The organism is Streptomyces millisiae, from assembly GCF_031845425.1.
Classification (GTDB): domain Bacteria; phylum Actinomycetota; class Actinomycetes; order Streptomycetales; family Streptomycetaceae; genus Streptomyces; species Streptomyces millisiae.
Map to the genome: position 1 here is coordinate 280551 of NZ_JAVREM010000004.1, position 57037 is coordinate 337587.

The following is a 57037-nucleotide window of genomic DNA, read 5'->3' on the forward strand; positions in this document are numbered from 1 at the left end:
CGAGGACGGCATCGCGCTGGTCCTCGAACCGCTGCTCGACCAGGGGGCCGAGGCCTGACTCCCCAACGGGCCTCGCGGATTCAGCCGGGGAAGCGGAGGAACGCGGCCGGCACGGCCTCCGTGAGCCACACCCCGTTGTCGCTGCGCCAGAACACGTGGCCGGCGGCGTGCATCGCGCCCGCCTCGACCGGCAGCACCACGGGCCGGCCGCGCCTGGCCCCGACCCGGGTGGCGGTCTCCCGGTCCGGCGACAGGTGCACGTGCTGCCTGCGCATGGGGCGCAGGCCCTCCGCCCTGATGCCCGGCAGGCTGGCGGCCACCGTGCCGTGGTAGAGCCGGGCGGGCGGCGCCAGCGGGGCGAGGCCCAGGTCCACCTCGATGGTGTGGCCCTGGCTGGCCCTGATGCGCCGGCCGGTGGGGTCGACCGCGAAGCGCCGCTTGTCGTTCCTGGCGACCACCTCGTCGAGCTGGGCCCGGCTGACCCGCATCCCGCGCCGCCCGCAGGCGGCGAGCAGCTCGTCGATGTCGGCCCAGCCGCCCTCGTCGAGGACCAGGCCGATCCGGCCGGGATCGTGCCGCAGGTGGCGGGCGAGGTACTTCGAGATCTTCTTGATGGTTCGTTCGTCCATTACGGCCAGGATGGCGCGTGGGGCGGCGGCCGGTCTCCCGGTTTTCCGTGGGCGGCCGCCGCCCGGTGGGCTCAGCGCTCGCCGGCGATGGTGAGCACGGCCAGCCGCCGGGCCGAGTACCAGGTGCCGAGCGCGGTGGCCACGGTCAGCAGCACCAGCGCGGTGCCCAGCGAGACGTCCGAGGTGATGTCGGCGCCGGGCCCGGCTATCCGCTCGGCGATGGCCGTGGCCCACTGCTGGATGCTCAGCGTCCGCGCGCCGGGCACCACGTTGCCGAACAGCGTCTCCCAGACCAGGGCGTAGACCAGGCCGAAGACCACCGCGTTCCTCGAGACGGTGCCGAGCAGCAGGAACACGGCGCTGTACGCGACGGAGGCGACGGCCGCCGCCACCGCGTAGGCGCCGGCGATGGTCTGGCTGTTGCCGTTGAGGATGAAGCCGGCGAGCAGGATCGGCACCGTGGTGAAGGCCAGGGTGACGCCGATGGCGACCAGCAGCTTGGTGGTGATGATGGTGCGCCGGTCCAGCGGTTTGGAGAGCAGGTAGACGATCGAGCCGTCGTCGATCTCCGGGGCGATCGCCCCGGTGCCGGCGATCACGCCGATCAGCGGCACCATCGAGGCGAGCGCGAAGCCGCCGAGGATCTCGGTGGCCGCGCGGTCGTCCGCGCCGTTGAGCAGGCGCACCGCGACGGCGATGACCAGCAGCAGCGCCGGCAGGGCGCTCAGGATCAGCGCGCGGCGGCGGCCGAGCAGGGCCCGGTAGGTGAGCCGGGCGACGGTCGGGTTGTACATCGCGATCGGGCTCCTTACGCGCTGACCAGGTAGGAGAAGACGCTCTCCAGCGACTCGTCCGAGGGCGAGACGGTGAGCAGCCGGACGCCGTGCTCGCGGGCGAGCAGCGGGAGCCGGGTGGTGAAGCGGAGGAAGTCGACCGCCTGCACCCGCAGCGCGTTCTCCGCGGGGTCGAACTCGATGCCGCTGGTGGACGGGTCCGCTATGAGCGCCGCCGCCAGCGCCCGGTCGTCGCTCGACCGGACGAGGTAGCGGTGCGGGCGGTCCGTCATCAGCCGGCGGATCCGCCGGTAGTCGCCCGAGGCCGCGTGCCGGCCGGCCACGACGACCTCGATGTGGGTGGCGAGCTGCTCGACCTCCTCCAGGATGTGCGAGGAGAACAGCACGGTGCGCCCCTCCTCGCCCATCCGCCGGAGCAGCTCCATCAGGTGCATGCGCTGCCGCGGGTCCATGCCGTTGAACGGCTCGTCGAGCAGCAGCACCGACGGCTGGTGCACCAGCGCCGAGGCCATCTTGACGCGCTGCCGCATGCCCTTGCTGTAGGTGGAGACGCGACGGTCGGCGGCGGCGGTCATCTCGACCGTCTCCAGGGCGGCGCGGGCCGCCGCGCCCGGGTCGGGCAGGCCGTGCAGCTCGGCGTTGGCCAGCACGAACTCGCCGCCGGTGAGGTAGTCGTACATGCCCTCGCGCTCGGGGACCAGGCCGATCTGCCGGTACGCCTCGGGGTTGCGCCAGATGGGCCGGTCGTCGAGCGTGACGGCGCCGGCCGAGGGCGCGAGGAAGCCGCTCATCATGTGGATCAGCGTCGACTTGCCGGCGCCGTTGGGCCCGAGCAGGCCGGTGACGCCGGGGGAGATGTCCATGGTGATGTCGTTGACCGCGACCACGTTGCCGAACCAGCGGGAGGTCTTGGAGATGTGAATGGTGGTCATGGCCTACAGACCGGCCTTCCGGTAGCGGCGGACCAGCAGCACGTAGCTCAGGGCCGCGAGACCGACGGTGACGAGGAGGTACGCGACGCCGGCCGCGGTGGACGGGTCCTGCTCGCCGGGGAAGCCGCTGCTGCCGCCGAGGAACGTGGACTGCAGCCCGTCGATCAGGGTGCCGGGCGAGAAGAGGCCGAGCCAGCCGACGGCCTCGGACTCGCCCTGCTCGCTCGCGATCGCCTGGACCGCCGTGACGGCGACGAAGGGGATGGTCAGCACCGCGATGATGGCCGCCACGCCGAAGCCGCGCCGCGGGGTGCGGGCGGCCACCACGAGGGCGAGGCCGGCGTGTGTGACGGCCAGCACGGCGGTGGTCACCAGGCCGAGCAGGTAGCCCTCGGTCTGGTCGGCGAAGCCGAGCTCGGCGAGCAGGCCGCCGGCGTAGGCGATGGTGAGCGGGACCGCGACGAAGAGGAAGAGGGCCGCGGAGAGCGCCGCGAACTTGGCCCGCACGTAGTCGGTGGGGGTCATGGGGCGCGAGAAGTAGAGCGGGATGGTGCGGAACCGCAGGTCGAGGGAGACCATCTGGGGCGCGGCGAGCGCGATGTAGAGGCCGAGGATCGGCTGCAGCGAGAGGCCGTACCCCTGGTACTCGATGGGCATCTCGTCGAGCCCGGAGAGCGTCGCGACGGCCACCATCACCACGGCGGGCATGCACATCACGGCGAACAGGCTGAACGGCAGCACCTTGGAGCGGGCCGAGCGGCCGAGGCCGAAGGCTCCGCGCAGCGAGTGCGAGAAGAGCGCGAGCCGCGCGTGGCCCGGGCCGAGCCGCTCGCCCTCGTACCGGCGGTAGCCGATGTTGTGGATCCGCGCGTCCTGCGCGGCGGACGGGGTCACGGCTGTGCCTCCTGGAAGAGCTCGGCGATGCGGTGGCGGCGCTGCTCCATGCGCACCAGGCCGAGGCCGAGCTCGGCCACGGCGTCCCGCACGGTGTCGTAGACGTCCTCGTCGGCGGCCTCCACCAGCAGCAGGTGGCCGGGGGCCGGGGCGGCGTCGAGGCCGCGGGCGGTCAGCGCGGCGCGCAGCGCGGCCGCGCCGTCCGGGTGGGTGTCGGAGTCGGTGACCTCGACGGCCAGCGAGGCGGTGGCCTCGGTGAAGCTGGCCGTGGTCTGGGAGCGCAGCAGCCGGCCACCGTCGATGACGACGATGTGGTCGCTGGTGCGCTCGAGCTCGCCGAGCAGGTGGGAGGTGACGAGGACCGAGATGCCGAAGTCGCTGTGGATGCGGCGGATCAGGCCCAGCATCTCGTCCCGGCCGGCGGGGTCGAGCCCGTTGGTCGGCTCGTCGAGCAGGACGAGCCGGGGGTCGTGCACCAGCGCCTGGGCGAGCTTGACGCGCTGCTTCATGCCCGTCGAGTAGCCGCCCATGGGCCGGTACCGCTCCTCGTAGAGCCCGACGTGGCGGAGCGTGTCCGCGGTGCGCTCGCGGGCCGCCGTGCGCGGCAGCCCGGACATCCGGCCCATGTGCACCACGAACTCGGTGGCCGACACGTCGGGCGGGAGGCAGTCGTGCTCCGGCATGTAGCCGACCTGCTCGCGGATGGCCCCGCCCTCCGACTCGGCGTCGTGGCCCAGCACCCGGGCGGAGCCCTCGGTGGCCGGGGCGAGCCCGAGCAGGATCTTGATCAGGGTCGACTTGCCCGCGCCGTTGGCCCCGACGAGGCCCGTGACGCCCGGGCCGATGTCCACCGAGAGGCCGTCGAGGGCGGTGACCTTGGGGTACCGCTTGGTCAGGCCCCTGGTGCTGATGACGCTCGCCCCGGCCCCGCTCGCCGGGCCGGCGGTCCCCATACTCGTAGTCACGCTCACGGGTAAGAAACTAGTGGGCGTCGCCGGGTGCGCGCGTCACCCTTTGGTAGCTCTTTCCCCCTACCTTGTGCATAGGCCGACCGGGTGAGCCCCTAGGGGACGGTGACCTGGGTGACGATCCGCTCGAAGACAGCCTGGTCGGTGGCGAAGACCGAGTCCGGCACGGGCCAGTGCAGCACGACCTCGGTGAAGCCGAGCCGGGCGCAGGTGCCCGCGTACTCCGCGAACGCGTCGACCGAGGCGAGCGGCGAGACGCCGTGCGGCGCGAAGGCGCTGGTGTCGAGCAGCACCCGGCCGAGCGTCGACGGCTCGCGCCCGATCTCCTCGCAGACGCTCTCCAGGCGCTCGACCTGGCGCGCCAGCGACCGGTAGAAGCCGGCCGCCGTGGAGCCGGCCGAGGCCGGGTCGCCGGTGGTCACCCACGCCTGGCCGTGCCGGGCGGCGAGCCGCATGCCGCGGGGCCCGGTGGCGGCCACCGCGAAGGGCAGCCGGGGACGCTGGACGCAGCCCGGCACGTTGCGGACCTCGTGGGCGGCGTAGAAGTCGCCCTGGTACGAGACGCCGCCGCTGCCGCCCTCGCTGAGCAGCAGGTCGAGCAGGCCGACGAACTCGCCGAACCGGTCGGCGCGCTCCCGGGGCGGCCACGCCTCGTTGCCGAGGGCGGTGGCGTCGAAGCCGGTGCCGCCCGCGCCGATGCCCAGCGTCACCCGGCCGTCCGAGACGTCGTCCAGCGTGATCAGCTCCTTGGCCAGGGTGACCGGGTGCCGGAAGTTGGGCGAGGTGACCAGGGTGCCGAGGCGGAGCCGCTCGGTGACGGCCGCGGCGGCGGTCAGCGTGGGTATGGCGCCGAACCAGGCGCGGTCGCGGAAGCTGCGCCAGGAGAGGTGATCATAGGTGTACGCGGTGTGGAACCCGAGTTCCTCGGCGCGCTGCCAGGTTCGCCGGCCCTCGGTCGACCAGCGGTACACGGGCAGGATCACGGTGGACAGTCGCAGGGGAAGCGCCGACGAGACAGCCATGAGCAGCAAGCGTAGGCCCTTTCACGCCAGCCTTGCGCCGCTTCCCGACAGGTTCCGGGCGCAGTCGGAGCGTCTCACATCCGAGTGAGCTGTCGCACGAATGTGCCTGCATATGCTGATGGACTGTGCCCACACCCTCCCCCGCACCCTCGCCCGCCCTCCTCCACGCCCGGGGCCCCGCACCCACGGTCCCCCCGATACCGGCAGGGCTCCGCCCCCGGCTGATCGCCACCGACCTCGACGGCACGCTGCTGCGCGAGGACAAGACCGTCTCGCCCCGCACCGTCGCCGCGCTGGCCGCCGCCGAGGCCGCCGGCATCCACGTCATCTTCGTCACCGGCCGGCCCGCCCGCTGGATGGGCCCGGTCCGCGACCACGTGCCGGCGCACGGCCTGGCCATCTGCGGCAACGGCGCGGCCGTCGTCGACCTGCGCCGCGGCGGCGAACTCGTCGCCACGCGCCCGCTGCCGCTCGACAACGCCCTCGCCATCGTGCGCGCCCTGCGCGCCACCGCGCCCGGGGTGGCGTTCGCCGTCGAGCGCGCCGGCGGCTTCCACCACGAGCCCGGCTACGCGCCGATGGTCGCCGACCCCGCGTCCCGGGTGGCGCCCGCCGAGGCACTGCTCTCCGCCGACCCGGCGTTCGGCGGCCAACCGGTGCTGAAGCTGCTCGCCCACCACGGCGACCTCGACCCGGACGAGTTCCTGGCGCTCGGCCGCGCGGTGGCCGGCGAGCACGGCGAGTTCACCCGCTCCAACCCGAACGCGCTGCTGGAGATCAGCGGCCCGGGCGTCAGCAAGGCCAGCACGCTCGCGGGCCGCTGCCGCGAGCTGGGTGTCGACCAGACCGAGGTGGTGGCGTTCGGCGACATGCCCAACGACCTGGCCATGCTCGGCTGGGCGGGCACCGCCTACGCCATGGCCAACGCCCACCCGGCGGTGCTGGCCGCGACGCCGCACCACACGCTCTCCAACGACCAGGACGGCGTGGCCCGGGTGATCGAGGGCCTCCTGTCCTGAACCCGCCGCCTGGCTGCTAGTCGGAGTCCCTGGGGCCGCCGAAGTCCGGGCTCGCGTAACCGGGGCGGGCGGGGGGCTCGTCCTCGCCCGCGGCCGGGCTCGTGAAGTCGGGGCTGCCGAAGTCAGGACCCGAGAACTCCGGGCTCGCGAACCGCGGATCGGTGAGCTCGTCCTCGCTCTCCGCCGGGCTGGTGAACGCCGGGCTGCCGAACTCGGGCCCGGAGAACCGCGGGTGGCCGTAGCGCGGCCGCGTCCGCGGCGCGGCGCCGGTCGAGCTGGAGAAGTCGGGGCTCGAGAAGCGCGGGCTGGAGAACCGTAGGCGCGGCGTGCGCCCCTGCGGGTGGTGCTGACCGGCGGCAGCGCGCACGAACGGCACCACGCCTTCGTCGTGCAACGCGCGCCGCCACTCCTCGCGCGCCCGCGCCAGCTCCTCGGCCGGCGCCGAGGCCCGGATCGCGGTGGACGCGCCGTTCCGCGCCGCGGCGACCACCAGGCCGCCGAGCGCCACCAGCAGCCCGAACCCCGCCACCGCCGCGAACACCCAGCCCACCGCGCGCATCCGCTCGGCGATGCCCGGCTCGGGCTCCGCCAGCCGCAGCGCGTAGCCGAGCAGCAGGAAGACCACGGCGGCGATCGCGGACAGCACCGGCACCAGCGTGGTGACGACGGCCACAAGACCGACCCCGGCGGAACGTTCCTCCCCGCCGGGGGACGACGGTCTCGGACCCGGGCCGCCCCCGCCCGGCACCCCCGACGCCCGGCGGAGCGCGACCAGTCGGCGGTGCTCGTCCTCGGCGGCCGAGGCGATCTCCGGCAGCGCGTCCATCGCGAGCGACCGCACCCGGTCGACCTCGAAACGGTCGCCGCCGGCCGCCAGCCGGGCAGTCCGCAGCGCCTCGTCGAGGATCCGCTCGAAATCGGCCTGATCCTCCGGTGACAATCCGTCAGCGCTGTTCATATGCGTCCCCAGGGCCTCATGGGCAGCAAGCTGGTGAGCGGACCCCGATGGTAGAGCGCATCCGGCCCTTGTGACAGGGAATTCCGGAATTCGCCAAGACAATCGCGCCGCCCACCCCGACAGCTCTCCTCTGCCCGGCCACGCGGCCGAACACGCGGGACAACGCTCGGTGACGCCGGGGGAAACGGTCCCCGCCGGTTACTCGGGCAACGGCAGCCTTGCGACCAGCAGCTTTCCGGCCATGGTCACTCCGCCGTCCATGGCGATGGCGAGCGAATCGGCGTACACGTGCGGACCGCGCACGCCCGGCGCGCTTTCCTCACCCTCCGCGCCCTCCGACTCGGCGTCCGCGCCCCCGAGTCCCTCGCCCGTCAGGTACGGGATGGGGCTGTGGCCGTGCACCACCCGCTTGCCGCCATAGGTGTCGAGCAACTCCCGCACCGCCTGCGGCCCGTCCTCGTCGCGGAAGGCGAACCGCTTGGTGAACTTGCGGAACAGCTCCCAGGTCTCCTCCACGCTGTTGCGCTGGAGCGCCTGCCAGATCGCGTCGTTGACGTCGTCGACGGTGCCGCCGTAGTCGAGGTAGGCCGTGGTGTCCGAGTGGAGCAGCAGGTGGCCGTCGGCCAGGGCCATCGAGTCGAGCCTGGACATCCACTGGACGTGGTGGTCCTGCAGCCGCTCCATGTCGGTGCGCTGACCGCCGTTCAGCAGCCAGGCGGCCTGGAACGAGGCGGTGCCGGCGGCCGACTCGACGGGGGTGTCGCCGAACCGGCTGGCGCCGATCAGCAGCAGCTCGTGGTTGCCGAGCAGGGCCTTGCAGTAGCCGCCGGCCGCCGCGGCCTCGGCGGAGAGTCGCATCACCAGGTCGAGCACGCCCACGCCGTCGGGGCCGCGGTCGGTGAAGTCGCCGAGGAACCACAGCCGGGCGTTGCCCGCGGCCCAGTTGTCCGAGGCGTCCGTCAGGCCGGCCTCGCGCAACGCGGCGCGCAACTCGTCGAGGTAGCCGTGGACGTCACCGACCACGTAGAGCGGACCCGCCCCCTCGATCACGGGGAGATCCGGCTCCGTGGGCGTGTAGAGATCATCCTCCGGACCACCCACGCGACCCGGGTCCGCGGGCTGGTCCACGCCGTGCCACTCCTCCGGTGCCTGGCCGGCCCCCTGAGTCATCGACCCCTCCACCACTACGCGCCGTCTTCACCGCCTGCAGGGCCTGCCTGGCGGGCCAGGTCCCGGTGCCGTTCGCCCATCATAGGAATCCGGGCCCCCAGTTGTGACACACCTGTCTATCGGAATCTACTGGTCAGCGGCAGGGGGTGTGCGAGGGGCCGTCACCCTGACGGCGCCCACGCGGTCGCCGGGGACCTGGAGCTGACGCCGGGGCGGGCGCGCGGGCGAGGGGGACGCGGTGGCGGACGGCGCCGGCGAGGGCACCCGCCGGGCGGCCGGGCGTTGGGAGGAGGTGCGCACGATCAGCTCGGTCGGCATCACACGGTGGACCGCCTCGGGCGCGGGCGCGGCGGCGGGGGCGCGCCCGGCGGCGCTCTCGATGGCGTCGATGAGCAGTTGGATCACGGTGGTGCCGATGCGGCCCGGCTTGAGCGAGAGGGTGGTGACGGGCGGCTCGGTGCTGGCGTAGACGCTCGACTCGCTGCAGCAGACGATCAACAGGTCGTCGGGGACCCCCAGGCCGTAGCGGCGGGCGGCGGCCAGCAGGTCGGTGCCGTTGGGGTCGAAGAGGCCGTAGACCGCGTCCGGCCGGTCGGCGCGGGCCAGCAGCCGGTCGGCGGCGACGGCGCCCGCGCAGGGGTCGTGCGCGGGGTACGCCTCGTAGACCGGGTCCTGGCCGTTGCGCTCGCACCAGTTGAGGTAGGCGGTGGTGGAGAGCCGCGTGTAGGTGTCGGTGCTGGTGCCGGTGAGCAGGCCGATCCGGCGGGCGCCGGCGGCGGCGAGGTGGTCGAGCAGGTCGGTGACGGCGGCCTCGTGGTCGTTGTCCACCCAGGCGGTGACGGGCAGGCTGCCGCCGGGCCGGCCGTCGGAGACCACCGGGATGCCCTGCCTGACCAGCTCGCTGACCACCGGGTCGTGGTCGGAGGGGTCGATGACCACGGTGCCGTCGAGCGCGACGTTGGACCAGACGTCGAAGTCGCGGTGCTGGGAGGCGGCGGGCAGGATGACCAGCGCGTAGCCCCGGGCGAGCGCGGCCGAGGTGGCGGCCCTGACCATCTCGGCGAAGTAGGCGAACTCGGTGAAGGTGAACGGTTCTTCGCCGTAGGTGGTGACCGTGAGCCCGATCAGCCCCGACTTCCCGGTGCGCAGGGTGCGGGCGGCGGCGGACGGCCGGTAGCCGAGGCGGTCGGCCACGGTGCGCACGTGGCGGCGGGTGACCTCGGGGAGCCGGCCCTTCCCGTTGAGCGCGTCGGAGACAGTCGTGATCGAGACACCGGCGGCCGCGGCGACCTCTCGGATGCCGGCCCGCCTGCTTGTCCGGCGACCGGATGACCGGCTCACCTGATGCTTCGCTGCTGTCATGGCGACCTGATGTTAGGCCCGGGCCGGGGTGGGTGCCGCTGGTCGCGGCGAGCTGCACGACGGCACGATTCAGCAAGGACGAAAGGGATATGAGCCTTCGTTAGCCAGGCCATCGGGCCGCCCGAGGACGCCTTTACCGGGTGCGAGGGGGCGCGTTCACCGGCGCGAGCACGGAATTCAACAGGCCCCGCATCACCCTCACGGGGAAGGCGCGCCAGGGCGCTCGCCATGGGCGCGAATCCGCCGCCGAGCGCGCCCGGGCCGGCGGGATCCCCCTTTCGAGGGGTCTCCTCAAAAGATCGAGGGGCCTCATAGGGTGGGAAGCGTGACGACCGCATCTTCTCAGGACCCCGCCGCCTCCCGGCCCGCAGGACCGCGGCTGCGCCCGGCGCTGGACGGCATCCCGGCCTATGTGCCGGGCCGCGCGGCCGGGCAGGGCTCGGTCTCGTTCAAGCTGTCCTCGAACGAGAACCCGTACCCGCCGCTGCCCGGGGTGCTCGAGACCGCCGTGGCCGCGGCCGGCTCGCTCAACCGCTACCCGGACATGACGTGCTCGGCGCTGCTGGCCGAGCTGGCCGAGCGGTTCGACGTGCCGGTGTCGCACCTGGCCACCGGCACCGGCTCGGTGGGGGTGGCCCAGCAGCTGCTGCAGGCGACGGCGGGCCCGGGCGACGAGGTCGTCTACGCGTGGCGGTCGTTCGAGGCGTACCCGATCATCACCCAGATCGCGGGGGCGACGTCGGTCCGGGTACCGCTGACGGCGGGCGAGGAGCACGACCTGGACGCGATGGCCGACGCGATCACCGAGCGGACCCGTCTGGTCTTCGTCTGCACGCCCAACAACCCCACGGGCACGGCGCTCTCCCGGGCGGCGCTGACCCGCTTCCTCGACCGGGTGCCGAGCGACGTGCTGGTGGTGCTCGACGAGGCGTACCGGGAGTTCGTGCGGGACCCGGCCGTGCCGGACGGCATCGAGCTGTACCGGGACCGGCCGAACGTCTGCGTGCTGCGGACCTTCTCCAAGGCGTACGGCCTGGCCGGGCTGCGGGTGGGCTTCGCCGTGGCGCACGAGCCGGTGGCGGCGGCGCTGCGGAAGACGGCCGTGCCGTTCGGGGTGAGCCAGATCGCGCAGGACGCGGCGATCGCCTCGCTGCGGAGCGAGGCGGCGCTGCTGGAGCGGGTGGACGCGCTGGTCGGCGAGCGGGAGCGGGTGACGGCCGAGCTGGCGGCGCAGGGGTGGACGGTGCCGCCCTCGCAGGCGAACTTCGTGTGGCTGCGCCTCGGCGAGGCGACGGCGGAGTTCGCGGCGGCCTGCGAGGGGGTGGGCATCACGGTGCGCCCGTTCGCCGGCGAGGGCGCCCGCGTGACGATCGGGGAGCGGGCGGCGAACGACCTGCTGCTGCGCACGACGGCGGCCTTCCGCCGGGAGCGCGTGCCGGACTGATTCCGGTTTGGGGACCCCGGCCGCAGGGCGGTCGGGCGCGTGTTCCATAATGGCTTGTGAATGTGAATACGTTCACAAGGTCGGGAGCACTGGTCGCCCGGCCCTGGAGCTCGGCCCGCGCGCGGCAGGCGCCACGCGCATCGCGGAGGAGAAAGAACCGTGGATCTCGCTCTCGCACCGGAGACGCTGGCGCGGTGGCAGTTCGGCATCACCACCGTCTACCACTTCCTCTTCGTCCCCCTCACCATCTCCCTGGCCTCCCTCACCGCCGGGCTGCAGACCGCCTGGGTGCGCACCAGGAACGAGAAGTACCTCAGGGCCACCAAGTTCTGGGGCAAGCTCTTCCTGATCAACATCGCGATGGGCGTGGTCACCGGCATCGTGCAGGAGTTCCAGTTCGGCATGAACTGGTCGGACTACTCCCGCTTCGTCGGAGACGTCTTCGGCGCGCCGCTCGCCTTCGAGGCGCTGATCGCCTTCTTCTTCGAGTCCACCTTCATCGGCCTGTGGATCTTCGGCTGGGACAAGCTGCCGCCCAAGCTGCACCTGGCCACCATATGGACCGTGGCGGTGGGCACCGTGATCTCCGCCTACTTCATCCTGGCCGCCAACTCCTGGATGCAGCACCCCGTCGGCTACCGCATCAACGAGGAGTCGGGCCGGGCCGAGCTCACCGACTTCTGGCACGTGCTGACCCAGAACACCGCCGTGGCCCAGTTCGCGCACACCATCACGGCCGCCTTCCTCACCGGCGGCGCGTTCATGGTCGGCATAGCCGCCTACCACCTGATGCGCCGCCGGCACACCGCCGTGATGCGCACCTCGCTGCGGGTGGGGCTGATCACCATGGTGGTCGCCGGTCTGCTGACCGCCGTCTCGGGCGACCGGCTCGGCAAGATCATGTACGAGCAGCAGCCGATGAAGATGGCCTCGGCCGAGGCCCTGTGGGACACCGAGGCGCCCGCGCCGTTCTCGATCTTCGCCATCGGCGACGTGGACAAGGGCCACAACGTGGTGGCGTTCGAGGTGCCGGGGCTGCTCTCCTTCCTCGCCCACGACAACTTCTCCGACCCGGTGCCCGGCATCAACGACACCAACGAGGCGCTCCAGGAGCAGTACGGGCCCGGCGACTACCGGCCCAACATCCCGCTGGCCTACTGGAGCTTCCGCTGGATGATCGGCTTCGGCATGGCCTCCGCCACGCTCGGCGCGGCCGGCCTCTGGCTCACCCGCCGGCGCCTGTGGCTCGACGAGAGCCTCCGCACCGGCGAGGACGAACGGCCGCGGCTCGCGCTCACCAGGAAGCGGGAGCTCCCCCACCTGCTGACCCGCTGGTACTGGCGGCTCGCCGTGCTCACCATGCTCTTCCCGCTGATAGCCAACGCCTGGGGCTGGATCTTCACCGAGACGGGCCGACAACCGTGGGTGGTCTACGGACTGCTGAAGACGGAGGCGGCCGTCTCGCCCGGGGTCTCCCAGGTCGAGGTGCTCATCTCGCTGCTGGTCTTCACCACCCTCTACGCGGTGCTCGCGGTGATCGAGGTGCGGCTGATGGTCAAGTACGCCAAGGCGGGGCCGCCCGAGCTCACCGAGTCCGACCTCAATCCCCCCAGCAGGATCGGCGGGGACGACCCCGCCGCCGACCGCCCCATGGCGTTCTCGTACTGAGGAGTTGGCCCGATGAGTCTTCCCGAACTCTGGTTCGTCATCATCGCCGTGCTGTGGGTCGGCTACTTCTTCCTCGAAGGCTTCGACTTCGGCGTCGGCATCCTCACCGGCACCCTGGCCCGGAACCGCGCCGAGCGCCGGGTGCTGATCAACACCATAGGCCCGGTCTGGGACGGCAACGAGGTCTGGCTGATCTCCGCCGGCGGCGCCACCTTCGCGGCCTTCCCCGAGTGGTACGCCACCCTCTTCTCCGGCTTCTACCTGCCGCTGCTGGCCATCCTCGTCTGCCTGATCGTGCGCGGCGTGGCCTTCGAGTACCGGCACAAGCGGACCGAGGAGACCTGGCAGCGCAACTGGGAGCGGGCGATCTTCGTGACCTCCCTGACGGTCGCCTTCCTCTGGGGCGTGGCCTTCGCCAACATCGTGCGCGGGGTGCCGATCGACGCCGACTTCGAGTACGTCGGCGGCCTCCTGGACCTGTTCAACCCCTACGCGCTGCTGGGCGGCGTGCTGACCGTGGTGCTCTTCACCTTCCACGGGGCCGTGTTCACGGCGCTCAAGACGGTGGGGGACATCAGGACCAGGGCCCGCCGCGCCGCCGGCCTCCTCGGCCTGGCCACCGGCGCGCTGGCCGCCGTCTTCCTGCTGTGGACCCAGGCCGACAGCGGCAACGGCCGCAGCCTGGCGGCGCTGGTGGTCGTGGCCGCGGCGCTGGTCGCCGCGCTGCTGACCAACGCGGCGGGCCGGGAGGGATGGGCGTTCGTCTGCTCGGGGCTGCTCGTCGTGGCGGCGTTCACCGCGCTCTTCCTCGCGCTCTTCCCGAACGTGATGCCCTCCTCGCTCGACGCCGGCTGGAGCCTCACGGTCGAGAACGCCTCGTCGGCCCCCTATACCCTGCGCATCATGACCTGGTGCGCGGTCCTGGCCACCCCGGTGGTGCTGGTCTACCAGGGCTGGACCTACTGGGTGTTCCGCAAGCGCATAGGCACCCAGCACCTCGCCTCCTGAGAGTCACACGACCATGAGACCGATCGATCCCCGCCTGCTGCGCCACGCCCGGGCCACCAGGAGCTTCCTGGTCGCCTCGGTGGCGCTCGGCCTGGCGGGAGCGCTCCTGGTGATCGGGCAGGCGGTGCTGATCGCCGGCATCGTCACCGACGCCTTCGTGGCCGGGCTCGACGTCGCCGAGCTGCGCACCCCTCTGCTGCTGCTCGCGGCCACGGCGCTCGGGCGCGCGCTGGTGAGTTACCTCACCGAGCTCGCCGCGCACCGGGCCAGCGCGGCGGTGAAGTCGGAGCTGCGGACCCGCCTGCTCCAGCACGCGGCGGCGCTCGGCCCCGGCTGGCTCGCGGGCCGCACCACGGGCGAGCTGACGACGCTCGCCACCCGCGGGATCGACGCGCTGGACGGCTACTTCGCCCGCTATCTGCCGCAGCTGGGACTCGCGGTGGTGGTGCCGGTCGCGGTGCTGGCCAGGATCGTGACCGACGACTGGATCTCGGCCGCCACCATCGCCGGCACGCTGCCGCTGATCCCGCTCTTCATGGTGTTGATCGGCTGGGCGACGCAGGCCCACATGGACCGGCAGTGGCGGCAGCTGACCCGGCTCTCGGGCCACTTCCTCGACGTGGTGGCGGGCCTCGGCACGCTCAAGGTCTTCGGGCGGGCCAAGGCCCAGGCCGAGAACATCCGCGCCATCACCGCCGACTACCGGCGCGGCACGCTGCGCTCGCTGCGGATCGCGTTCCTGTCCTCGTTCGCGCTGGAGCTGCTGGCCACCATCTCGGTGGCGCTGGTCGCGGTGAGCATCGGCATGCGGCTGGTGCACGGCGAACTCGACCTCTACACCGGCCTGGTGGTGCTGATCCTGGCGCCGGAGGCGTATCTGCCGCTGCGCCAGGTGGGCACCCAGTTCCACGCGGCGCAGGAGGGCCTGTCGGCGGCCGAGGAGGTCTTCGCGGTGCTGGAGACCGAGCCGCCGGCGCGTGGCCGCGAGCCGGTGCCGGGGGAGGCGGCGGTCGAGATCGCCGTGGACGGCCTGGCGGTGCGCTACCCGGGTCGGACGGTGGACGCGCTCGCCCCCACCAGCCTGGTGGTCTCCCCCGGCGAGACGGTGGCCCTGACCGGCCCCTCGGGCGGCGGCAAGTCCTCGCTGCTGGCGGCCGTGCTCGGGTTCGTGACGCCGGCGGAGGGGCGGGTCCTGGTCGGCGGCCTGGACCTGACCACGCTCGACCTGGCCGAGTGGCACCGGCGGATCGCGTGGGTGCCGCAGCAGCCGCGGCTGTTCGCCGGCACGATCGCGGAGAACGTGCGGCTGGCCCGGCCGGAGGCGGACGACGCGGCGGTGGCGGCGGCGCTGCGGGACGCGGCGGCCGGCGACCTCGACCCGGGCCGGCGGCTCGGCGAGGGCGGCGCCGGCCTCTCGGCCGGCCAGCGGCAGCGGGTCGCGTTGGCCAGGGCCTTCCTCGCCGACCGGCCGATCCTGCTGCTCGACGAGCCGACGGCGGCGCTGGACGGCGAGACGGAGGCGGCGGTCGTCGCCGCGGTGCGGCGGCTGACGGAGGGCCGCACGGTCCTCCTGGTCACCCACCGCGAGGCGCTGCTGACCGCGGCCGATCGAGTGTTTCACGTGGAACCAGTTGCCTGGACGGCACCTTCGCCGACCACACCGGCCGGTCGCCTACCGGAGGGCGCCGCAGGCGCCCTGGCGGCGGCCGACGCCGACGACCGGCCTGCGGCCGGCCGCGCGGCGGGCGGGACCAGCGGATCGGCCGAACCGCCGCTGGGCGCGGCGGGCCGGCCTGCGGCCGGCGGCGCGGTGCCGGCGCTCCCCGCCGGCGGGACGCCGCGTGTGACGAGTGACGTCGGTCCGCTCAGCCCCACGCCCCGTGACCTCCCGGCCGGCCAGGCCGGCACGCTGCCCGCGCAGCGGGCGAACGCGCCGTCAGGCGAGGGCGCTGACGCGGCGCCCCAGGCGCCGGCGTTGGCCTGGGTGCGGGCCACCGCGAAACCGCAGGGGGGTCGGCTCGCGCTGGCCACGCTGCTCGGGGCGCTCGCGTTGGGGAGCGCCGTCGGGTTGATGGCCACGTCCGGCTGGCTGATCTCGCGGGCCTGGGAGCAGCCGCCGGTGCTCTATCTGATGGTCGCCGTCACCGCCACCCGCGCCTTCGGCATCGGGCGGGCGGTCTTCCGGTACGCCGAGCGGCTGCTCAGCCACGACGCGGTGCTGCGGATCCTCGCCGAGCTGCGGGTGACCGTCTACCGGCGTCTCGAACGGCTCGCACCCGCCGGGCTCGGTCGGGCCAGGCGCGGCGACCTGCTCTCCCGGCTGGTCGCCGACGTCGACGCGCTCCAGGACTACTTCCTGCGCTGGCTGCTGCCGGTCGCCGCCGCCGTCACCGTCGGCCTCGGCGCCGTCGGGTTCACCGCCTGGCTGTCGCCCGCGGCCGGCGCCGCCCTGGCCGTCGGGCTGCTGGCCGCCGGGCTCGGCGTCACCGCCCTGGCCGCCGCCCTCGCGCGCCGCACCGAGCGGCGGCTGGCGCCGGCCAGGGGCGAGCTCGCCACCGGAACCGTCGACCTGCTCACCGGCGTCGCCGAGCTGACCGTGGCCGGCGCGCTGCCCGCCCGCCAGGCGGCGCTGCGCGCGGCCGACCGTGAGCTCACCGGGCTCGCCGCCCGTTCCGCCGCCGTCACCGCGCTGGGCGCCGGCCTCACCACCCTGTTCACCGGCCTGACTGTCACCGCGGCCGCCGCGCTGGCCGTGCCCACCGTGGCGGACGGCGTCTGGCTGGCCTCCGCCGTCCTGGTTCCGCTGGCCGCCTTCGAGGCCGTCGCCGGCCTGCCGGGCGCCGCCCAACAGCGGCAGCGAGCGCGGCGGGCCGCCGAGCGGATCCGTGAGATCACCGAGGCGCAGGACCCGGTGCGGGAGCCGGCCGAGCCCGCGCCCGCGCCGCAGGACCCCTTCCCGCTGCGGCTGTGCGGGCTGACCGCCCGCCACCCGGGCGCGGCCGAGCCCGCGCTGCGCGACGTCGACCTGGAGCTGACCCCCGGGCGCCGGGTCGCCGTCGTCGGCCCCTCGGGCGCCGGCAAGACGACCCTCGCCCACTGCCTGCTGCGCCTCCTCGACCCGACCGCCGGCGCCTACACCCTGGGCCGGGACGACGCCACGACGCTGGCCGGCGACGACGTCCGCCGCCTGGTCGGCCTGTGCGCCCAGGACGCGCACATCTTCGACAGCACCCTGCGGGAGAACCTGCGTCTCGCCCGCCCCGACGCGGACGACCGCGCGCTGCGCGACGCGCTCGCCGCCGCCCGGCTGCTCGACTGGGTCGACGCCGAGCTGCCGGACGGCCTCGACACCCTGGTGGGGGAGTTCGGCGCCCGGCTCTCCGGCGGCCAGCGGCAGCGCCTCGCGCTGGCCAGGGCGCTGCTCGCCGACTTCCCGGTGCTGGTGCTCGACGAGCCGGCCGAGCACCTGGACCTGCCCACCGCCGACGCGCTCACCGCCGACCTGCTCGCCGCCACCGAGGGCCGCACCACCGTCCTCATCACGCACCGGCTCGCCGGCCTCGGCGGCGTGGACGAGGTGCTGGTGCTGGACGGCGGCCGGGTGGTGCAGCGCGGTCCGCACGCCGAGCTGGCGTCGGTCGACGGCCCGTTCCGGCGGATGCTGGAGCGGGAGGCCGCCACCCGGCCGGGCCCGGCGGGCACCCGGGACACGAGTTTCGCCCTGGTTCGGGAGTAACTATCCTCGGCTCATGCGGGAGCTGCCCCGCCTGCTGCGGGCCGTGGAGGCCATCGGCGGCGACATCGCGCCCCAGGCCGTGCCGGACCGGATCGTGCGGGCCGCGGCCGAGCTGGCGGACGCCCGCTACGCCGCCCTGGCCGTCCTCGACGAGGTGGGCGGCGCCGTCGGCCGCCTCGTCACGCACGGCGCGACCGCGCCGGACGATCCGGCCGGCCGCACCGAACCCCTGGTCGACGCCCTGCTGAACGGCGGCCCGCCGCCGCCGCTCTCCGTCCCGGTGCCGGTCCATGGCGCCACCTACGGCCTGCTCCAGGTGGCCGGCAAGCGCGGCGCCACGGCCGACGGCTTCACCGCCGAGGACCGGCAGCTGCTGCGGGTGCTGGCCACCGAGGCGGGCGCGGCCATCGGCAACGCCCGCCTCCACGAGGCCGTCCGGCAGCAGGCCCGCTGGATGGACGGCAGCCTGGAACTCACCGCCTCGCTGCTCTCCGCCGACGAGGACAACGCGCTGGCCGTCGTCGCCGAGCAGGCCCTGCGGCTGGCCGGCGCCGCCACCGGCGTCGTCCTCGTGCCGGCGGCCGACGGCTCAGGCGACATCGAGGCGGTGGCCGCGAGCGGCGAGGCCGCCGGCGGCGTGATCGGCACCACCGTCCCCGCCGACGCGCCGGCGCTGCGGCGGGCGCTGGGCGGCGAGCCCGTCGTCCTGGAGGAGCCGGCACCCGCGGAGCTCCCGCTGATCGCCGCCCCCACCGACCGGCAGGGCCCCACCATGCTCCTGCCGCTGGCCAGCGACGGCACCACGCTGGGCGCGCTGGTCATCTCCCGCACCCCGGGGTCCCCCGCCTACTCGGTGCCGGAACGCGCCCTGGCCACCCAGTTCGCCCAGCAGGCCGCGCTCGCCCTGCTGCTGGCGCGGGCGCGCCGGGACCGCGAGCAACTGGCCGTTCTGGAGGACCGCGACCGGATCGCGCGCGACCTGCACGACCTCGTCATCCAGCGGCTGTTCGCGGTCGGCATGGGGCTGGAGCGCGCCCGGCGGGCCGGTGACCGCGAGGAGGTCGCCCGGCGCATCGACCGCGCCACCGACGAACTCGACGCCACCGTCCAGGAGATCCGCACCACGATCTTCGCCCTCCAGCAGCCGCCAGAGGAGGCGCCGGCGGCCCTGCGCACCCGCGTGCTGCGCGAGACCGGCGCGGCCGCCGCCACCCTCGGCTTCCCGCCGTCCGTGACGTTCACCGGGCCCGTCGACGCGCTCGTCGGCGAGGAGACGGCGCGCCACCTGGTCGCGGCGCTGCGCGAGGCCCTGTCCAACGCCGCCAGGCACGCGGACGCCGGCCGCGTCGACGTGGTGGTCGACGCCACGGCCCGGCTCCCTGACGGGCGGGACGCGGTGCGGCTGACCGTCGCCGACGACGGCCGGGGGTTGCCGGCCGGGCGGCGGCGCAGCAGCGGGCTGCGCAACCTCACGCGGCGCGCCGAGTCACTCGGCGGTTCGGTCACCCTCGGCCCGGGCCCTGACGGTGCGGGCACCGCGGTGACGTGGCAGGCCCCACGCTGAGGCGCGAGGCGATACGGTCAGCGCCATGGCAGGACGCACAGTGGTGATCAGCGGGGGCGGCACGGGAATCGGCCTCGCGACGGCGCGCGCCTTCGCGCGGGACGGTGACACGACGGTACTGATCGGCCGGCGCCGGGAGGTCCTGGACCGGGCGGCGGCCGAACTGCCGGACGCGGTGCCGCTCGCCGCCGACCTGACCGAGCCGGCCCAGGTCGCGCGGGTCGCCGCCGAGATCGGTGACCGCTTCGGCACGGTGGACGTGCTGGTGCACAACGCCGGCGGCAACGGCAACCTCGAACCCGGGCCGCCGGACGACACGGAGCCGCTCGCCGCGACGGCGCACCAGTGGGCCGTGAACTTCCGCACCAACACGCTGACGGCGGTGCTGCTCACCGAGGCGCTCAAGGACCGGCTCGCCTCGCCCGGCGGCCGGCTGCTCTTCCTCAGCTCCATCGCCGCCCACCGGGGCTCGGGCTCCAGCGGCTACGGCGCGAGCAAGGCGGCGCTCCACCCGTACGCGTTCGCGCTGGCCCGCGAGCTCGGCCCGCGGGGCGTGACGGTGAACGTGGTGGCGCCGGGCTTCATCGACGACACCGAGTTCTTCGGCCCGAGCATCCCCGAGGAGCGGCGCCGGGCACTGATCGCCGAGACGGCCAACGGCCGGGCCGGCGAGCCGGGCGACGTGGCGGAGACGCTGCACTGGCTCGCCTCGCACGCGGCCGGCCATGTGACGGCCCAGGTCATCGCCGTCAACGGCGGCGCGGAGCGGGGTCGCTAGCCGCTGGGCACGGCCGGTGCGGGGTCGTTCTTCACCGGCAGTGGGGCGTCGCCACCCACGGGTGTGCCGGCCTCGCCCGGGCAGCGGGCGGCCGGCACGGGCTCCGCCGCCGAGGGGCACGCGCCGACCGGCTTGAACACGCAGACCGGTAGGAACACCTGCGCCTGCGGCACCTCGGCCAGGGCCGGTTCACCGGCCGCCACCGCCCGCTCGGCCGGCACGGACTCGTCGCGCTGACCCGGCTCCTCCGTCGGGGCCGGTTCGCCCGCCGGGGCAGGACGGCCGGCGGCCGGGGCCCGGGCGAGGTGGATGACGGTGCCGAGGAGGGCACCGGCGCACGTGCCCACGGCCAGGGAGAGCAGCGGCGCGGGGGAGACCGGCGTGGCCGGCGCCCGGGCCGGCATCAGCTCGACCAGTTCGGCGGCCGTCTCGGGCTCCGCCTCCGCCGCGTAGCCGATCAGGGCGCGCGCCACCGCGTTGGCGGCCCCGGCCGCCGCCTCCGCGCCCGGCGCGCGTCCCGTGATCTCGATCACCGGCGCGTCCGGCGACGTCGCCGCCCGCACCCGGCCGCGCAGTTCGGCCGCCGAGCCGCCGGCCTCCTCCCGGGCCGCGTCCAGCACCGCCTCGCTGGTCGCCATCCGCCCGTACGACTGGGCGAAGCCCACCGCCGCCGCCGGGTCGGCCTCCCCCGCCGCCCGCACCACCACATAGCCACTGGCCGCGTACTCGCGCTCGGCCAGCAGCGCGTACCCGGCGCCGAGCAGCGCGCCGAGCAGCACCGGAAGCGCGAACGGCCACCAGCGGGCCAGGACCCGTCGCATCAGCGACGCACCTCCTCGTAGACGGTCATCAGCTGCGCCACGGCCCGGTCGATGTCGTAGCGCCGCACCACCTCGGGCACCGGCAGCCGCCGCACACCGAGCGCCAGCTCGGCGCGGAGCGCCCTGGCCAGGTCGGGCACGGTGGCCTCCACGCGCCGCGCGCCCGGGGCCTCCTGACGCGGCAGTTCGTCCACCGCCGGGCAGCTGACGTGCAGCACCGGCAGCCCGGCGGCCAGCGCCTCGAGCACCGCGAGGCCGAACGTCTCCTCGGTGGACGGCGAGACGAACAGGTCGAAGGCCGACAGCAGCCCCGGCATGTCGGGCCACTCGCCGACCAGCGCCACCCGTCCCGTCATGCCCAGCCGCGCCGTGAGCCGGCGCAGCCCCGCCCGTTCCGGGCCGGCGCCGGCCAGCACCAGCCAGACGTGCTCCGGCAGCTCCGCGACGGCCCGCAGCAGCACGTCGAAGCGTTTCTCCGGCACCAGGCGGCCGACCCCGCCCACCACCACGGCGCCCTCCGGCAGCCCGAGCCTGGCCCGGACCGCCGCCCGCGCCTCCTCGTCGAAGGCGAAGGTGGCCGGCTCGATGCCGTTGGGCACGACGTGGATCCGGTTCGCCGGCACGCCCCAGTCCCGCAGCCGGCCGGCGACCGTGCCGGAAACCGCGACCGTCGCCGCGCCGAGCCGCTCGGCAGCCAGATAGAGCGCGCGGGTGGCGGGCGTCAGCGGCCGGCCCTCGATGCGGTGGGCGCCGAGCGAGTGCTCGGTGGCGACCACGGTCCGCACGCCGGCCAGCCGCGCGGCGAGCCGGCCGTAGACGCAGGCCCGGTAGAGGTGGGTGTGGACCAGGTCGTAGTCGCCGCCCCTGATGAGCCGCACCAGCCTGGGCAGCGCCCCGACGTCGCGGTTGCCGCGCATCCCGAGGTCGGTGACGGCGACCCCGTCGGCCCGCAGTTCGGCCGCGACGGGGCCGGCGTTGGTGAGGGTGACCACGTCGCAGGCGAGCGGCAGCCGGCGCAGCAGGGACCGCAGCTGGCGCTCGGCGCCGCCGACGCCGAGCCCGGTGATGACATGCAGCGCGCGCTTCAACGGGCCACCGCTCCGGCCGGCGGTGCCTCGAGCCGGACGCCGCGACGGCGCAGCGGGTGCAGCCGCCGCTTGAGGCGCATCCGCAGCGGCCCGTCGGACTCGCCCATGTGGATCCTGGGCAGCGCGTAACGGCCGGTCAGCGAGCCGGGCTTGACGGCGCAGGCGTAGGAGTAGCCGGCGGCCCGCACGGCGTCGGCGACCCGGGTGTCCACGGCGCCGTAGGGGTAGCAGAACCCGGCCACCGAGCGGCCGGTGATCTCGCGCAGCAGGTCCCGGCTGTGGGTGATCTCGCGTTCGAGCGCGGCGTCGTCGAGGCTGGTCAGCGCGAGGTGCCGCAGGCCGTGCGAGCCGATCTCCATGCCGGCCGCCGCGGCGGCCCTGATGCCGTCGGCGTTGAGCAGCCGCTTGCGCGGGCCGTCCGCGTCCCAGGCGTTGCTGCCGTGCAGGCGGCCGGGGAGCGCGAAGACGGTGGCGGTGCAGTTGTGACCGCGCAGCAGCGGGACGGCGTAGTCGAGGAAGTCCTTGTAGCCGTCGTCGAAGGTCAGCCCGACCAGCCGCTCGGCCCGGCCGACCTCGTGGGCGCGCAGCAGCTCGCTCACCGACACGCCGCGCAGCCCGCGGCGGCGCAGCCACGCCAGCTGTTGGTAGAGGCGGTCCGGGGTGACGGTGATGCGGTACGGGTCGGGGCTGGTGTAGGCCACGGAGTGGTACATGAACAGCCACAGCGGCGCGGGGGCGTTGGCGTCATGGGCCATGGGTGAGGTGCCTCCTGGTGAGAGCGGACGGGAGACGGGCGAGTCCGGGAAGTCGGGCGAGCAGCTCGCGGGCCTCGGGCACGCGCAGCGCGTGCGCCGCGGCGGCGAACACGGCGGGCACGAGGAGGGCGCCGGCGGCGAGCGCGGCGGGCGCGGGCAGGGTCGCCGCCGCGTCGGCGGCCGCCCAGCCGGCGGCGGTGGCGACGGTGGCGGCCAGCGCGAGGCGGCCGACGCGGCCGAGGACGCGGCGGGGTTCGACGGGGATGGTGCGGGTCGCGAGTCCGTGCAGCAGCAGCGCCGCGGTGACGGTGATGCCGGCCGCGTTGGCGGCGGCGATGCCGGCGGCGCCCCAGCGGGGCGTGGCGACCAGGCCGCCGCCCACGGTGACCAGCAGCCCGGCGGCCATGGCGGCGAACGGGAACCAGGTGGGCCTGGCGGCCGAGAAGAACGGCCTGACCAGCGCGCCGGTGAGGGTGTGGCCCAGCAGGCCGACGGCGTACACCCGCATCACGGCGGCGGTGGCCGCGGTGTCCTGCGCGTCGAACGCGCCGCGCTGGAAGAGGAGTTCGATGATCCGCGGGGCGTGGGCGACGACGTAGGCGGCGCCGACCAGCACCACGACGGCGGCCACCACGAGATCGCGCTCGACGCGCAGCCTGGCCCCCGCCAGATCCCCCCGGGCGACCGCGCCGGCGACCATGGGGAGCGTGACGGTGCAGACCATCATGGCCAGCACCATCGGCAACTGGGCCACCTTCTGGGCGTAGTTGAGCCACGAGATGGCCCCGGACGGCAACGACGAGGCGAGAAACCGCTCGACCAGCACCTGCGCCTGCCGACTCAACGCGAACAGCACCACCGGCACCACGAGCTGGCCTGGCGGCCTGAGCGCCTCGAAGGTTCCTCCGGCAGGCCGCTCCCGGAGGCGGGCGGCCACGGCCGAGCTCCGCTCGACGGGCAACCGCGAGGCCGCCCCCGGCGGCGCCGTGCCGGAGTCGCGAACGCCGGCGGATTCGCCACCAGCCGACCCCGCACCGCCCCCCGGCAAGCCCACCACAGACGACCGCGCGCCAGCGCCGATGACTTCACCGCCTGCCGGCAAACCCGCCGCAGACGGCACGCAGCACCCGGCCACCGACCGCTCCGGCGCGCCAGCGCCGGCGCCTTCGGCACTCCCTGTCCCTCGCTCGCTGAGCCCCCCGCCGCCGCCCTCACGGAGGTAGGCGACCGCGGACGAGCTCCGCTCGACGGGCAGCCGCGAGGCCGCCCCCGGCGGCGCCGTGCCGGAGTCGCGAACGCCGCCGGATTCGCCACCAGCCGACCCCGCACCGCCCCCCGGCAAGCCCACCACAGACGGCGCGCAGCGCCCTGCCACCGACCGCTCCGGCGCGCCAGTGCCGGTGCCTTCGGCACTCCCTGTCCCTCGACCGCCGAGCCTCCCGGCGCCCCCCGTCGCAGGCGGCACGCAGCGCCCGGCCACCGACCGCTCCGGCGCGCCAGCGCCATCGGTGTCGCCCGCCGGCAGGCCCGCCGCAGGCGACCGCGCGTCGGCGCCGTCCGCCGGCAGGCGCACCGCACCCGGCGCACGGGCGCCGGCAGGTCCGCACCGGCCCGCCGCAGGCGGCGCGCGGTACCCGGCCACCGGCCGCTCCGGCGCGCCAGCGCCGTCGGCGTCGCCCGCCGGGAGGCGTGTGGTCTCGGTGGCCGGAGGGCGGTGGGTGGTGGGGGTCGCCTTCTGACCGGGCGCCGGCAGGCGCAGCCGGTGGAGGAAGAAGGGGAGTTGCAGCAGAACCATCAGCAGGCCGCCGAGGGCGACGCCGGTGGCCGCGGCGCGGATGCCGTAGGTGGTGTGGAGGAGCAGCGCCGTGGCGACGATGCCGACGTTGTAGGCGACGTAGATCGCCGCCGGCGGCAGGAAGTCGCGGTGGGCGCGGAGCGCCGCACTGAGGTATCCGGCCAGTCCGAAGGTGAGGATCGTCACTGCCGTCAGCCGGGTGCAGTCGACCGCGAGGTCCCGCTCGGCGAGGCCGGGGGCGAGGAGCTGGACGAGCAGCGGCGCCCCCGCCGCCAGGGCGGCGCTCGCCGCGGCGAGCGCGAGCAGCAGCCTCGGCAGCGTGGCCGCGACCAGCGCCCGCGGCGACCGGGCGCCGCCGCTGGCCAGGGCCAGGCTGAAGGCCGGCACCAGGACCAGCGCCATCGCCTCCTCGATCAGCAGCGTGGCGGCGAACTCCGGCACGGTCCAGGCGACCAGGAACGCGTCCGTCGCGCCGCCGGCTCCGTAGAGCGTCGCGATGATCTGGTCCCGCAGCAGCCCGCACAGCGCGCCGGCCGCGGTCAGCGCCGCGGTGAGGCCGGCGGCCCGGGCCACGAAGCGTTCGCTCACGTCGGCCCCCGCTCCTCGACCGCCGCCGGGGAGAGCGCCCACCAGGCGGTGAGGCCCAGGGCGACGGCGGTCAGCACGGTGGTGGGGCCGCCGATGTCGGCGTACAGGAAGTTGACGAGCTGCCAGACGAGGAGTCCGACGGCGGCCAGGCCGGCCGCACTCGGCCGGCCGTCGCCGGCCCGCCGGGCCCGGCGCAGGGCGAGGACCAGCAGCGCTGCCCAGCAGCCGAGGACCGTCGCCGCGCCGAGCAGGCCGATCTCGCTGAGCAGCAGCAGGTACATGTTGTGCGGGGAGAGCAGCTCCTGGCGTTGGAACGCGGCGCCGGCGCCGCCGGTGTCGCTGCCGGCGGAGAGCGCGAGCGGCGCGTAGCTGTCGCGGTGGTCGGCGAAGCCGCGCGGTCCGGTGCCGGTCCACGGGTGGTCCTGCCACATGCCGAGGGCCGCCTCCCACATGGCGTACCGGTCGACGACCGACTGGTCGGGGGTGCCGGTGACGTCGCCGATGCTGCTGAGCCGGTCCGCGACCATGCCGGAGCCGAGCGCGGCCCCACCCACCAGCAGCGCACCGGCGGCCAGCAGGGCGAGCAGCGTGCGCCGGGCGCGTCGTCCCGAGCCGAACGCGGCGAGCAGGACCACGGTGAGCACGGCCACGCCGCTGGCCAGCCAGGCGCCCCGGCTGAACGAGACGGCGAGCGGCAGGGTGAGGAGCGCGGCGCAGCCGAGCGTGCCGGGGCGCCACCAGCGCGGGGCGGTGCGGTGGGCGGCCAGGCCGAGGCAGAGGGCGGTGACCAGGCCGTGGGAGACGGTGGCGGCCATGGCCATGATGTGGAGCGGGCCGAAGGTGCCGACGGCGCGGACGTTCTGGCCCATGTAGGAGGCGCCCGAGCCGGTGGCGTACTGCCAGCAGCCGAGCGCGCCCTGGGCCAGCGCGAGCAGCACGAGCGCGCCGGCGACGAGCCGGAAGTCCCGGGCGTCGCGCAGCAGCAGCACCAGGCAGAGCGGCACCACCACGAAGGTCTGGAGGAGGCGCAGCAGTCCCGGCAGGGCGGCGGTCGGGTCGGCGGCGGTGACGGTGGCGACGGCGAAAGCGAGGATCGGGGCGCCGAGCAGCACCGCGGCGCGCCGTGGCAGCGGCGGCCGCCGGCCGCGGGCCAGCAGCGCCGCGCAGCAGCCGGCGAGCGCCACCGAGGCCAGGTCGGCCGGCGTGGCGGTGGAGCCGGCCAGGCTGAGGCCGCCGACCGGCACGGCCAGCAGCAGCACGGTGGCCAGCAGCGGCAGCAGCCGCCAACGCCCGGCCGGCGTGGCGGGGACGAGCGCGGGCACCCGGCGCGCGGGCGCGGTGGTCGCGGTGGTCGCGGGCATCAGCTGCCTCCGAGGCGGAGGCAGGCGGCGGCGGTCCGCAGCATGATGCGGATGTCCTGCCAGAGCGACCAGGTCTCGATGTAGAGGTTGTCGAAGCGGGTGCGGTCCTCGATGGAGGTGTCGCCGCGCAGGCCGCTGACCTGGGCGAGGCCGGTGAGCCCGACGGGCATCCGGTGGCGGTCCGCGTAGCCGGGGTAGACCCGGCTGAACCGCTCGACGAAGTGCGGTCGTTCGGGGCGCGGGCCGACCAGGCTCATGTCGCCGCGCAGCACGTTCCACAGCTGCGGGAGTTCGTCGAGCGAGGTGCGGCGCAGCAGCCGCCCCACCGGGGACATCCGGCCGTCCTGGCTGATGTTCCAGCGGGTGGCGGCCTCCCGCTCGTCGGCCGGGCGCAGGCTGCGGAACTTGAGGATGACGAACGGCCGGCCGTCCTCGCCGATCCGCTCCTGCCGGAAGATCACGCCTGGCCCGTCGGCGATCCGGACGGCGAGGGCGCACAGCAGCAGCAGCGGGGCCACGGCGACCAGGGCCGTGCCGGCGACGACGACGTCGAGGCCGCGTTTGCCCCAGCGGGCGACCCGCTGGCGGCGCGGCGGGTCGAGGCGGCGGCAGGTGTAGCCCCACAGGTGGCTCTCGCGCGGCGCGCCGGGGCCGCGGGCGGCGGCCGGGGCGGGCTCGATCCACCAGACGGCGCAGCCGCGTTCCCAGAAGAGCCGCAGCAGTCGGCGCTGGGGCTGCCGGGCGAAGACGACGTGCCGGACGCCGCCCGGCGGCACCGCCCGGCCGAGGTCGTCGCCGAGCGGCAGCACGGGCAGCCGGGTGCGCTCGGGCAGCCGTCCCGGCACCGGGCCGACGAGGGCGACGGGGCGCATGCCGAACTCGAGGTGCTGGGCGAGCATGGCGGCGACGCGCTGGGCGTGCGGGCCGGTGCCGACGATCAGCGTGGGGCGCGGGCAGCGGCGCGCGGCCCGACGGCGGGTGGCGTGGACGGTGCCGCGCGCCGCGACGGCGAGCAGGGTCTGGGCGGAGACCAGGGCGAGGGTCCTGGTGGGCTCGTGCCGCTCGGCGAAGAGCGCGGCGGCGGCGCACCAGGCGACGGCCGAGTGGCCGAGCAGCGGCGGGAGTTCGTCGAGGGCGCCGCCGGAGAGGGTGGGCCGGTACAGGCCGCGGGCCCGGTTGAGCGCCGCGAAGACGGCGCCCACGAGGGCCAGGGAGAGCAGCGCGAGGGCGGCGGGCTGGCGGGCTGGGCCGGCCACCACCGGCGCCGCGGCGGCGGCCAGCGCGTCGCCGGCGAGCAGCCAGCGGGCGCCGCCAGCCGGGCCCCGCCGGCCCGCGCCGCGGCGTCGCGGCGGCTGGCCGGCCGCCAGCGGCCCGCGGGGCTGGACGACGGCGGTCCTGGTCCCCGCGGTCGCCGTGCCGGCGCTCGCCGCGGCGCCGGCCTGCCCGGCCTGCCCGGTCCTGACGGTGGCGGTTCCCTCGATGGTCATCGCCGCGCGCGCTCCCCACCGTCCTCGGCGAGGGGCGGGGCGCCGGCCGCCGGTCTCGGCACGGCGTCCGGCAACTCGCGCGGCCCCGGCGGCAGCAGCTCCCGGTAGAGCCGGAGGCAGGCGGCGGCCGTCAGCCGGACGTCGTGGCCGGCCCTGACGTGCTCGCGGGCCACCCGGCCGAGGGCCCGGCGGCGGTCGGGGGCCTCGAGCAGCGCGGTGACGGCGCGGGCCAGGGCCGAGGGGTCCTCGGGCGGCACCAGGCAGTGCGCGGCCGAGCCCGCCGGCAGGCTCTCGCGGGCGCCGCCGACGTCGGTGAGCACCACGGGCCGGCCCACGGCCATCGCCTCCAGCGGTGCCAGGGCCATGCCCTCCCAGCGGGACGGCTGTACGACCAGGTCGGCGGCCGTGTACCAGGGCAGGGGGTCGTCGATGTGGCCGGTGAAGAGCACCCCGGCGCCGGCCGCGCGGCGCAGCACGGCCCGGTCCTGGCCGTCGCCGAGCAGCGCAAGACGGGCGGTGGGGAAACGATCAAGCACGCGGGGCCAGGCCCGCAGCAGCAGGTCCTGGCCCTTCTGTGGGCAGAGCCGGCCGACGCACACCACGAGCGGTGCGCGCGGCGGCAGGGCGTGCACGGCGGCCAGCGCGGCGCGCGCCCCGCGCCGTGCCGCCCCGTCGGCGGCCGGGTAGCGGTCGAGGTCGACGCCGTTGGGGATGACGGCGTGCCGGGTGACGATCCCGGCCCGCTCGGCGCGCCGCCGCTCCTCCTCGCTGACGCACAGCACCCGGTGGGCCCAGCGGGCCGCGTGCCGCTCCCAGCGGGTGGCCAGGGCGGCGCCGATCCCGGTGACCGCCTGGAACGACCAGGCGTGCGGCTGGAAGACGGTGGGCAGCCGGCCACGCAGCGCGAGTCGCCCGGCGAGCCCGGCCTTGGCGCTGTGCAGGTGGACGAGGTCGGGGGCGGCCCGGCGGATGGCGCGGACCGCGAAGGCGACCTCCCACGGCAGGTTGGGCCCGGGGGCGCGCTCGGCGTGCCAGTGCCGGACGTCGGCCCCGGCGGCCGCGGCGGCCCGGCCGAGCTCGCCGCCGGACGGGCAGAGCAGGGTGGCGCGGATCCCGGCCCGGGTCTGGGCGCGGACCAGGTCGGTGACGACCCGGGCGACGCCGCCGTCCACGGGCTGGGCGAGGTGCACTACGGTCAGCACGCTTCCGTCCTTGCGGGCTTGGAACTTGCGAGCTTCGAACGTGGGCGGACGTGGGCCCGCGGCTCAGGCGGCCGCGTCGACCTGGAGGAACACCGCCCCGAGCTGGTAGTCGTGTTCGGCGCTGCCGAAGCGCACGTCCAGGGCGCCGGCGCCGTCCGCGAGCGCGTCCGAGACGTCCAGCACGTCCGAGTCGAACCCGAGGGTGTTGGCGTGGGCCGGCTCACGCTGGGTGGCCGCCCGGCCGTGGTCGGCGATCGTGGAGTTCATCACGTCGCCGACCGGGTTCGCGTCGTCGCCGAGCAGGGCGGCCCGGCCGTCGTCGGCGCGCACGGTCACCGTGTCGCCCGAGCGCCCCGGGTCGCCGCCGCCGGCCACCACGCCCAGGCTGCCGTGGCCGCCCGCCGCCGCCGCCAGCTCGGGAATCCGCACGTCGGCGACGGCACCGTCCCCGTCCACCGGGACGAACCCGTCCCACAGCGTGATCTCCCGCAGCGGCTCCGCCGGGTTCTCGTAGGCCACCACGAGGGTCCAGCCGCCCCAACCGCCGGCGGCCGAATGCCCCATGGCGACGTTGATCTGGGCGACGGTCCAGTCGCCTGGCCGGCTCCACCGCACCAGCTCGGTGACGTCGGCCGAGGCGAAGAACGCGGCCTGGTCGCCGGTGTCCCGGTGTCCGATGACGGAATCCGCGAGGAGTTCCTTGTACTGGCCGCCGGGTTCCGCGATCAGCACCCGCCCGTTGTCCTCCGGCGGTTTGTGTTCGCCGACCCGGATATTGGCGCCCCAGTAAAGGCGGGCGTGGGTGACCCGGGATCCCGGGGGCAGTCGGAGTTCGGCGCGACTCGAGTTGTAGGTGTTGGGATCCGAGTCGACGTCGATGTACGCCATCTCGTACTGGCCGCCGAGCGCGGCCGCGCCTCCTTGCGCGTCCTCGCAGGTCGGGGCGGTGTCGAGCACCGCGCGACCGCAGGTGATCGCCGAATTGGCGGCCCGCACGACCCCGCCGTGCTGGACGGCGTGATATCGCTCGGCGAACGGAATGGACGACGCCTCCCCCGCGGCTGCCGAGGCGAGTGGCCGTGGACCGATGGCGAACACCGCGACCACGAGAAGACCGAACAAAGCGAGGCGGCGCATGACTCACCCTTCGACCGCGTTCTGAGGGGCCCTTTCCAGCGGGCGTTGAAAACCATGACAGAAAACAAACGGGAAATCACGTAAAACGCGCGGAGCCCGGCAGTCGGGTCGATTCCGTGATGGAAAGAAAAAATTATTAACATCTCTATGCGGGTGAGGGCGCACCACCTCACCCGCGACACAGAAGAGCCCCCGCCCCGGATCTCTCCGGGACGGGGGCTCTCCTTCGGTGCGCGAGGGGGGAGTTGAACCCCCACGCCCTTTCGGGCACTGGAACCTGAATCCAGCGCGTCTGCCTATTCCGCCACCCGCGCTCGCACCGCCGGCGGCTCCCCCTCGGGGGCGCCCACCGACATGCAAAAGGCTAACACGCCTCGCGGAGCCCTCTCACCCACGTTTCCCCTCGCCCCTGCCCGATCCCCCCGCGGATGCGCGACACTGTTCCTTGCCCGCCCCTACGATCCAGGGGTGGTGCGGTGCGCGCCGGGGAACCACCAGGTGGCCTCGCGCGTGGATACGATCAGTAAGCACTACCACGTCGCGCGCGCCAGGACACGGAGAAGGAGGTGCAGGACATGGGAGTACTGAAGCGCTTCGAGCAGCGGTTGGAAGGCCTCGTCAACGGCACCTTCGCCAAGGTCTTCAAGTCCGAGGTCCAGCCGGTGGAGATCGCCGGCGCCCTGCAGCGCGAGTGCGACAACAACGCGGCCATCTGGAACCGCGAGCGCACCGTCGTCCCCAACGACTTCATCGTCGAGCTCAGCTCGAGCGACTACCAGCGGCTCGCTCCCTACGCCAGCCAGCTCGGGGACGAGCTGGCCGGGATGGTCCGCGAGTACGCCAAGCAGCAGCGGTACACGTTCATGGGCGAGATCAAGGTCCACCTCGAGCAGTCGCCCTCCCTGGACACCGGCCTCTACCGGGTGCGCAGCCGCACCCTGGCCTCCTCCGCCTCGGCCGCCCAGGCCCCGGCCCCCCCGGCGGCCGGGCCCACCGGCCTCCCGCCGCGCCCGCCCGCCGGCCCGCCACCGATGCCGCCGCGCTCGCCCGGCGCCGCCCCGCCGCCGCCCTTCGGGCAGCAGAGCGCCGGCCGCGTCCGCCGCTGGATCGAGATCAACGGCACCCGGCACCAGATCGCCCGCCCCACCCTCGTCATCGGCCGCAGCACCGAGGCCGACGTGCGGGTGGACGACCCGGGTGTCTCGCGCAGGCACTGCGAGATCCAGGCCACCGAGCCGGCCACGGTCCGTGACCTCGGCTCCACCAACGGCATCGTGGTGGACGGGCAGCACACCAAACGCGCTACGCTCCGCGACGGCTCACGCATCGTCGTGGGCAGCACCACTGTCATCTACCGGCAAGCCGAAGGGTAAAGCGGGGGGCAATGTCAGAGCTGACCCTGACGGTCATGAGGCTGGGCTTCCTGGCCGTCCTGTGGCTGTTCGTGATCGTGGCCGTCCAGGTGATCCGCAGCGACCTCTTCGGTACCCGCGTCACCCAGCGGCCGGTCGCCCGCCGCCCCGAGCCGCAGCAGGCCCAGGCCCCGCCGCAGAGCCGCCGCGCGGCCCCGCAGCCGCGCGCCGCCGGCCGGCAGCGCCGCGGCGCCCCCACCAAGCTGGTCGTCACCGAGGGATCCCTCGCCGGCACCACTGTCGCCCTCCAGGGGCAGACCATTACGCTCGGCCGGGCACACGACTCGACCATCGTGCTGGACGACGACTACGCGTCGGGCCGGCACGCCAGGATCTATCCCGACCGGGACGGCCAGTGGATCGTGGAGGACCTCGGCTCGACCAACGGCACCTACCTGGACCGTGGTCGGCTGACCACGCCGGTGCCCATCCCGCTGGGCGCGCCGATCCGGATCGGCAAGACGGTCATCGAGTTGCGGAAGTAGGCCGACACATGACGACCGGAGGGTGGGCGAGGCGCGCATGAGCCTGTCACTGAGATTCGCCGCCGGATCCCATGTCGGGATGATCCGCGACCACAACGAGGACTCCGGCTACGCCGGCCCCCGGCTGCTGGCCATCGCCGACGGCATGGGCGGCCAGGCCGCGGGCGAGGTCGCGAGCTCCGAGGTGATCTCCACCCTGGTCCAGCTCGACGACGACATCCCGGGCTCCGACATCCTCACCTCGCTCGACGTCTCCGTGCAGCGCGCCAACAGCCAGCTGCGCGCCATGGTCCACGAGGACCCCAGGCTCGACGGCATGGGCACCACGCTCACCGCCCTGCTCTGGACCGGCCAGCGCCTCGGCGTGGTGCACGTCGGCGACTCCCGCGCCTACCTGCTGCGGGACGGCGAGCTCACCCAGATCACCCAGGACCACACCTGGGTGCAGCGCCTGGTGGACGAGGGCCGGATCACCGAGGAGGAGGCCACCACCCACCCGCAGCGCTCGCTGCTGATGCGTGCCCTCGGCAGCGCCGACCACATCGAGGCCGACCTCTCGATCCGCGAGGTCCGCCCCGGCGACCGCTACCTGCTCTGTTCCGACGGCCTCTCCGGCGTGGTCAGCGCCGACACCCTGCGCGACACGCTCGGAGCCTTCCACCCGCCCCACGACACCGTGCGCGAGCTGATCGAACTCGCGCTGCGCGGTGGCGGCCCGGACAACGTGACCTGCATCGTCGCCGACGTCCTCGACGTCGACGTCCAGGTCGGCGACACGCTCGCCCGCCAGCTCTACGACGCGCCGCAGATCGTCGGCGCCGTCGCCGAGGTGCAGACCCAGTCCACCGGCGAGACCCCCCGTACCCCGGCCGCCCGCGCCGCCGAGCTCGGCCGCCCGCCGGCCCCGCCCGCCGCGCCGGGACCGCCCACCGGCGTCTTCGGCGCGTTCACCGACGAGGACTACCTGCCGTCCAAGCGCGGCCGGGCCTGGAAGCGGTCGGCCCTGATCGTGCTCGCCCTCGCCGTGGTCGGCGGCGGCCTCTACGCCGGCTACCGCTGGACTCAGACCCAGTACTACATCGCGGCCAACGGCGACCACGTGGCGCTCTACCAGGGCATCAGCCAGCAGCTCGGGCCGCTCAGCCTGAGCAGCGTCGCGGAGGACTACCCCGACATCCAGCTCGAACTGCTGCCGACCTACAAGCGCGAACAGGTCGAGGGCACCATCTCGGCCGACAGCCTCGGCGCCGCCGAGACCCGGATCACCGAGCTGTCCGACCAGGCCGAGGCCTGCCGGCTGCTCGCCGAGCAGCGCGAGGCCGAACAGCAGCAGGACGACGCGAGCGGCGGCGACGACGGGAAGACCGACCCGGGGGAGCAGCCGCCGGCGCCCGAGGCCCCGACCATGACCGAGGAGCAGCAAGAGCTCGCCAGGCAGTGCACCACTTAGCCCGGCACCACACGGTCCGGCTTCCCCGACGCCAAGCGACGGTCAGACGAGCAGAGACGACACGACGATGAGCAGCACTAGCAACACCACAGTCTCCACCGCCGGCCCCCCGAGCCGGCGGAACACCGAGTTGGCGATGCTCGTGTTCGCGGTGGTCATCCCGGTCCTGGCCTACGCCAACGTCGGCCTCGCCAAGGACGAGTCGCTGCCCGCCGGCATGCTGGGCTACGGGCTCGGCCTCGGCCTGATGGCGGGCGTCGCCCACCTCGTGGTGCGCCGCTGGGCGCCGTACGCCGACCCGCTGATGCTGCCGATCGCCACCCTGCTCAACGGCCTCGGCCTGGTGCTGATCTGGCGCCTCGACCAGGAGCCGACGCTCACCACCGACGCCCTCGGCGGCCCGATGGCCTCGGGCCAGCTGATGTGGTCCACGGTCGGCCTGGCGCTCTTCCTGGGCGTGCTGATCCTGCTCAAGGACCACCGGATCCTCCAGCGCTACACCTACATCTCGATGGTGGTGGCGCTGCTGCTGCTGATCTCGCCCATGATCCCCGGCATCGGCGCCTCGGTGAACGGCGCCCGGATCTGGGTCACGCTGCCGGGCCTCGGCTCGCTCCAGCCGGGCGAGTTCGCCAAGATCGTGATCGTCGTCTTCTTCGCCGGCTACCTCATGGTCAAGCGGGACGCGCTGGCCCTCGCCAGCCGCCGGGTGATGGGGATCTACCTGCCGCGCGGCCGGGACCTCGGCCCGATCCTGGCGGTCTGGGCGATGAGCCTGATGATCCTGATCTTCGAGACGGACCTCGGCACCTCGCTGCTGTTCTTCGGCGCCTTCGTGATCATGCTCTACGTCGCCACCGAGCGCACCAGCTGGATCCTCTTCGGCCTGCTCCTCTCGGCCAGCGGCGCGGTCTTCGTGGCCTCGACCAACGCGCACGTCGGCGACCGCGTCGACAACTGGCTCGACCCGCTGGCCCTGGGCGCCAACGGCGGCGTCACCGAGACCGCCCAGGTCATGTACGCCTTCGGCTCGGGCGGTCTGTTCGGCTCCGGGCTCGGCCAGGGCTTCTCCCGGCTGATCGGCGGCATCGCGGCCAAGAGCGACTACATCCTGGCGACGGTCGGCGAGGAGCTGGGCCTGGCCGGGATGATGGCGGTGATCCTGCTCTACGCGCTGCTGATCGAGCGCGGCATGCGCACCGCGCTGGCCGCCCGCGACCCGTTCGGCAAGCTGCTGGCGATGGGCCTGTCCGGCGCCTTCGCGCTCCAGGTCTTCGTGGTGGCGGGCGGCGTCACCGGCGTGATCCCGCTCACCGGTATGACCATGCCGTTCCTGGCCCAGGGCGGCTCCTCGGTCATCGCCAACTGGGCGCTTATCGCCCTCCTACTGCGGATCAGTGACACTGCGAGGAAGCCCGCGCCCGCCCCGGCGCCCTCCCTCGACGCGGAACAGACTCAGGTGGTTCGAGCATGAACAAGCCCATGCGCCGGGTGGCGGTCTTCTGTGGCCTGCTCATCCTCGCCCTGCTGGTCCGGGTGAACTGGGTGCAGTTCGTCCAGGCCGACGAGCTCGCGACCGACGAGAACAACCGTCGGGTCACCATCGAGCAGTTCGCCCACCCGCGCGGCGACATCATCGTCGACGGCGAGCCGATCACCGGCTCCGTCGAGACCGACAACCCCGACTTCCGCTACGCGCGCACGTACACCGACGGCGAGATGTGGGCGCCGATCACCGGCCGCGCCTCCCAGGCCTTCGGCACGAGCATGCTGGAGGGCGTCGAGGACGGCATCCTCTCCGGCAACGACGACCGGCTGTTCTTCAACAACACCGTCGACATGTTCACCGGCGAGGAGCAGCGCGGCGGCGACGTGGTCACCACGCTCAACACGGACGCCCAGCGCGCCGCCTACGAGGGCCTGGTCGACGCGGGCCAGGGCGGCGACGCGGCCAAGGGCGCGGTCGTCGCGATGGACCCGCGGACCGGCGCCATCCTGGCCGCGGCCTCCACCCCCTCCTACGACCCGTCCACCTTCGCCGGCACCAGCGCGGAGGACCAGGAGGCGTGGGTGGCCCTCCAGCGGGAGAACAACCCGGACGACCCGATGCTCAACCGGGCGCTGCGGGCCACCTACCCGCCCGGCTCCACCTTCAAGATCGTCACGGCGGCCGCAGCCCTGGAGAACGGCGTGGTCGACGACATCGACGACGCCTCCCAGACCGAGTACCAGAACCCGTTCCGGCTGCCGGACAGCACCACCGAGATCGAGAGCCAGGCGGGGTCCGCCTGCGACGACGTCAGCCTGCGCGAGGCCCTGGTCCTCTCCTGCAACAACACCTTCCTCGGCCTCAGCAACGAGATCGGCAACGAGGAGATGATCAGCACCGCGGACGACTTCGGCTTCAACGAGGAGCACTTCGTCCCGGTCCGCGCCGACGCCAGCGTCTACCCCGAGGACAACGCCCCGCAGAACGCGATGGCCGGCATCGGCCAGGCCTCCAACCGGGCCACCCCGCTCCAGATGGCCATGGTCGCCGCCGCCGTCGCCAACAACGGCACGCTGATGGAGCCGTACATGGTGGACCGGCTGGTCGCCCCCAACCTGAGCACCGTCGAGCAGCACGAGCCGAGCGAGCTGAGCCAGCCGCTCTCCCCGGAGAACGCGCAGCTGCTCCAGGAGGCCATGGAGTCCGTGGTCAGCGAGGGCTCCTCGCGGGACGCCGCCTCGATCGACGGCGCCCGGGTCGGCGGCAAGACCGGCACCGCGCAGAACGGCGAGGGCAACGCGAACAACCCGTTCGCCTGGTTCATCTCCTACGCCATCGTGGACGGCGAGTCGCCCGTCGCCGTCGCCGTGGTGGTGGAGGACGCGGGCGCCGAGCGCGACCAGATCTCCGGCTCCCAGCTCGCCGCCCCCATCGCGGGCGACGTGATGCGGGCCGTCCTCGACAGTCAGAACTAGGGCCTGACGATGCCGTCCGGCGAAGCCCCGTGGAACTCCCGATGAACATCCGCTCGGAAACCGAAAGGGCCCTGGCACACGTCCTACACATGACCGGCCGTGTGCGCCCGGTCGTGGCGCTCTGCGATACCGGTTGGATATCGGCCGAGCACCGCCGTCCGGCGGGCCCGTCCCGGCGGGTACCGTAAGCCAGGGTTGACTACCGGAGTACAGCAGGCTCCGGCGGGCGGCCCGGGACCGAACGGAGAGGGCAGGAATCATGGAAGAGCCGCGTCGCCTCGGCGGGCGGTACGAACTGGGCCAGGTGCTGGGCCGCGGCGGCATGGCCGAGGTCTACCTCGCCCACGACACGCGTCTCGGCCGCACCGTGGCCGTCAAGACGCTCCGTGCCGACCTCGCCCGCGATCCGACGTTCCAGGCCCGCTTCCGCCGCGAGGCCCAGTCGGCCGCCTCGCTGAACCACCCGGCCATCGTCGCCGTCTACGACACCGGCGAGGACTACGTCGACGGCATCTCCATCCCCTACATCGTGATGGAGTACGTCGACGGCTCCACGCTGCGTGAGCTGCTGCACTCGGGCCGCAAGCTGCTGCCCGAGCGGGCGCTGGAGATGACGATCGGGGTGCTCCAGGCCCTCGAGTACTCCCACCGCAACGGCATCGTCCACCGGGACATCAAGCCGGCGAACGTCATGCTGACCCGCTCCGGGCAGGTCAAGGTGATGGACTTCGGCATCGCCCGCGCCATGGGCGACGCCGGCATGACGATGACGCAGACGGCCGCGGTGATCGGCACCGCCCAGTACCTCTCCCCCGAGCAGGCCAAGGGCGAGACGGTCGACGCCCGCTCCGACCTGTACTCCACCGGATGCCTGCTCTACGAGCTGCTCGCGGTGCGGCCGCCGTTCATCGGCGACTCCCCGGTGGCGGTCGCCTACCAGCACGTCCGCGAGGAGCCGCAGCCGCCCAGCGTCTTCGACCCGGAGATCACCCCCGACACCGACGCCATCGTGCTCAAGGCGCTGGTCAAGGACCCGGACTACCGCTACCAGAGCGCCGACGAGATGCGGGCCGACATCGAGGCCTCGCTCGACGGTCGCCCGGTCGCGGCCGCCGCCGCCCTGGCGGCCGCCCCCTACGGCTACGACGACCGGCCGACGACCGCGCTGCGCGCCGCCGACCCGGCGACCGCCATGATGCCGCCGGCCGGCGACCCGGGGTACAACGGCTACAACAACGGCGGCTACGACGAGTACGGCGGCCGCGCCGACCGCCGCCAGCGCCGGCGCAACACCTCGACGGTCCTGCTGGTCGTCGCCGGGATACTGGTGCTGATCGGCGCCATCTTCATCGGCCGGGCCCTGTTCGCCGGCGATCCGCCGCCCAGTTCCTCGCAGGTGCCCAACGTGGCCGGCTCGTCGGTCGACGAGGCCACGAGAGCCCTGCAGAACGCGGGCCGCTACGAGGCCGTCGAGGGCGACACCCGGCCCTGCGAGGAGGACGAGGGCCTGGTCTGCGAGACCGACCCGCCGGCCGGCACGGAGCTCGAGGAGGGCTCCGAGGTCACCCTGATCATCTCCGAGGGCCCGGCGGCCGTCGAGGTGCCCAACGTGGTCGGCGACGACTTCGACGACGCCCAGGCCGAGCTGGACGAGGCCGGCTTCGAGGTCGAGCGCGAGGACCAGGAGTCCACCGAGGAGGACCCCGGCACCGTGCTGGAGCAGGACCCGAGCGGCGGCGGCGAGGCCGAGCCGGGCTCCACGATCACCCTCACGGTGGCCGTCGAGCCGGAGGGCGTCGAGGTGCCGGACGTGGTCGGCAGGAGCTTCGACGAGGCGCAGCAGATCCTCGCGCAGGTCGGACTGACCGCGACCAGGGTCGAGCAGCCGGACGACAGCCGTCCCGAGAACCAGGTGATCCAGCAGGACCCGGGTCGCGGCGAGCGGGTCGCCGACGGCGGGGTGGTGCAGCTGATCGTGGCCGTGCCGTCCGCCACCCAGGACCCGCAGGTCCAGGTGCCCGACGTGCAGGGCAGGCCGCTGCCGGAGGCCCGGCAGATCCTGACGGACGCGGGCTTCCAGGTCCAGGTCGCGGGGCCGGACACCGACACCGCCACCGTGGTCACCACGAGCCCGGGCCCGGGCCAGCCGGCCGAGCAGGGGGCGACCATCACGGTCAACACCTTCGACCTGGGCAACGGGAACCAGGGCGCCGACGGCGGTGGGGGCGGCGACGACGGAGGCGGCGGCACCATCTTCGGCCAGGGCTGACCCCGCTACCGACCGCCGCGGTCCTCTGTTGTGACGCTCGTCAGCCCACGTCCGCCTCCGGCAGGCTGCTTACCCCGCGTCCGCCTCCGGCAGAACCTCCGTCCCCGGCGTCGGCTCGGCCAGCCAGTCGGGGTCGTTCTGCCCGTTCCACCACTTCCACGCGGCGAACGCGGCGCCGGCCACCAGGCCGACCGTCCCGAGACGCCTGACGACCATCCCCGCCGCGTGGTAGCGACGCCGGCGCCGCAGCGCGGAGCGGACGTCACCCGGGGTGACGTCGCCGCGCAGGACCGCGAGCGCCGCCTGCGACCTGGCGGCCGCCTGCCGGCTGGCCGGCCCCGCCGAGGCCATGGCGCGTCCCATCCGGGGCGCGACCTGGGTGGTGTAGCCGGTCCGCGCCTGGTCTGCGACCCACTTGGCGCGCGGACCGACGTAGGCGCCGGCCTGCTGGGCGTACCGGGACGCGTTGCGCTTCGCGCTCGCCGCGTACGGCGTCATCAGGTCGGCAGCGTGCCGGACGCCGGACTTCCCGTTGTGGCTCACGTTCTCTCCTCCTTGCTCAGCAGCGCTCTGTTGACGATCCTCGTATGCGTTTGTCCTCTTGTGCGGAAATCATTCCTGTTGTCGGGCGATACGGCACGCCTAACGGCCATCCGGGGTCACGGCGTGTCGCCGGGGCATGGCAGGATCGGGCAACGTCACTGACGTAGACGGAAGGTAAATCGTGGCTGAGCAGCTGTACGCCACTCTGAAGACCAACCTCGGCTCGATCGAGGTACTGCTCTTCCCGAACCACGCGCCCAAGACGGTCAAGAACTTCGTCGAGCTGGCCAACGGCGAGCGCGAGTGGGTCAACCCCGAGACCGGCGCCAGGACCACTGAGAAGCTCTACGACGGCACGGTCTTCCACCGGGTGATCAGCGGCTTCATGATCCAGGGCGGTGACCCGCTGGGCAACGGCACCGGCGGCCCGGGCTACAAGTTCGGGGACGAGATCCACCCCGACCTGGCCTTCACCCGCCCCTACCTGCTGGCCATGGCCAACGCCGGCCCCGGCACCAACGGCTCGCAGTTCTTCATCACCGTGGCGCCGACCACCTGGCTGACCGGCAAGCACACCATCTTCGGCGAGGTCACCTCCGACGCCGGCAAGAAGGTCGTGGACGCCATCGCCAACGCCGACACCAACCCGCGCACCGACCGGCCGCTGCAGGACGTGGTGATCGAGTCGGTCACCATCGAGAGCCGGCCGGCCTGAACCGGCGCGGAAAGCGACACCCGGGAACCATTCCGGCCCCCTGTCCGTAGGATCAGGGGGCCGGATCCGTGTCCGCGCCCCGGGAAGCGCGAGCCGGCAGGAGCGAAGGGACACCATGGCGCAGCCGTACGGACAGCCGCCCCAGCCCGCCGGCCTGCCCCGCTGCTACCGGCACGGCGACCGGGAGACGGGCATCCGCTGCACCCGCTGCGAGCGGCCGATCTGTCCCTCCTGCATGATCTCGGCGGCCGTGGGCTACCAGTGCCCCGACTGCGTGCACGGCGCCCAGGCCGCGGCCCGCGCCACCCGGCCGCGCACGCTGGCCGGCGGCACCGTGACCGCCGACTCCCGTCTGGTCACCAAGATCCTGCTGGGGATCAACCTGGCGGTCTTCGTGGCCGTGCTGGTCGGCGGCGACCGGCTGGTCGAGGACCTGGGGATGCTGGGTCATGCGATAGATCCGGCCACCTTCACCTGGGTCGGCGTGGCCGACGGGCAGTGGTACCGGATGCTCACGGCCGCGTTCCTGCACCAGCAGATCTGGCACATCGCGTTCAACATGATGGCCCTGTGGTTCCTCGGGCCGCCCCTAGAGGCGGCGCTCGGCCGGGTGCGGTTCGTCGCGCTCTACCTGATCTCGGCGCTGGCCGGATCCGCGCTCTTCTACGTGGTGGCCCCGCAGAACCAGCTCTCGCTCGGCGCCTCGGGCGCGATCTTCGGCCTCTTCGGCGCGACCGCGGTGCTCGCCAGGCGGATGCGGTACGACATGCGGCCGATCCTGGGCCTGCTCCTGGTGAACCTGCTGATCACCTTCGTGTGGTCGGGCATCGCGTGGGAGGCGCACATCGGCGGCCTGGTCGCGGGCGCGCTGGTGACCCTCGGCCTGGTGCACGCGCCGCGTGAGCGCCGCACCCTGGTCCAGGTCGGCACCTGCGTCCTGGTGCTCGCGGTGATCGCGGTGGCCTGCGTGCTCAGGACGACCGAGCTGCTGAACGCATAGCGCTGGAACGCATAGCCCTGACGAGTCGGGCAGAGTTATCCACAGGCGGCGCCGGATCGGGCGCGACCTGTGGACAACCGGCGTTTCCGCAGGCGAACGGCGGTGCGGAGGCCGTTCGGAAGCCGTACGAACGTTCCCGTGTACGGCCGGTTATCCACAGATCTTGTGATGTTCGGTGGATAACCCGCGACCACTATTTCCACTGCGTCGAGACCACGAACCCCAGCGCGATGAAGCCGAAGCCGACCACGATGTTCCAGTTGCCGAGGGCCTCGATCGGCAGATCGGCCCGCGTGATGTAGTAGAGCACGATCCAGGCAAGACCGATCGCGAACATCGCCAGCATCAGCGGCGCGACCCACCGGCGTCCGCCCATGTCGATCTTGGTCGCCTGCCGCTTCTCCGGCGGGGTGTACGTGTCGTCCTTCTTCTTCCGGATCCGGGACTTCGGCACGAGTGGCTCTCCTGTCGATCGCGCTCGACGCGCGGCGCGTAACGGTGGGATCGTCCGTTAGCGTAGTGCGTCCAGAGCCGATTAAGGAGACCAGGGGTACGGTGAACGGCTTTCGCCTTCGCCCGGCGCGGATGGGCACGGTCGCGGTCTTCGGTCTCGCCGGCCTCCTGTGCTGGCTCAGCTTCCAGGTCTCCCAGGGCAACAACATCCGCACCGACGACTCCCTGCTTCAGATGTCCGATCTCATCAGGGAACGCGCCCGCCAGAACGAGCGGCTCCAGGCGGCCACCGCCGACCTGCGCGCCCAGGTCGAGGCGCTCGCCGGCCACGACAGCTCCACCGACCCCGCCGACCGCCGCCGGCTCGCCGAGCTCACCGAGGAGACCGGCCTCACCGAGCTGACCGGCCAGGGCCTCACCGTCACCCTCACCGACGCGCCGCCGGACGCCACCCCCCTGGTCCCCGGCGTGCCAGACCCCTCGCCCAACGACCTGGTCATCCACCAGCAGGACCTCCAGGCCGTGGTGAACGCGCTGTGGGCCGGCGGCGCCGAGGGCATCCAGGTCATGGACCAGCGGCTGGTCTCCACCAGCGCCGTCCGCTGCGTCGGCAACACCCTGATCCTCCAGGGCCGCCTCTACTCCCCGCCCTACACCGTCACCGCAGTCGGCGACCCGGCGGCGCTGCACGCCGCCCTCGACACCGCCCCCGCCGTCGACAACTACCGGCAGTACGTGCGGGCGTACGGCCTCGGCTGGCACGTCGACGACCACGCGGCCGTCACCCTGCCCGGCTTCGACGGCGGCGTGACGCTGCGCTACGCCGAGCCGCTCCCCGCCGACGACGCCCCCGCGGCCGAAGACTGACGACCCCCTCCGACGCGTCTCCGAGCCGTCGTACCCTTGGGGCAGCAGGGCGGGCGACGAAGGAGAAGCGAAGCGATGTACGGGTGGATCTGGCGGCACCTGCCGGGCAACACCGCGGTGCGCGCGCTGATCTCGCTGGTGCTGGTGACAGGCGTGATCTACCTGCTGTTCGAGTACGTCTTCCCGTGGGCCGAGCCGATCATGCCGTTCAACAACGGGGGGGCCGTCGAATGAGCACCCGGGTGCTGGTCGTCGACAACTACGACAGCTTCGTCTACAACCTCGTGCAGTACCTGTACCAACTCGGCGCCGAGTGCGAGGTGGTGCGCAACGACGCGGTCACCACCGCGGACGTCGCGGCCGGCGACTTCGCCGGGGTGCTGCTCTCCCCGGGCCCCGGCACCCCCGAGGACGCCGGCGTCTGCGTGGAGATGGTCCGACACTGCGCGGCCACCGGGACCCCCGTCTTCGGTGTCTGCCTCGGCATGCAGGCCATGGCCGTCGCCTACGGCGGCGTCGTCGGCCGGGCCCCCGAGCTGCTGCACGGCAAGACGTCCCCGGTGCGCCACGCGGGCGCCGGCGTCTTCGCCGGCCTCCCCTCGCCGCTGACCGTCACCCGCTACCACTCGCTGGCCGTCGAGGAGCCCACCGTGCCCGCCGGCTTCGAGGTCACCGCGACCACCGAGAGCGGCGTCGTGATGGGCCTGCGCCACCGCGAAGTGCCGGTCGAGGGCGTCCAGTTCCACCCGGAGTCGGTCCTCACCGAGGGCGGCCACCGCATGCTCGCCAACTGGCTCACGGTCTGCGGCGACGCCGGCGCCGTCGAGCGGTCGCACGGTCTCGCGCCCGTCGTGGGATCCGTCGCGTGACCCACCCGGGCTGGGGCCCGGAGCATCCGGAGGACCCGGAGACGATGGGCCTGCGCCGGCCCCCTGACCTGACCGCGCCGGCCCCTGAGGGCCGCGCGGCCCGCCGCAGGGCGGCGGCGGCCGCCCAGGCGCCCCCGCCGGCGCCCGGCGGGCGCGCCGCCCGCCGCAAGGCCGCGCGGGCCGGCTCGACACGGCACAGGGCCAGCGGTGCCGCCGCCCCACCGCCCACCCCCGCGGAGGCCGAGGCCGAGGTGACGGGAGGCCGCGCGGCCCGCCGCAAGGCGGCCAAGGCCGCGGCCAAGGCGGCCAAGCAGACCGGCACCGCCATCAGCAACGTCATCGGCGAGCTCTTCATCACCACCGGTGCCCTGCTGCTGCTCTTCGTCGCCTACCAGCTGTGGTGGACCAACGTGGAGGCCCGCGCGCACGCCGACGGCCAGCGCGAGGAACTGCAACGCCAGTGGGAGGACGGCGAGAACGAGGAGGCCGACCCCCGCGAGCCCGGCGCCTTCTCCCCGGGCGACGGCTTCGCGATCCTCTACCTGCCCACGCTGGACGTGGTCGTGCCGATCGCCGAGGGCGTCGCCGAGGACACCGTCCTCAACAACGGCATGGTCGGCCACTACACGGCGGAGGACGGCCTCCCCACGGCGATGCCGTGGGACGAGGAGGGCAACGTGGGCCTCGCGGGACACCGCAACACCCACGGCGAGCCCTTCCGCTACATCAACCGTCTCGAGCCGGGCGACCCGATCGTCATCGAGACGCAGGACGCGTACTTCACCTACGAGATGGCCAGCCGCCTGGACTCCACGTCCCCCTCCAACACGGCCGTGCTCGACCCCGTCCCGGACCAGGGCGGCTTCACCGAACCGGGCCGCTACATCACGCTCACCACCTGCACCCCGGAGTTCACCTCCACCTACCGCATGATCGTCTGGGGAGAGATGACGGAAGAACGCCCCCGCTCGGACGGAAAACCCGATGCCCTCGTCAACTGACCCGAGCGTGACCGCCGACTCGGCGTCCGGAGACCACGACCACGAGCCGAACACCGCCCCGGCCGACGTCGGCCGACCGGCCCACGAAGACGACTCCCCACCGGCGAAGCGGGCCGCCGCCACGGCCCAAGACCACGGCGACGGCGCGACGGACTCCGCCGGCGAAGCCGGCTCCGAGTCGGCAGACGCCGGCCGCGCCGGCACGGCCGACGAGGCAGGCGGCCGACCGGCCCACGAAGACGAACCGGCACCGGCCAAGCGGGCCGCCGCCACGGCGGAAAACCACGGCGACGGTACGACGGACGCCGGCCGTGGCGGCACGACCGGCCCAGCCGGCGAAGCCGGCGACCGGATGGCCTCGGACGCCACGTCGAGCCCCGCGGACGCCGCCGCCGATGCCGGCTCCGCGCCGGCGGCCGGCGAGGCCGACGGCCGACCGGCCCACGAAGACGAACCGGCACCGGCAAAGCCGGCCGCCGACACGGCGGAAACCCGCAGCGAGAGCGCAGCGGACGCCAGCCGTGGCGGCCCGGCGGGCGGGCGCCCGCCCGCCGGGCCCGCGTCGAGCCTGGCGAACCCCGCCGCCGAAACGGGCTCCGCGCCGGCGGAGCCCCGCACCGCCGCCAGCAAGGCCGCCACCGGCGACGCCACGACGAGCCTGGCGGCCGCCGAAGGCGAAGCCGGCTCCGCGCCGGCGGCCGGCGACGGCACGGCGGCCGTCGTGCCGAGCCGGCGTGACGCCGGCGAGGCCGAGGCGGAGCCGGCCGGCAAGGCCGCCGGCACGGCGGAGGCCCACACCACGGCCGGCGCGGCTGCCCGCCCCGCCGGAGGCGCTGCGCGGCGGCTCGCCGTCGTCGTCGGGGTGGTCGGGGAGTTGCTCATCACCGCCGGTCTCGTGCTGGCGCTGTTCGTCGTGTACTCGCTCTGGTGGACCAACGTCGTCGCCAACCAGGAGGCCAACCGCGACAGCGACGCCGTCCGGGACCAGTGGGCGGCCGCCGAGGAGGGGAGCGAGGAGGGCCAGGGCGACGACCGGCCGCCCGTGTTCGACCCGGAGGACGGCATCGGCTTCCTGCACGTCCCCGCCATGACCGACGACGTGATCCTCGTCAAGGAGGGCGTCGGCCTGGACGTCCTCAACGGCGGCGTCGCCGGCTACTACGACAACCCCGTCGAGTCGGCCATGCCGTGGGACGAGGAGGGCAACTTCTCCCTCGCCGCCCACCGGGACGGCCACGGCGCCAAGTTCCACGGGATCCACCGGATCGAGGAGGGCGACCCGATCGTCTTCGAGAGCAGCAACACCTGGTACATCTACCGGGCGTTCGCCATCCTCCCCGAGACCTCGAAGTACAACACCGCGGTGCTGGAGGCCGTGCCCGAGGAGTCCGGGGCCACCGAGGCGGGCCGCTACATCACGCTCACCACCTGCACCCCGGTCTTCACCTCGCGGCACCGGTACGTCGTCTGGGGCGAGCTGGAGCGCACCGAGCGCGTCGACGCCGACCGCACCCCGCCGGAAGAGCTGCGGGCCGCCGACTGAATGTCGACGGCCCGCGCACGGCCAACTCCCGTGGAGCCTAGGAGAGTCGAACTCCTGACATCCGCCATGCAAAGACGGCGCTCTACCAACTGAGCTAAGGCCCCTTGGCCGGTCCCGACAACAGGGCAGGCGGCCGGAAGCTAGATTACCCAATCTTCCCGCCGGATACCGACCGGGTATCGCCCCGGATGTGCATCCCTCCGTAGGATGACGCGCAACTTCGCTCAGGTGAAGCGATCAGGGGAGAACAGGGGAGACACGATGGACGCGACTCAACAAGAGTCCACGGAAAGGGCCAGAGAACAGCAGACGACATGGTACGGGGAGCCACTGGGGGCGCTCTTCCGCCGGCTGATCACCGATCTCGGACTCAACCAGGCCCGGCTCGCCGTGGTCCTCGGGCTCTCGGCGCCCATGCTGTCCCAGCTGATGAGCGGGCAGCGCGCCAAGATCGGCAACCCGGCCGTCGTCCAACGGGTGCGCTCCCTGCAGGATCTGGCGGCCGAGGTGCGCGCCGGGCGGGTCAGCGCGGCCGAGGCCACCTCCGCGATGGAGGAGATCCGCAGAACCGCGGGGGGCAACGTGCTGAGCCCCAGTTCCGCCGCGACCCGCTCCGGTTCCATCGGTGTCCCGGCCAACCCCACCAAGCGCGTGGTCCGCGAGATCCAGGCCCTGCTGCGCTCCGTCTCGGACGCGACGGAGATCCAGAGCGCCTCCCGGCTGCTCGCCGACACCCACCCGGAACTGGCCGAATTCCTGCGGGTCTACGGCGTCGCCCGCACCCGCGAGGCCGTCGAGCACTACGAGAGCCACCAGGGCTGAGCGCCTGGCTCAGCGGGGCATGCGGCAGCTGGGGCGCTCCGCACCGCCCTGATCACGCTCGATCACGGTGAGTGTTCACGATCGCGACGAACGCCTCCGGGCCCCGTGCCGCGTGGTGCGGCCTGGGACCCGGAGGCGTTCGTCGTGTGACGCGCGAAAGCGACGTGTAAGAGGGGGTCAGGCACCCGTGGAGCCGGTCGGCACGGAGTCGGTGGCCTCCGTCCACAGGTCCTGCTCGGCCTTGTCCGCCTGGATCTGACGGTAGACAAGAAGGCCGCCGATGGCGGCCAGGGCGACCAGGAGGAGCTTCTTCACCGCGCTACCTCGTCCTTCTTCAAACGTGATCGGACCATCTGGCGCCCGATGATACCCAATCGTGTCCTCGCACCGAGGCCGGATGGTTCAGCCGTGGATGTGAAACGGCCCCGGTCACGCCTGACCGGGGCCGTTTTGGCTGGTGGGGCTAACAGGACTTGAACCTGTGGCCTCATCCTTATCAGGGATGCGCTCTAACCATCTGAGCTATAGCCCCCTGCGCGGAACTCCCCCGCGCAGAAGAGAGGCTAGCGCATGTGAGGCCCGTGCCCAAAATCGATTGGCCCGACGCTATTCGTCCTCCGCCAGCGTGACTTCCACACCGCCCACGAAACCCGCGGACAGGTTGTAGAGGAAGGCGCCGAGCGTGGCCAGCGCGGTGGCCAGCACCACGTCGATCAGGGCGATGATCCCGGTGAACAGCATCACCCTGGACAGCGAGAGGTACGCCACCAGGTCGAAGCCGCTCTCGCCCTCGGCCGCCGTGGCCTCGGTGATCGTCTCGCCGATGGTGGAGAAGACGCCCATCGAGTCCATCACCATCCACAGCATGGAGACGGCGATCACCGTGCAGATGCCCAGGGCGATGGAGAGCAGGAAGCTGACCTTCATCACCGACCAGGGATCGGCCTTGGCGACCCGCAGCCGGGCCTTGCGGATCCGCGGCACCGTGCGGGCCCCGGTACGCGGCACGCGGACGCCCTGCGTGCCCTGAGCGCCCTGTGCCGGCGGCTGCTGGCCCGCCGTGGGAGCGGCCCCGGGCGGCGCTGGGTACGCCTGCGGGGGGCGGTACTGCTGGGAGTCCTGCGCGGCGGGGTAGCCCTGGCCCTGCGCGTAGGAGTCCGCGGGTCGTGCGCTTGTCATGTGAGCCCCCCACGGGTCACCTGCTGGGATTCACCCCGGGGACGGGCGTCCCCGGTTCTGGCGTCGGCCGAGCCGCCGTCGGGGGAACCCGCGGACCGACTCACGCCTGCTCCTCATTGTCCGCGGCGGCCGCCTGCTCCGCGACTCCGCTTCCGTCACCTTCTGCCTCGACCTCGCCGTCCGCGTCGACCTCCTCGGCCTCGCGCCCGGCCTCCGCGTTGCGGGCGATGCCGACGACGGCGTCCCGCTTGCCGAGGTTGATCAGCTGGACGCCCATGGTGTCACGACCGGTCTCCCGCACCTCGTTCACCCGGGTACGGATCACGCCACCGCCGAGGGTGATGGCCAGGATCTCGTCCGTGGCCTCCACCACCAGGGCGCCGACCAGCGAGCCACGGTCCTCCACGATCTTGGCGGCCTTGATGCCGAGGCCGCCGCGGCCCTGCACCCGGTACTCGTCGACCGGGGTGCGCTTGGCGTAGCCGCCGTCGGTGGCGGTGAAGACGAAGGTGCCGGCCCGCACCACGTTCATCGACAGCAGCTCGTCGCCCTCGCGGAAGCTCATGCCCTTCACGCCCGAGGTGGCCCGGCCCATCGGGCGCAGCGACTCGTCGGTGGCGGTGAAGCGGATGGACTGCGCCTTCTTGCTGATCAGCAGCAGGTCGTCGTCGGCCGAGACCAGCTCGGCGCCGATCAGCTCGTCGTCGCGGCCGTCCTCCATCTCCCGCAGGTTGATCGCGATGACGCCGCCGGAGCGCGGCGAGTCGTAGTCCTTGAGCGGGGTCTTCTTCACCAGCCCGGACTTGGTGGCCAGCACCAGGTAGGGCGCGGCCTCGTAGTCCCGGATGGCCAGGATCTCCGCGATCCGCTCGTCCGGCTGGAAGGCCAGCAGGTTGGCCACGTGCTGCCCGCGCGCCTCCCGGCCCGCGTCCGGCAGCTCGTACGCCTTGGCCCGGTAGACCCGGCCCTTGTTGGTGAAGAACAGCAGCCAGTGGTGGGTGGTGGAGACGAAGAAGTGGTCGACGATGTCGTCCTCCCGCAGCTTCGTCCCGCGCACGCCCTTGCCACCGCGCTTCTGCGCCCGGTAGTCGTCGGTCTTGGTGCGCTTGACGTAGCCGCCGCGGGTGATCGTGACGACGATGTCCTCCTCGGCGATCAGGTCCTCGATGGACATGTCGCCCTCGAAGGGGATCAGCGCGGTGCGCCGGTCGTCGCCGAACTTGTCGACGATCGCCGCCAGCTCCTCGGAGATGATGGCGCGCTGCCGCTCGGGGGAGGCCAGGATCGCGTTGTACTCGGTGATCTTCGCCTGCAGCTCGTCGTGCTCGGCGATGATCTTCTGCCGCTCCAGGGCCGCGAGCCGCCGCAGCTGCATCTCCAGGATCGCGTTCGCCTGGATCTCGTCGATGGACAGCAGCCCCATCAGGCCCGTGCGCGCCACCTCGACCGTGTCGCTGCGCCGGATCAGCGCGATGACCTCGTCGATCGCGTCCAGCGCGGCGAGCAGGCCGCGCAGGATGTGGGCGCGCTCCTCGGCCTTGCGCAGCCGGTAGCGGGTGCGGCGCACGATGACGTCGACCTGGTGCGACACCCAGTTGCGGATGAACGCGTCGAGCGAGAGGGTGCGCGGCACGCCGTCGACCAGGGCCAGCATGTTGGCGCCGAAGTTGGTCTGCAGGTCGGTGTGCTTGTAGAGGTTGTTGAGGACGACCTTGGCGACCGCGTCCCGCTTGAGGACGATCACCAGACGCTGGCCGGTCCGCGAGGACGTCTCGTCGCGGACGTCGGCGACGCCGCTGATCCGGCCGTCCTTCACGAGCTCGGCGATCTTCTGCGCGAGGTTGTCCGGGTTGACCTGGTACGGCAGCTCGGTGACCACCAGGCACTGCCGGCCCTGGATCTCCTCGACCTCGACGACCGCCCGCATGGTGATCGAGCCGCGGCCCGTGCGGTACGCCTCCTCGATGCCGCGACGGCCCACGATGAGCGCGCCGGTCGGGAAGTCGGGGCCCTTGATCCGCTCGATCAGCGCGTCGAGCAGCTCCTCGGGGGCGGCGTCCGGGTGCTCCAGGTACCACTGGGCGCCGGCCGCCACCTCGCGCAGGTTGTGCGGCGGGATGTTGGTGGCCATGCCGACCGCGATGCCGGCCGAGCCGTTGATCAGCAGGTTGGGGAACCGGGACGGCAGGACCGTCGGCTCCTGGTTACGGCCGTCGTAGTTGTCCTGGAAGTCGACGGTCTCCTCGTCGATGTCCCGGAGCATCTCCATGGCCAGCGGCGCCATCCGGCACTCGGTGTACCGCATGGCGGCCGCCGGGTCGTTGCCGGGGGAGCCAAAGTTGCCGTTGGAGTCCACCAGCGGCATGCGCATCGCCCACGGCTGCGCGAGACGCACCAGCGCGTCGTAGATCGAGGTGTCGCCGTGCGGGTGGTAGGTACCCATGACGTCGCCGACGACGCGGGCGCACTTGTAGTAGCCGCGCTCGGGCCGGTAACCGCCGTCGTACATCGCGTAGAGCACGCGGCGGTGCACCGGCTTGAGGCCGTCCCGCACGTCGGGCAGCGCGCGGGAGACGATCACGCTCATCGCGTAGTCGAGGTACGAGCGCTGCATCTCGGTCTCGAGCGTGACCGGCTGGATGCGCAGGGCGCCGCTGGAGTTGGTCTCGGGGGCGCCGGCGGGCGGGGTGGGCGGAGTGGGAGCCGTGTCGTCGGACATCGGTGTGGTCCGGTTCCTTTCGGGCTGCTGCGGTGGGGGAGGTGCTGGACCGGGGACCGTCAGATGTCCAGGAACCTGACGTCCTTGGCGTTGCGCTGGATGAACGAGCGCCTGGCCTCCACGTCCTCGCCCATCAGGATCGAGAACAGGTCGTCGGCGGCGGCCGCGTCGTCCAGCGTCACCTGGCGCAGCACGCGGTGCGCCTGGTCCATGGTGGTCACCCGCAGCTCCTCGGCGTTCATCTCGCCCAGACCCTTGAAGCGCTGGATGGAGTCCTCGCGGATGCGCTTGCCGCGCTCCCGGCCGAGCTGGATCAGGCTGTCGCGCTCGCGGTCGGAGTAGGCGTACTCGAACTCGTCCCGGCCCCACTTGATCTTGTAGAGCGGGGGCTGGGAGAGGAAGACGTGACCGGCCTCGACGAGCGGGCGCATGAAGCGGAACAGCAGCGTCAGCAGCAGGGTGTTGATGTGCTGGCCGTCGACGTCGGCGTCGGCCATGAGGATGATCTTGTGGTAGCGGAGCTTCGAGATGTCGAAGTCCTCGTGGATGCCGGTGCCGAAGGCCGAGATCAACGCCTGGACCTCGGTGTTCTGCAGGACCCGGTCGATCCTGGCCTTCTCCACGTTGAGGATCTTGCCGCGGATCGGCAGGATCGCCTGGTACTGCGGGTCGCGGCCGGCCTTGGCGCTGCCGCCGGCCGAGTCGCCCTCGACGATGAAGATCTCGCACTTGGCCGCGTCGTTGGACTGGCAGTCGCTGAGCTTGCCGGGCAGCGAGGCCGTCTCCAGCAGGCCCTTGCGGCGGGTGAGGTCGCGGGCCTTGCGGGCGGCGAGGCGGGCGGTGGCCGCCTGGATCGCCTTGCGGATGATGTCCGCCGCCTCGTTCGGGTTGCGGTCGAGCCAGTCGGCGAAGTGCTCGTAGACGACCCGCTGGACGAAGGTCTTCGCCTCCGTGTTGCCCAGCTTCGTCTTGGTCTGGCCCTCGAACTGCGGCTCGCTGAGCTTGACCGAGATGATCGCGGTCAGGCCCTCGCGGATGTCCTCGCCCGCGAGGTTCTCGTCCTTCTCGCGGAGCAGCTTCTTCTCCCGGGCGTACTTGTTGACCAGCGCGGTCAGCGCCGCCCTGAACCCCTCCTCGTGGGTGCCGCCCTCGTGGGTGTGGATGATGTTGGCGAAGCTGTAGACGCCCTCGCTGTACTGGGCGTTCCACTGCATCGCGAGCTCCACCGACATCTTGCGCTCGGTGTCCTCGGCGCTGATCTCGATCACCGACGGGTGCACCGGCTCGCCCTTGCGGGAGTTGAGGTGGCGCACGAAGTCGGAGATGCCGCCCTCGTAGTGGTAGGTGACCGAGCGCGGCTTGCCCTCCTCCTCCACGGCCGTGGAGTCGGCGCCGGCGGTCTGCTTGGCGGCCGCCCGCTCGTCGGTCAGCACGATGGTCAGGCCCTTGTTGAGGAAGGCCATCTCCTGGAAGCGCCGGGACAGCGTCTCGAACGAGTACTCCGTGGTCTCGAAGATGCCGCCGTCCGCCCAGAACGTGACGGTGGTGCCGGTCTCCTCGGTGGGCTCGTTGCGCTTGAGCGGCGCGGTCGGCACGCCCATCGCGTACTCCTGCGTCCACCGGTAGCCGTCCGTGCGCACCTCGACCGCCAGGCGCGTGGAGAGCGCGTTGACCACCGAGACGCCCACCCCGTGCAGACCACCGGAGACCGCGTAGCCGCCGCCGCCGAACTTGCCGCCCGCGTGCAGCACGGTCAGCACGACCTCGACGGCCGGCTTGCCCTCGGAGGGGACCACGCCCACCGGGATGCCACGGCCGTTGTCCACCACGCGCACGCCGCCGTCGGCCAGCAGCGTCACGTCGATGGTGTCGGCGTGGCCGGCCAGGGCCTCGTCCACCGAGTTGTCCACGACCTCGTAGACCAGGTGGTGAAGGCCGCGCTCACCCGTGGACCCGATGTACATGCCGGGCCGCATGCGTACCGCGTCAAGACCCTCCAGCACCGTGATCGCGCTGGCGTCGTAGGACGGAGCCTCCTCCGCGGGCGCGGCAGAAGCAGGAGTGTTCTTGTTGGCATCGCCGGAATCGGCCACGAAGCGCCCTTTCTGGCACAGCACGAGCCAACTCCGACATAGGGAGCGGCTGTGTCGTTCGACATGGTCCGCAACGGGGCGGATGCCTTCCAGTCTACCGGCACGGCCGACCCTCATGGCGGTTTGCCGGCCTCTGAGTCCGCATGTGCCGCCCTGAACTGGCATCCGGTGACCCCGGATATACGGACCGGGCCCCTGATCCGCTCACGAGGCCCCTCAGCGGCTCCGACTGTCAACCTCCGCGAACGTGACCGGCATCACTTTCGCACCGCCAGGCGACGCCCTCGCCAGGGCTATCCATACGTGTCACCAGGCCCCCTGCTCCCCGGGGCGCGCAGCCGCCCCTGGCCACGCGAAGGCCCCGAAGGGCCAAGCACCTTGATCAACGTGACCGACCCCTGCCCCAGGTCCGCGTTGAGCCGGCGCAGCAACTCCGGCGCGAGCAACCGCAGCTGCGTCGCCCACGCCGTCGCGTCACAGCGCACCGTCAACACCCGGGCCTCCTCGTCGTAGCCCTCGGGCACGCAGTGCTTCGCCACCTCGGGCCCCACCAACTCCGGCCAGCGGCCCACCACACCGCCCACCGCGAGCGGCATCTCCCAGCCCCGCTCCTCCGTCAGCCGACGCAACGCCGCACCCAGCGGCAACGGATCACGCCCCCCGGCCCGCGCCCCCGACCGCAGCCCGCCGCCGCGCCGTGCCTGCCGCCGCTGCTGCGTCGCCGCGCCCCGCGCCTTCGCCTGCTCCCGCGCGGCCCGCAACGCCACCCGCGCCAGATCCACACCCGACAGCGGCCGCTCCTCCGCGCCCGACCCCTCACCCATGCTCGACCCGCCCCTCGGAGACCGCGAACCGCGCCCCGGCGAGCACCGCCGGCACGTCCTGCTCCACCGCCGCCGTCACCAACACCTGCTCACCAGGCGCCACGAGCTCGGCCAACCGCTCCCTGCGCCGCGCGTCCAACTCGGCGAAGACGTCGTCCAACACCAGCACCGGCTCGGGCCCCTCCTCCTTCAACAGGCCGAACGAGGCGAGCCGCAGCGCGAGCGCCAACGACCAGGACTCGCCATGGCTCGCGTACCCCTTCGCCGGGAACTCCCCGAGCCGCAGCAGCAGATCGTCCCGGTGCGGGCCGACCAGCGTCATCCCGCGCTCGATCTCCTGCGCCCTGACGCCCGCGATCGCGCCGAGCAGCAGCTCGTACAACTCCTCGCGGGACGCCGCCGCGAGCTCGGCCGGCTCACCCGCGGGCCCCCGGTACTCGAGGCCGACCGGGCCGCCGCCCGGGGCCAGCTCCTCGTACGCCTTGTCCGCCAACGGCCGCAGCGCGGACACCAGCGCCAGCCGCTGACCGAGGAGCTCGGCGCCGGCCCGCGCCAGATGCTGGTCCCACACGTCGAGCGTGGACAGGTCGGCGCCCCGGCCGCCGTGCCGCCTGGCCATCGCGGCCGACTTCAACAGCGAGTTCCGCTGCTTGAGCACCCGCTCGTAGTCGGCACGCACCCCCGCAAGACGTGGGGCGCGCGCGGTGACCAGCTCGTCGAGGAACCGGCGCCGCTCGCCCGGGTCCCCCTTCACCAGGTACAGGTCCTCGGGCGCGAACAGCACGGTGCGGACCACGCCGAGCACGTCGCGCGGGCGCACCTGGGTCGAGCGGTTGAGCCGGGCCCGGTTGGCCCGGCCCGGGTTCAACTCCAGCTCGACCAGCTGCCGCCGCTCCCCCTCGACGACCGCCGCCCTGATCACCGCCCGGTCGGCGCCGGCCCGCACCAGGGGCGCGTCCGACGAGACCCGGTGGCTGCCGAGCGTCGCCAGGTAGCCGACGGCCTCGACCAGGTTGGTCTTCCCCTGACCGTTGGGCCCGACGAAGGTGGACACACCACGGTCGAGCTCGACCTCGGCCCGGGCGTAGGAGCGGAAGTCGGCGAGTGACAGATGCGTGACGTGCACGGCGCCGGGCCCCCGATCGCCGTTACTTGCTCTCGACCGCGTGCCCGCCGAACTGGTTGCGCAGCGCCGCGATCATCTTCATCTGCGGGGAGTCGTCCTGCCGGGAGGCGAAGCGCGCGAAGAGCGAGGCCGTGATCGCGGGCAGCGGCACCGCGTTGTCGATCGCCGCCTCCACCGTCCACCGGCCCTCGCCCGAGTCGGCCGCGTAGCCCTTGAGCTGGGCCAGGTGCTCGTCGTCGTCCAGCGCGCGAACGGCCAGGTCCAGCAGCCAGGACCGGATGACCGTGCCCTCCTGCCAGGACCTGAACACCTCGCGCACGTCGGTGACCTCGTCGACGGCCTCGAGCAGCTCCCAGCCCTCGGCGAAGGCCTGCATCATGGCGTACTCGATGCCGTTGTGCACCATCTTGGCGAAGTGGCCGGCACCGACCTTGCCCGCGTGCACGGAGCCGAACTCGCCGGCCGGCTTGAGGGCGTCGAAGATCGGCTGGACCTTCGCGACATGCTCGGCGTCACCGCCGTACATCAGGGCGTAGCCGTTCTCCAGGCCCCAGACGCCGCCGGAGACCCCGCAGTCCACGAAGCCGATGCCCTTGGCGGCCAGCTGCTCGGCGTGCTTGGCGTCGTCCGTCCACCGGGAGTTCCCACCGTCCACGACGACGTCCCCCGGGGCCAGCAGCTCGGCCAGCTCGTCCACCGTGGACTGGGTCGCCGCGCCGGCCGGCACCATCAGCCACACCACCCGGGGCGCGGCGAGCGCGTCCACCAGATCCTTGAGGCTGTGCACGTCGGCGACGTCCGCCTCGTGCGAGAAACCCACCACGGTGTGACCGGCTCGGCGGATGCGCTCACGCATGTTCCCGCCCATCTTGCCGAGACCGACGAGACCGAGCTCCATCAGGACTCCTTCAGAACGTTGTGCTATCCCCCCGAGCCTACGCTTCACCCGCGAAGCGGGCGGAAGCGCGGCCGCCTGGCGCCTACCGGCCGTCCTCAAGGTGTGCCCATGCGGCGCCGCCTCTCCGCTTCGCGGCGCGGCCACGTGTTGGCGCGCTCGGCACGGCCGGAGGGTTCCACTGAGCGCGATGCCCCGCGCCGCAGGCGCGGCAGATGCTGCCTGCTCGCCGCGCACCGACGTAAGCCGCTAACCGGCCCCGCCTGAAGGCGGCCGAAGGCCGGCTCGCCGCCGCAGGCGCTCCGCGCCGACGGCGTCAGGCCGACCGGAGCCCCTGTCGGCCCCGAAGGCCCCACGCAGTGGGCCCGCAGTGGACCCGCCCGCGGGAGGGCCGTGGGCCAGGCGGGCCGCCAGGCCCGCCACGGCCGCCGTCGAGCTCAGCCGCTCAGGCGAACCGGCATGATCAGGTACTTGTACGCGTCGTCCGCCTCCGCGTCCGCCGCCGGGCGGCCGCTCAGCAGGGCCGGCTTCGTCGAGGTGGTGAACGAGAGCTGCGCCACGGGGGAGTCGATCGCGCTCAGACCCTCGAGCAGGAAGCCCGGGTTGAAGGCGATCGAGATGTCGTCGCCCTCCAGCTTGGCGTCCACCCTTTCCACAGCCTGTGCGTCGTCGCTCGAACCCGCCTCCAGCGTCAGCACGCCCTGCTCGAAGCTGAGCCGCACCGGGGTGTTCCGCTCGGCGACCAGCGCCACACGCTTGACCGCCTCGACGAAGGGCGCCGTCTCGATCACGGCCACCGAGTTGAACTCGGTCGGGAAGAGCGTCCGGTACTTCGGCAGGTCGCCCTCGAGCAGCCGCGTCGTGGTGCGCCGGCCCGCGCCCTCGAAGCCGATCAGGCCCTCGCCGGAACCGGAGCCCGCGAGCGCCAGCGAGACGGTCTCGCCACCGCTGAGCGACTTCGCCGTGTCGAGCAGCGTCTTCGCCGGCACCAGGGCCACCGCCGATACGTCGGCGACCTCGGGCTTCCACAGGAACTCCCGCACCGCGAACCGGTACCGGTCGGTGGAGGCCAGGGTGACCGTGTCGCCCTCGATCTCGATCCGCACGCCGGTGAGCACCGGCAGCGTGTCGTCCCGGCCGGCGGCGATGGCCACCTGGGAGACGGCGGAGGCGAACACCTCGGCCGGGACCGTGCCGGTGGCCACCGGCATCTGGGGCAGCGCCGGGTACTCCTCGACGGGCAGCGTGTGGAGGGTGAAGCGGGAGGAGCCGCAGACCACGCTCACCCGGACGCCGTCCGAGGAGATCTCCACCGGACGGTTCGGCAGGGCGCGGCAGATGTCGGCGAGCAGCCGGCCGGAGACCAGGACGGTGCCCTCGTCCTCCACGTCGACGTCGACCGAGACCCGGGCCGAGACCTCGTAGTCGAAACCGGAGAGGCTCAGCGCGCCCTCCTCGGCCTTCAGCAGCAGGCCCGCGAGCACCGGGACCGGCGGCCGGGCCGGCAGGCTACGGGCGGCCCAGGCCACCGCCTCGGCGAGCACGTCGCGTTCCACCCGGATCTTCACTTCAGCCGCCTCCCGCTGTCTTCAGGCCGTGCGCCCTGTCGGCTCCCTGTCGGGGCACCA

The 57037-nt window shown here is 73.5% G+C and carries 49 protein-coding genes and 3 tRNA genes (1 of these 52 running past the window's edge); 22 read left to right on the plus strand and 30 right to left on the minus strand.

Annotation, left to right across the window (positions count from 1 at the left end; all coding sequences use genetic code 11):
- Positions 1 to 58, plus strand: partial view of an HAD family hydrolase gene (locus RNC47_RS07215; protein WP_311596564.1) — the end only. 797 nt of this gene lie to the left of the window's left edge; the window shows 58 of its 855 coding nt (coding positions 798–855); its start codon lies beyond the left edge, outside the window; its stop codon occupies positions 56 to 58.
- Between the two features lie 22 nt (positions 59 to 80).
- Here RNC47_RS07215 and RNC47_RS07220 read toward each other — a convergent pair whose 3' ends face one another.
- The 6 genes from RNC47_RS07220 to RNC47_RS07245 all read right to left on the minus strand — a co-directional run bounded on the left by RNC47_RS07220 (position 81) and on the right by RNC47_RS07245 (position 5239).
- A complete protein-coding gene (locus tag RNC47_RS07220) occupies positions 81 to 629 on the minus strand; it encodes an RNA 2'-phosphotransferase (protein ID WP_311596566.1) in 549 nt (182 codons plus the stop codon).
- Positions 630 to 700: 71 nt separating this feature from the next.
- Positions 701 to 1423, minus strand: a complete 723-nt coding sequence (locus RNC47_RS07225; protein ID WP_311596568.1) for an ABC transporter permease — start codon at positions 1421 to 1423, stop codon at positions 701 to 703.
- 14 nt (positions 1424 to 1437) lie between these two features.
- Positions 1438 to 2355, minus strand: a complete 918-nt coding sequence (locus tag RNC47_RS07230) for an ABC transporter ATP-binding protein (protein ID WP_311596570.1) — start codon at positions 2353 to 2355, stop codon at positions 1438 to 1440.
- A gap of 3 nt (positions 2356 to 2358) precedes the next feature.
- Entirely contained in the window at positions 2359 to 3249 is an 891-nt protein-coding gene (locus RNC47_RS07235; protein WP_311596573.1) for an ABC transporter permease subunit, read from the minus strand.
- The gene (locus tag RNC47_RS07240; protein WP_311596674.1) at positions 3246 to 4202 is read right to left on the minus strand and encodes an ABC transporter ATP-binding protein; all 957 of its coding nucleotides are present in this window, start codon (positions 4200 to 4202) and stop codon (positions 3246 to 3248) included. Before RNC47_RS07240 ends, RNC47_RS07235 begins: the two co-directional genes overlap by 4 nt.
- Before the next feature lie 110 nt (positions 4203 to 4312).
- Complete coding sequence (locus RNC47_RS07245; protein ID WP_311596575.1) at positions 4313 to 5239, minus strand: LLM class flavin-dependent oxidoreductase; 927 nt, start codon at positions 5237 to 5239, stop codon at positions 4313 to 4315.
- A 125-nt stretch (positions 5240 to 5364) separates the two neighbouring features.
- Between RNC47_RS07245 and RNC47_RS07250 the strand changes: the two genes are divergently transcribed.
- Positions 5365 to 6258: an HAD hydrolase family protein gene (locus RNC47_RS07250; RefSeq protein ID WP_394814723.1), complete on the plus strand. Its 894-nt coding sequence runs from the start codon at positions 5365 to 5367 to the stop codon at positions 6256 to 6258.
- Between the two features lie 16 nt (positions 6259 to 6274).
- Here RNC47_RS07250 and RNC47_RS07255 read toward each other — a convergent pair whose 3' ends face one another.
- The 3 genes from RNC47_RS07255 to RNC47_RS07265 form a co-directional block, all read right to left on the minus strand.
- A complete protein-coding gene (locus RNC47_RS07255) occupies positions 6275 to 7216 on the minus strand; it encodes a hypothetical protein (RefSeq protein ID WP_311596576.1) in 942 nt (313 codons plus the stop codon).
- A 198-nt stretch (positions 7217 to 7414) separates the two neighbouring features.
- Entirely contained in the window at positions 7415 to 8386 is a 972-nt protein-coding gene (locus tag RNC47_RS07260; protein WP_311596578.1) for a metallophosphoesterase, read from the minus strand.
- Between the two features lie 126 nt (positions 8387 to 8512).
- Entirely contained in the window at positions 8513 to 9748 is a 1236-nt protein-coding gene (locus RNC47_RS07265; RefSeq protein ID WP_311596581.1) for a LacI family DNA-binding transcriptional regulator, read from the minus strand.
- A gap of 325 nt (positions 9749 to 10073) precedes the next feature.
- Here RNC47_RS07265 and hisC point away from each other — a divergent pair, with 325 nt between their 5' ends.
- The 6 genes from hisC to RNC47_RS07295 all read left to right on the plus strand — a co-directional run bounded on the left by hisC (position 10074) and on the right by RNC47_RS07295 (position 19946).
- Complete coding sequence (gene hisC / locus RNC47_RS07270; protein ID WP_311596584.1) at positions 10074 to 11192, plus strand: histidinol-phosphate transaminase; 1119 nt, start codon at positions 10074 to 10076, stop codon at positions 11190 to 11192.
- A 159-nt stretch (positions 11193 to 11351) separates the two neighbouring features.
- Complete coding sequence (locus tag RNC47_RS07275) at positions 11352 to 12860, plus strand: cytochrome ubiquinol oxidase subunit I (RefSeq protein ID WP_311596586.1); 1509 nt, start codon at positions 11352 to 11354, stop codon at positions 12858 to 12860.
- Between the two features lie 12 nt (positions 12861 to 12872).
- Complete coding sequence (gene cydB, locus RNC47_RS07280) at positions 12873 to 13868, plus strand: cytochrome d ubiquinol oxidase subunit II (RefSeq protein ID WP_311596587.1); 996 nt, start codon at positions 12873 to 12875, stop codon at positions 13866 to 13868.
- Between the two features lie 13 nt (positions 13869 to 13881).
- Positions 13882 to 17604, plus strand: coding sequence for a thiol reductant ABC exporter subunit CydD (cydD, locus tag RNC47_RS07285; protein ID WP_311596589.1), 3723 nt, complete (start codon positions 13882 to 13884; stop codon positions 17602 to 17604).
- 13 nt (positions 17605 to 17617) lie between these two features.
- Positions 17618 to 19168 (plus strand): sensor histidine kinase, encoded by a 1551-nt coding sequence (locus RNC47_RS07290; RefSeq protein ID WP_311596591.1) that lies wholly within the window; start codon positions 17618 to 17620, stop codon positions 19166 to 19168.
- 25 nt (positions 19169 to 19193) lie between these two features.
- Entirely contained in the window at positions 19194 to 19946 is a 753-nt protein-coding gene (locus tag RNC47_RS07295) for an SDR family NAD(P)-dependent oxidoreductase (RefSeq protein ID WP_311596593.1), read from the plus strand.
- Here the strand turns inward: RNC47_RS07295 and RNC47_RS07300 are convergent.
- From RNC47_RS07300 to RNC47_RS07340, 9 genes are all read right to left on the minus strand, one after another.
- Positions 19943 to 20767, minus strand: a complete 825-nt coding sequence (locus tag RNC47_RS07300; RefSeq protein ID WP_311596595.1) for a YveK family protein — start codon at positions 20765 to 20767, stop codon at positions 19943 to 19945. The two genes, RNC47_RS07295 and RNC47_RS07300, sit on opposite strands and share 4 nt — an antisense overlap.
- A complete protein-coding gene (locus RNC47_RS07305) occupies positions 20767 to 21855 on the minus strand; it encodes a glycosyltransferase (protein WP_311596597.1) in 1089 nt (362 codons plus the stop codon). The genes RNC47_RS07300 and RNC47_RS07305 overlap by 1 nt, the downstream gene beginning before the upstream one ends.
- Entirely contained in the window at positions 21852 to 22610 is a 759-nt protein-coding gene (locus RNC47_RS07310; RefSeq protein ID WP_311596599.1) for a polysaccharide deacetylase family protein, read from the minus strand. The genes RNC47_RS07305 and RNC47_RS07310 overlap by 4 nt, the downstream gene beginning before the upstream one ends.
- Positions 22600 to 24993, minus strand: a complete 2394-nt coding sequence (locus RNC47_RS07315; protein ID WP_311596601.1) for a lipid II flippase MurJ — start codon at positions 24991 to 24993, stop codon at positions 22600 to 22602. The genes RNC47_RS07310 and RNC47_RS07315 overlap by 11 nt, the downstream gene beginning before the upstream one ends.
- Positions 24990 to 26354, minus strand: coding sequence for an O-antigen ligase family protein (locus RNC47_RS07320; RefSeq protein WP_311596603.1), 1365 nt, complete (start codon positions 26352 to 26354; stop codon positions 24990 to 24992). Before RNC47_RS07320 ends, RNC47_RS07315 begins: the two co-directional genes overlap by 4 nt.
- The gene (locus RNC47_RS07325; RefSeq protein WP_311596605.1) at positions 26354 to 27841 is read right to left on the minus strand and encodes an exopolysaccharide biosynthesis polyprenyl glycosylphosphotransferase; all 1488 of its coding nucleotides are present in this window, start codon (positions 27839 to 27841) and stop codon (positions 26354 to 26356) included. The genes RNC47_RS07320 and RNC47_RS07325 overlap by 1 nt, the downstream gene beginning before the upstream one ends.
- Positions 27838 to 29043 carry a glycosyltransferase gene (locus RNC47_RS07330; RefSeq protein ID WP_311596607.1) on the minus strand — a complete coding sequence of 402 codons (1206 nt, stop codon included), beginning with the start codon at positions 29041 to 29043 and terminating at the stop codon, positions 27838 to 27840. Before RNC47_RS07330 ends, RNC47_RS07325 begins: the two co-directional genes overlap by 4 nt.
- A 63-nt stretch (positions 29044 to 29106) precedes the next feature.
- Entirely contained in the window at positions 29107 to 30180 is a 1074-nt protein-coding gene (locus RNC47_RS07335) for a DUF3344 domain-containing protein (RefSeq protein ID WP_311596609.1), read from the minus strand.
- Between the two features lie 230 nt (positions 30181 to 30410).
- Positions 30411 to 30494, minus strand: a tRNA-Leu gene (locus RNC47_RS07340).
- A gap of 261 nt (positions 30495 to 30755) precedes the next feature.
- On the opposite strand from RNC47_RS07340, the gene RNC47_RS07345 reads away from it, so the two are divergent.
- From RNC47_RS07345 to pknB, 6 genes are all read left to right on the plus strand, one after another.
- Positions 30756 to 31553 carry a DUF3662 and FHA domain-containing protein gene (locus RNC47_RS07345; protein WP_311596611.1) on the plus strand — a complete coding sequence of 266 codons (798 nt, stop codon included), beginning with the start codon at positions 30756 to 30758 and terminating at the stop codon, positions 31551 to 31553.
- A gap of 11 nt (positions 31554 to 31564) precedes the next feature.
- Positions 31565 to 32077 (plus strand): FHA domain-containing protein FhaB/FipA, encoded by a 513-nt coding sequence (locus RNC47_RS07350; protein ID WP_311596613.1) that lies wholly within the window; start codon positions 31565 to 31567, stop codon positions 32075 to 32077.
- 37 nt (positions 32078 to 32114) lie between these two features.
- Positions 32115 to 33527, plus strand: a complete 1413-nt coding sequence (locus RNC47_RS07355) for a PP2C family protein-serine/threonine phosphatase (RefSeq protein WP_311596614.1) — start codon at positions 32115 to 32117, stop codon at positions 33525 to 33527.
- Between the two features lie 67 nt (positions 33528 to 33594).
- Positions 33595 to 35001, plus strand: coding sequence for an FtsW/RodA/SpoVE family cell cycle protein (locus tag RNC47_RS07360; RefSeq protein WP_311596616.1), 1407 nt, complete (start codon positions 33595 to 33597; stop codon positions 34999 to 35001).
- Positions 34998 to 36491, plus strand: a complete 1494-nt coding sequence (locus tag RNC47_RS07365; protein WP_311596617.1) for a penicillin-binding transpeptidase domain-containing protein — start codon at positions 34998 to 35000, stop codon at positions 36489 to 36491. The genes RNC47_RS07360 and RNC47_RS07365 overlap by 4 nt, the downstream gene beginning before the upstream one ends.
- 259 nt (positions 36492 to 36750) lie before the next feature.
- The gene (gene pknB, locus RNC47_RS07370) at positions 36751 to 38760 is read left to right on the plus strand and encodes a Stk1 family PASTA domain-containing Ser/Thr kinase (RefSeq protein WP_311596618.1); all 2010 of its coding nucleotides are present in this window, start codon (positions 36751 to 36753) and stop codon (positions 38758 to 38760) included.
- 69 nt (positions 38761 to 38829) lie between these two features.
- Here the strand turns inward: pknB and RNC47_RS07375 are convergent, their stop codons facing one another.
- Entirely contained in the window at positions 38830 to 39303 is a 474-nt protein-coding gene (locus RNC47_RS07375) for a DUF5324 family protein (RefSeq protein ID WP_311596619.1), read from the minus strand.
- Positions 39304 to 39484: 181 nt separating this feature from the next.
- Here RNC47_RS07375 and RNC47_RS07380 point away from each other — a divergent pair, with 181 nt between their 5' ends.
- Complete coding sequence (locus RNC47_RS07380; RefSeq protein ID WP_311596620.1) at positions 39485 to 40018, plus strand: peptidylprolyl isomerase; 534 nt, start codon at positions 39485 to 39487, stop codon at positions 40016 to 40018.
- Positions 40019 to 40133: 115 nt separating this feature from the next.
- A complete protein-coding gene (locus tag RNC47_RS07385; RefSeq protein WP_311596622.1) occupies positions 40134 to 41018 on the plus strand; it encodes a rhomboid family intramembrane serine protease in 885 nt (294 codons plus the stop codon).
- Positions 41019 to 41211: 193 nt separating this feature from the next.
- Here RNC47_RS07385 and crgA read toward each other — a convergent pair whose 3' ends face one another.
- Entirely contained in the window at positions 41212 to 41472 is a 261-nt protein-coding gene (gene crgA, locus RNC47_RS07390; protein WP_132933489.1) for a cell division protein CrgA, read from the minus strand.
- A gap of 131 nt (positions 41473 to 41603) precedes the next feature.
- On the opposite strand from crgA, the gene RNC47_RS07395 reads away from it, so the two are divergent.
- The 5 genes from RNC47_RS07395 (at position 41604) to RNC47_RS07415 (ending at position 45751) form a co-directional block, all read left to right on the plus strand.
- Positions 41604 to 42338: a DUF881 domain-containing protein gene (locus tag RNC47_RS07395; protein ID WP_311596677.1), complete on the plus strand. Its 735-nt coding sequence runs from the start codon at positions 41604 to 41606 to the stop codon at positions 42336 to 42338.
- A gap of 75 nt (positions 42339 to 42413) precedes the next feature.
- Positions 42414 to 42572, plus strand: a complete 159-nt coding sequence (locus RNC47_RS07400; protein WP_311596625.1) for a hypothetical protein — start codon at positions 42414 to 42416, stop codon at positions 42570 to 42572.
- Positions 42569 to 43207, plus strand: coding sequence for an aminodeoxychorismate/anthranilate synthase component II (locus RNC47_RS07405; RefSeq protein ID WP_311596627.1), 639 nt, complete (start codon positions 42569 to 42571; stop codon positions 43205 to 43207). The genes RNC47_RS07400 and RNC47_RS07405 overlap by 4 nt, the downstream gene beginning before the upstream one ends.
- Positions 43195 to 44208: a class E sortase gene (locus RNC47_RS07410; protein WP_394814728.1), complete on the plus strand. Its 1014-nt coding sequence runs from the start codon at positions 43195 to 43197 to the stop codon at positions 44206 to 44208. Before RNC47_RS07405 ends, RNC47_RS07410 begins: the two co-directional genes overlap by 13 nt.
- 721 nt (positions 44209 to 44929) lie before the next feature.
- Positions 44930 to 45751 carry a class E sortase gene (locus RNC47_RS07415; RefSeq protein ID WP_311596679.1) on the plus strand — a complete coding sequence of 274 codons (822 nt, stop codon included), beginning with the start codon at positions 44930 to 44932 and terminating at the stop codon, positions 45749 to 45751.
- A gap of 31 nt (positions 45752 to 45782) precedes the next feature.
- Here the strand turns inward: RNC47_RS07415 and RNC47_RS07420 are convergent.
- A tRNA-Ala gene (locus RNC47_RS07420) sits at positions 45783 to 45855 on the minus strand.
- A gap of 157 nt (positions 45856 to 46012) precedes the next feature.
- Here RNC47_RS07420 and RNC47_RS07425 point away from each other — a divergent pair.
- Positions 46013 to 46573, plus strand: a complete 561-nt coding sequence (locus tag RNC47_RS07425; RefSeq protein WP_311596631.1) for a helix-turn-helix domain-containing protein — start codon at positions 46013 to 46015, stop codon at positions 46571 to 46573.
- 177 nt (positions 46574 to 46750) lie between these two features.
- Here RNC47_RS07425 and RNC47_RS07430 read toward each other — a convergent pair whose 3' ends face one another.
- The 9 genes from RNC47_RS07430 to dnaN all read right to left on the minus strand — a co-directional run bounded on the left by RNC47_RS07430 (position 46751) and on the right by dnaN (position 56977).
- A complete protein-coding gene (locus RNC47_RS07430; RefSeq protein ID WP_243741121.1) occupies positions 46751 to 46888 on the minus strand; it encodes a DLW-39 family protein in 138 nt (45 codons plus the stop codon).
- A gap of 140 nt (positions 46889 to 47028) precedes the next feature.
- A tRNA-Ile gene (locus RNC47_RS07435) sits at positions 47029 to 47105 on the minus strand.
- A 74-nt stretch (positions 47106 to 47179) separates the two neighbouring features.
- On the minus strand, positions 47180 to 47752 hold the full coding sequence (locus tag RNC47_RS07440; protein WP_311596636.1) for a DUF3566 domain-containing protein: 573 nt from the start codon (positions 47750 to 47752) through the stop codon (positions 47180 to 47182).
- A 100-nt stretch (positions 47753 to 47852) separates the two neighbouring features.
- Entirely contained in the window at positions 47853 to 50471 is a 2619-nt protein-coding gene (gene gyrA / locus RNC47_RS07445; protein WP_311596637.1) for a DNA gyrase subunit A, read from the minus strand.
- A 59-nt stretch (positions 50472 to 50530) separates the two neighbouring features.
- The gene (gene gyrB, locus RNC47_RS07450; protein ID WP_311596638.1) at positions 50531 to 52588 is read right to left on the minus strand and encodes a DNA topoisomerase (ATP-hydrolyzing) subunit B; all 2058 of its coding nucleotides are present in this window, start codon (positions 52586 to 52588) and stop codon (positions 50531 to 50533) included.
- A gap of 269 nt (positions 52589 to 52857) precedes the next feature.
- The gene (locus RNC47_RS07455) at positions 52858 to 53388 is read right to left on the minus strand and encodes a DUF721 domain-containing protein (RefSeq protein ID WP_311596639.1); all 531 of its coding nucleotides are present in this window, start codon (positions 53386 to 53388) and stop codon (positions 52858 to 52860) included.
- The gene (gene recF / locus RNC47_RS07460) at positions 53381 to 54514 is read right to left on the minus strand and encodes a DNA replication/repair protein RecF (RefSeq protein WP_311596640.1); all 1134 of its coding nucleotides are present in this window, start codon (positions 54512 to 54514) and stop codon (positions 53381 to 53383) included. The genes RNC47_RS07455 and recF overlap by 8 nt, the downstream gene beginning before the upstream one ends.
- A 22-nt stretch (positions 54515 to 54536) precedes the next feature.
- Positions 54537 to 55412: a phosphogluconate dehydrogenase (NAD(+)-dependent, decarboxylating) gene (gene gnd, locus RNC47_RS07465; RefSeq protein ID WP_311596641.1), complete on the minus strand. Its 876-nt coding sequence runs from the start codon at positions 55410 to 55412 to the stop codon at positions 54537 to 54539.
- A gap of 434 nt (positions 55413 to 55846) precedes the next feature.
- The gene (gene dnaN, locus RNC47_RS07470; RefSeq protein ID WP_311596642.1) at positions 55847 to 56977 is read right to left on the minus strand and encodes a DNA polymerase III subunit beta; all 1131 of its coding nucleotides are present in this window, start codon (positions 56975 to 56977) and stop codon (positions 55847 to 55849) included.
- Positions 56978 to 57037 lie beyond the last annotated feature (60 nt).

Excerpts from the sequence above, each read along its gene's own strand:
- RNC47_RS07395 (WP_311596677.1), top strand. The coding sequence starts at position 41,604 with ATGGGCACGGTCGCGGTCTTCGGTCTCGCCGGCCTCCTGTGCTGGCTC.
- RNC47_RS07365 (WP_311596617.1), top strand. The coding sequence starts at position 34,998 with ATGAACAAGCCCATGCGCCGGGTGGCGGTCTTCTGTGGCCTGCTCATC.
- RNC47_RS07350 (WP_311596613.1), top strand. The coding sequence starts at position 31,565 with ATGTCAGAGCTGACCCTGACGGTCATGAGGCTGGGCTTCCTGGCCGTC.
- RNC47_RS07225 (WP_311596568.1), bottom strand. The coding sequence starts at position 1,423 with ATGTACAACCCGACCGTCGCCCGGCTCACCTACCGGGCCCTGCTCGGC.
- RNC47_RS07260 (WP_311596578.1), bottom strand. The coding sequence starts at position 8,386 with ATGACTCAGGGGGCCGGCCAGGCACCGGAGGAGTGGCACGGCGTGGAC.
- pknB (WP_311596618.1), top strand. The coding sequence starts at position 36,751 with ATGGAAGAGCCGCGTCGCCTCGGCGGGCGGTACGAACTGGGCCAGGTG.
- RNC47_RS07325 (WP_311596605.1), bottom strand. The coding sequence starts at position 27,841 with ATGACCATCGAGGGAACCGCCACCGTCAGGACCGGGCAGGCCGGGCAG.
- RNC47_RS07425 (WP_311596631.1), top strand. The coding sequence starts at position 46,013 with ATGGACGCGACTCAACAAGAGTCCACGGAAAGGGCCAGAGAACAGCAG.
- RNC47_RS07245 (WP_311596575.1), bottom strand. The coding sequence starts at position 5,239 with ATGGCTGTCTCGTCGGCGCTTCCCCTGCGACTGTCCACCGTGATCCTG.
- RNC47_RS07400 (WP_311596625.1), top strand. The coding sequence starts at position 42,414 with ATGTACGGGTGGATCTGGCGGCACCTGCCGGGCAACACCGCGGTGCGC.
- gyrA (WP_311596637.1), bottom strand. The coding sequence starts at position 50,471 with ATGTCCGACGACACGGCTCCCACTCCGCCCACCCCGCCCGCCGGCGCC.
- RNC47_RS07440 (WP_311596636.1), bottom strand. The coding sequence starts at position 47,752 with ATGACAAGCGCACGACCCGCGGACTCCTACGCGCAGGGCCAGGGCTAC.
- RNC47_RS07300 (WP_311596595.1), bottom strand. The coding sequence starts at position 20,767 with ATGCGACGGGTCCTGGCCCGCTGGTGGCCGTTCGCGCTTCCGGTGCTG.
- RNC47_RS07320 (WP_311596603.1), bottom strand. The coding sequence starts at position 26,354 with ATGCCCGCGACCACCGCGACCACCGCGCCCGCGCGCCGGGTGCCCGCG.
- RNC47_RS07405 (WP_311596627.1), top strand. The coding sequence starts at position 42,569 with ATGAGCACCCGGGTGCTGGTCGTCGACAACTACGACAGCTTCGTCTAC.
- cydB (WP_311596587.1), top strand. The coding sequence starts at position 12,873 with ATGAGTCTTCCCGAACTCTGGTTCGTCATCATCGCCGTGCTGTGGGTC.
- RNC47_RS07455 (WP_311596639.1), bottom strand. The coding sequence starts at position 53,388 with ATGGGTGAGGGGTCGGGCGCGGAGGAGCGGCCGCTGTCGGGTGTGGAT.
- RNC47_RS07360 (WP_311596616.1), top strand. The coding sequence starts at position 33,595 with ATGAGCAGCACTAGCAACACCACAGTCTCCACCGCCGGCCCCCCGAGC.
- RNC47_RS07220 (WP_311596566.1), bottom strand. The coding sequence starts at position 629 with ATGGACGAACGAACCATCAAGAAGATCTCGAAGTACCTCGCCCGCCAC.
- RNC47_RS07345 (WP_311596611.1), top strand. The coding sequence starts at position 30,756 with ATGGGAGTACTGAAGCGCTTCGAGCAGCGGTTGGAAGGCCTCGTCAAC.
- RNC47_RS07310 (WP_311596599.1), bottom strand. The coding sequence starts at position 22,610 with ATGGCCCATGACGCCAACGCCCCCGCGCCGCTGTGGCTGTTCATGTAC.
- RNC47_RS07385 (WP_311596622.1), top strand. The coding sequence starts at position 40,134 with ATGGCGCAGCCGTACGGACAGCCGCCCCAGCCCGCCGGCCTGCCCCGC.
- RNC47_RS07240 (WP_311596674.1), bottom strand. The coding sequence starts at position 4,202 with ATGGGGACCGCCGGCCCGGCGAGCGGGGCCGGGGCGAGCGTCATCAGC.
- RNC47_RS07355 (WP_311596614.1), top strand. The coding sequence starts at position 32,115 with ATGAGCCTGTCACTGAGATTCGCCGCCGGATCCCATGTCGGGATGATC.
- cydD (WP_311596589.1), top strand. The coding sequence starts at position 13,882 with ATGAGACCGATCGATCCCCGCCTGCTGCGCCACGCCCGGGCCACCAGG.
- RNC47_RS07335 (WP_311596609.1), bottom strand. The coding sequence starts at position 30,180 with ATGCGCCGCCTCGCTTTGTTCGGTCTTCTCGTGGTCGCGGTGTTCGCC.
- gnd (WP_311596641.1), bottom strand. The coding sequence starts at position 55,412 with ATGGAGCTCGGTCTCGTCGGTCTCGGCAAGATGGGCGGGAACATGCGT.
- RNC47_RS07290 (WP_311596591.1), top strand. The coding sequence starts at position 17,618 with ATGCGGGAGCTGCCCCGCCTGCTGCGGGCCGTGGAGGCCATCGGCGGC.
- RNC47_RS07295 (WP_311596593.1), top strand. The coding sequence starts at position 19,194 with ATGGCAGGACGCACAGTGGTGATCAGCGGGGGCGGCACGGGAATCGGC.
- RNC47_RS07255 (WP_311596576.1), bottom strand. The coding sequence starts at position 7,216 with ATGAACAGCGCTGACGGATTGTCACCGGAGGATCAGGCCGATTTCGAG.
- RNC47_RS07230 (WP_311596570.1), bottom strand. The coding sequence starts at position 2,355 with ATGACCACCATTCACATCTCCAAGACCTCCCGCTGGTTCGGCAACGTG.
- RNC47_RS07265 (WP_311596581.1), bottom strand. The coding sequence starts at position 9,748 with ATGACAGCAGCGAAGCATCAGGTGAGCCGGTCATCCGGTCGCCGGACA.